This is a genomic window from Thiocystis violacea, from assembly GCF_016583565.1.
In the GTDB taxonomy this organism is placed as follows: domain Bacteria; phylum Pseudomonadota; class Gammaproteobacteria; order Chromatiales; family Chromatiaceae; genus Thiorhodococcus; species Thiorhodococcus violaceus_A.
In genome coordinates, this window is record NZ_NRRF01000003.1 from 1 (window position 1) to 57,671 (window position 57,671).

Below are 57,671 nucleotides of genomic sequence, written 5' to 3' on the forward strand. Positions count from 1 at the left end.
TTCAGGGTCCAACGGGTGTGCGACATGTGTTGTGCAGCGAGCGCTCAATCGAGGAGCCGGATGCGGTAGTCCCGCACGTCCGGATCTGTGGGAGCCGCGGGTGCGTAAGCACCCGCGGCCACCCGGTACCGGTAGGGTGGACGAGCGAGAGCGAAGTCCACCGAATCCCGCGCCGTTGTTGGTGGACTGCGCTGCGCTTGTCCACCCTACCGAAGACGACGGGTCCGAAGGATGATCGACCCACCCGTTCTAAAGGGGATTAAGACCTACTCTGAGTCTCGTTTGTCGCGCATGCTGAAGGTTCGAGTCCTGGGTAGCGGGCACTTAAAACCACGAAATGCTGCTGTCGCTGCTGCTGTCGCGCGCGGGGGGGCGAATGCCCGCCAAACCCGAATTTGCAGCGGATTTCGACCGTCGAGCCAGGCCTCGGCGGCAAGGGGCGGCGCCGCGTCAGAGATCGAGCCTGATCCACACCGGGCAATGGTCCGAGGGCTTCTCCATGCCGCGGATCGCGTAGTCGATGCCGGCGTCGAGCAGGCGCTCGCGCAGGGGCGCCGAGATGAGCAGGTGGTCGATGCGCAGGCCGTGCTTCGGCTCGCGCTCGAAGCCCCGCGAGCGGTAGTCGAACCAGCTGAATCGGTCGTCGGCCTCGGGGTGGAGCGCGCGATAGGCATCGCTCAGCCCCCAGTCCGTGACGGCCTTGAGCCACTCGCGCTCCTCCGGCAGGAAGCTGCACTTGCCGGTCCGCAGCCAGCGCTTGGCGTTGTCGGCGCCGATGCCGATGTCGAGGTCCATGGGCGCCACGTTCATGTCGCCCATGACCACGAGGTTCTGGTCCGGCGCAAAGGCCTCGCGCAGATAGGCCAGCAGGTTCGCGTAGAACTGGCGCTTGTTGGGGAACTTGACCGGATGATCCCGGCTCTCGCCCTGGGGGAAGTAGCCATTGATGACCACGACCTCTTCGCCCCCCGGCAGGGCGTAGCGACCCGTGATGGCGCGGCGCTGGGCATCCGCCTCGTCTCCGGGAAAGCCCTTGAAAACCGAGAGCGGCTCGAGCTTGCTGAGAAGGGCGACGCCGTAGTGACCCTTCTGGCCGTGGATGTGCGTGGCGTAGCCAAGGCCGCGCGCCCAGTCGAGCGGGAATTGCTCGTCCGCCACCTTGCACTCCTGCAGGCCGACGATGTCCGGATCGTGCATGGCTTTCAATGCCTCGATCTGGTGCGGCCTGGCACGTATGCCATTGATGTTGAAGGACGCGATCTTGAGCACGGCGGGGTATCTCCAATAGGTCGAGGTCTGCCGGAAGGCTAGCATGACGCCACGAGCCATCCAAATCAGCCGACGCCGACGCCGACGCCGACGCCGCGCGAGGACGCGCAGCCGCATGTCCCTGCGCGGACCCGCTATGTTCTTCTTCCTTAGAACTCACTAATATATCCGCCCCTACTGCATGCTGCCGGCGCGCTCTATCCGCCGCCGGCCACCTCAGGCCGGACCCCGCCCGGATCGACGTCCCCAGCGCCTGAATCCCGCAGCCCGTCATGACGACTCGACCAGGACTTCATCGCCCCATGAAGACGCTTCGCTCCAATCATTTCGCCTGGATGGTTCCCTTCATGCTCTGGCTCCCGCAGGTCAGACGCGACGACCTCAGGGCCGATCTCATCGCGGCGCTGACCGGGGCCATCGTGGTGCTGCCGCAAGGCGTCGCCTTTGCCACCATTGCCGGCATGCCGCCGGAATACGGGCTCTACGCCGGCATGGTGCCGGCGATCATCGCCGCGCTCTTCGGCTCGTCGAGACACCTGGTCTCCGGCCCGACCACCGCGGCTTCCGTCGTGCTCTTCTCGGCGCTCTCCATCATGGCGGTGCCGGGCACGCCGGACTATGTCACCCTGGCGTTGACGCTCACCTTCATGGTGGGCGTGCTGGAATTGACGCTCGGCTTCGCGCGCATGGGTGCGCTGGTGAACTTCATCTCGCACTCGGTCGTCGTCGGCTTCACGGCGGGCGCGGCCGTGCTGATCGCGGCGAAGCAGATCAAGTACTTCTTCGGTGTCGAGATGGATAGCGGCGGCCATCTCCATGACATCCTCTTCAATTTCGGACAGCACCTCGTGGAGATCAATCCGATCGCGACCCTGGTCGCGGCGGTCACGCTCGCGCTCGGCATCGCCTGCAAACGTTGGCTGCCGAAGGTGCCCTACATGATCGTCGCCATGCTCGGCGGGAGCCTGCTGGCCGTCGTCCTCGACCTCCTGCTCGGTGCCGAGGTGACGGGTATCGCCACCGTTGGCGCGCTCCCCGCGACGCTGCCGCCACTCTCGGCCCCCGTGCTGACGCTGGACAACATCCGTCAACTCGCGCCCTCCGCCCTGGCGGTCACGCTCTTCGCGCTGACGGAGGCCGTGTCCATCGGCCGCGCGCTCGGCGCCCGCGGCGGCTACCGGATCGACGGCAACCAGGAGTTCATCGGCCAGGGGCTGTCCAACATCGCGGGCTCCTTCTTCTCCGGCTATGTCGCGACCGGCTCCTTCAACCGCAGCGGCGTCAACTACGAGGCCGGCGCGCGCACGCCGCTGGCCTCGATCTTCGCCGCCGTCATGCTGATGGCGATCGTGCTCTTGGTTGCGCCCTACGCGAGCTATCTGCCCAAGGCGGCCATGGCGGGCGTGCTCTTCCTGGTCGCCTGGGGGCTGATCGACTTCAAGGAGATCAGCCATATCCTGCATTCATCCAAGCGCGAGACCTCGATCCTCGCCGTCACCTTCTTCTCGGCCATCTTCCTGGAGCTCGAGTTCGCCATCTTCGCCGGCGTGCTGCTGTCCCTGGTGCTCTATCTGGAGCGCACCTCCAAGCCTAAGATCGTCACCATGGCCCCGGACTCCCGGTCGCCGAACCAGGCCTTCTCCAGTGATCCGGATGTGCCACAGTGTCCGCAGCTGCGTTTCCTGCGCATCGACGGCTCCCTTTTCTTCGGCTCCGCGGCGCATGTGGAGCAGTTCTTCGATCGTCTGCGCGCCGAGCATCCCCAGCAGAAGCACCTGGCGCTCATCGCCAATGGCATCAATTTCGTCGACCTGCAGGGCGGACAGACGCTGACGCGCGAGATGCTGAGGCGACGCGCCGACGGCGGAGGCATGTACCTGATCAACGTCAAGCAGGGCCTCTGGGATGCGCTGGAGCGCTGCGGCTGTCTCGACGACACCGGCGTGCGTAACGTCTTTCAAGCCAAGACGGCGGCTGTGCGCGGCATCTACCAGAAGCTGGACAAGTCGGTCTGCGCGACCTGCGACAAGCGGATCTTCCGCGAATGCCGGAGCTGAGGCGTGAAGGCCATGATTCTCGCCGCGGGCCGCGGCAACCGCATGCGGCCGCTGACGGACCACACGCCCAAACCCCTGCTGCAGGCCGGCGGCAAGCCCTTGATCGGCTACCATATCGAGCGACTGGCGGCGGCGGGCATCCGCGACCTGGTGATCAATCACGCCCATCTCGGCGCCCAGATCGAGCAGGCGCTGGGTGACGGGGCGGCGCTCGGGGTGCGGATTCGCTATTCGCCCGAGGCCGAGGCGCTTGAAACCGGCGGCGGCATCTTCAACGCCCTGCCGCTGCTCGGGCAGGCGCCGTTTCTGGTGGTCAACGGCGACGTCTGGACCGATATCGACCCGGCCAGCCTGCGGCTGAGCGCCGGCGATCTCGCCCACCTGGTCCTGGTCGACAACCCAGAGCACAACCCCTCCGGGGACTTCGCCTTGCGTGGCGATCGCGTCCACCCGGACGGTGAACCCCGCCTCACCTTCAGCGGTATCGGGCTCTACCACCCAGGGCTCTTCGACGGCTGCCGGCCCGGCGCTTTTCCACTGGCCCCGCTGCTGCGCAACGCCATGCGCGAGGGCAAGGTCGGAGGTCAACATCATCGCGGACAGTGGCTGGACATCGGCACGCCGCAGCGGCTGGCCGAGCTGGATCGCATGCTCACGCAGGCGTAGCGGGGCCTCAGCCCGCGCGATGCGGGCGTCCCGCCGCCAAGCAGCAAGCCGCCTCAGGCTCCAAACAACCAAAAACCCACGCCATCCAGCCCCGGCGCCCTCATAATCTGGCCACGCCAACCACCGCTGGGGAACGTGCATGGGCCAGGATATCGCCGCATCGCATTTCACCGAACGGGACTTCAGTCGCTTCTCGACACGCCTGCGCGAGGAGACCCGACTGCTTGAGGCCTGGTTGTCAGAGGGATTGTTCGACACGGGCGAGCCCACCGCCGGCTTCGAGCTGGAGGCGTGGCTGGTCGCGCCGGACGCGACGCCGGCCCCCAAGGTCGAGGATCTGCTGGCCCGGCTGGATGACCCGCTGATCGTTCCCGAGCTCGCCACCTTCAATGTCGAATTCAACGGCACGCCGAGGCCGCTGAAGGGCGCGGTCTTCTCCAAGCTGGCGCAAGAGCTTGAGGCGACACTGGCTCACGCCAACGCGGCGGCGGCCGGGCTCGGCAGCCGCCTGGCCATGATCGGGATCCTGCCCACGGTGCGCCCCGAGCACCTGACCCTCGAATTCATGACGCCGCGCGAGCGCTACCGCGCCTTGAACGAGCAGGTCTTCGCCCTGAGGCACGAGCGCCCGCTGACGCTGCTGATCGAAGGGCGCGACCGCCTGGAGCTGACCTGGCACGACGTCATGCTCGAGGCGGGCGCCACCTCCTTCCAGATCCACCTCAAGGTCGGCCCCGCCGAGGCCGCGCGCGTCTACAACGCCGCCAAGATCGTCAGCGGTCCCATGGTCGCCATCAGCGCCAACTCGCCCTACCTCTTCGGCCGCGATCTCTGGGACGAAACGCGCATCCCGCTGTTCGAGCAGGCCGTCTCCGTCGGCGGCGCCGTGCTGCAGGAACGGGTCAACTTCGGATTTCGCTACGCCCAACGCTCGATCCTGGAGACCTTTCAGTCCAACCTCGACCGCTACCCGGTGCTGCTCCCGCACCTCATGGACGATCCCCCGGAGCAACTCCCGCACTTGCGGCTGCACAATGGCACCATCTGGCGCTGGAACCGCCCGCTGATCGGCTTCGAGCCGGACGGACGCCCGCACCTGCGCATCGAGCACCGCGTCGTCCCCGCCGGCCCCTCGGTGCCCGACGCCATCGCCAACGCCGCCTTCTACTTCGGCATGATGCGCAATCTTGCCCGCGCCGAGACACCACCCGAGACCCAACTGATGTTTCTGCATGCGCAGAAGGGCTTCTACACCTGCGCGCGCGACGGTCTGGACGCCGAGATCCCCTGGCTGGACGGCAGGATCCTGCCGGTTGCCCGCGTCCTCGCGGAGGATTTGCTGCCGCGCGCCCGCCAGGGTCTGCTGGACCTCGGCGTCGATCCGGCCGAGGTCGAGCACTGGCTCGGCATCATCGCCGCCCGCCTGAGCAGCAAGCGCACGGGAGCGCGCTGGCAGCGCGCCTGGGTGGCGCGGCACGGGCCGGACATGGCGGGACTGACCGGGGCCTATCTCGCGCATCAAGCCAGCGGGCAGCCCGTGCACGCGTGGACACTCACGGAGTGATGCGAGGGGCCTTTGGACGAACTCCGACCTGGGTCTGGTCGGCCCAGTCGCCCACCCCGTCGCTACCCAGTGAAACCGACCTGCGCCTCATCCTTCCGCGACCCGCCCAGCTGCGTATCGGTCTGGGCGACTGGCGCCAGACTCGGGATCTTGAGACCCGCGACCTCGGTCCCGGTTTTCAGGGCGCTCGCCTCGGCGCGGCCGGACTTGCCGGACAGTGTGCGCTGACGCTCACTTGGCGCTGGTGCGAGGATGGACAATGGCTCGGCAAGGATTACCGCGTGCGAATCGGCTGAGCGATCGCCGTCCGACCATCGCCAACTCTGCCGCCGCGACGCCGTCGGGCACAGACGCCCCATGAAACCTCAATCCAAGAGGACCGCCCTTCTCTCATGAACATCGTCAAAGACTGGTTCCAGCGCTTCATCTCCGACCCGCAACTGGTCGCCCTCGCGCTGATTCTGCTGAGCGTCATCGCCATCCTGGCGACCTTCGGGCAGATGCTCGCACCCGTGCTGGCCAGCATCGTCATCGCCTACCTGCTGGAGGGATTGGTCGAGCGCGTCGAGCGGCGTGGCCTACCCCGACGGGGGAGCGTCGTGGTGATCTACGTGCTTTTCGTCCTCTTCCTCGCCGTCCTGCTGCTCGGGGTCCTGCCGCTGGTCTCGGTCGAGATCGCCCAGTTGGCGAAGCAGTTGCCGAACATGCTGACGCAGGGCATGCAGTCGCTCATGGCCCTGCCCCACCGCTACCCTGGCCTGGTCACCACCGAGGGGCTCGATTCCATGACCGACTCCATGCGCTCCGGCGCCATGTCATCGGCGCAGCACCTGCTCTCCTGGTCGCTGACGGGCGTGGTCGACCTCATCACCCTCCTGGTCTATCTGGTCCTCATGCCGATGCTGGTGTTCTTCTTTCTGAAGGACAAGGAACTCATCCTGAATTGGTTTCGCCGGCGCTTCCCGTCCAAGCATCGCGGCTTCGTCGGCGCGATCTGGATCGACGTAGACCGGCAGATCTCGAACTATGTGCGCGGCAAGGCTTGGGAGGTTCTGATCGCCTGGGTCGCGAACTTTGCGGTCTTTGCGGTCTTCGGGCTCAAATACGCCATGCTGCTGTCCCTGCTGGTCGGGCTGTCGGTCATCATCCCCTACGTCGGCGCCGCGGTCGTGACCGTGCCGGTGATGCTGGTCGCCGCCTTCCAATGGGGCTGGTCCGCCCAGCTCGGCTGGCTGGCGGCCGTCTATTTTCTCCTGCACGCCCTGGACGGCAATGTACTGGTCCCGCTGCTCTACTCGGAGGTGGTCGACCTGCATCCAGTCGCCATCATCGTCGCCATCCTCATCTTCGGCGGGATCTGGGGCTTCTGGGGGGTCTTCTTCGCGATCCCGCTCGCGACGCTGGTCGAGGCCATCCTCAACGCCTGGCCGAACGCCACGGAGGAAGACACCCCGACGTCGATCGCGTGACGGCGGGTTTGGGTCTGTCGCGCTGGGAAGCCGAATCGGACGGATTCGGCTCTGGCTGGCGATTCGGGACGCAGGAGCCGACTCAGAGCCCTTTGCATCCGCCGGCACTGCGCCCGCGGTTCCCCTGCGGGCCGGACCTGGGATCCTGGTCCGGCAGAATCCGGACCGCCTATTTCAGCGGCCTCCGAGCGGACTCCTCCATGAATCCACCGACCGCGGGATTCACTCGGCGCGGAGAATCACCGCAATGCTCCCTGCTCGAACACCAGTGGGAAAGTCCTTGGTCGATCTGCGCCAGCCTGATTGTCATCAACCAGCATGACGGCGATGATCGACGCACCGCGCGGCGAGCGAGGTGCGCGAGATGCTGAGCCGTCTTGCCAGCGTGCCCTTCTCCGCCCTCCTGATCACGGGCGAAACCGGCACCGGCAAGGGGCTCGCCGCGCGCATCCTGCACAACAGCGGCCCGCGCGCCTCGGGTCCACTGATCGAGGTCAACTGCGCCGCGCTGCCGCGCGAGCTGATGGAGGCCGAGCTCTTCGGTCACGAGGCGGGCGCCTTCAGCGGCGCCAAGGCGCGCTGACCTCTATCACCGCCTCGCGATGTTTCGCCTGGAGCTGCCGCCGCTGCGCCGACGCAAGGAGGATCTGGAGGAACTGCTGCCGGTGCTCATCCACGAATTCAATCTGCGCTCCGGCCACCGGGTGGAGACCATCCCGCCGTCCGTCTGGAGCCGGCTCGGCGCCTACGACTGGCCGGGCAACGTGCGCGAGCTGCGCAATCTGGTGGAGCGCTGCGTGCTGCTGGCGGACGGCCCGGTCTTTCCCGAACGCTGGCTGAATCTGGGCGAGGCGGCCGCGCCGCCCGGCACGGACCCACCGGGCGCCGTGGCTGATGGCGAGCGGATCTGTCTGCCGCTGGACGGCAGCTTGAGTCTGGAAGCCATGGAGCGCCATGTTCTCGCCGCCTTCCTGAAGCGGAACGCCGACAACGTCTGTCTGACCGCCCGGGTCTTGAGCACCACGCGCGAGAAACTGCGCTATCGGGTGCGGAAGTACGGCCTCAAGACGAGCGATTGAGCGCAGGAGGACGCAGCGAGCCAGAAGCGCCGACGGCGCGAAGCGAATCCTGTGCCGCAAGCTCCGCGGTGATCCACTGGGTGTGCCCCTGGGAGACGCTGACTCAATGCCCTCCTGGCAGTCAATTAGCTCGGGAGTCGAAAACGCGAACCAGATTTGCGATCCGCGTACCGGCGAGCGGACAATGACGCCGGCTTCTGCATCGGCTTCTCCACCCGAACGAGTCGACACCATGCGCTTTCCCTACGGTCTCGCCAACTTCCAGGCCGTCGTCGAGGAAGACTATCTCTACATCGACCGCACCGATCGCATCGGTACCATCGAGGAGGCCGGCAAGCAGCTCCTGCTGCTGCGCCCGCGCCGCTTCGGCAAGTCGCTGTGGCTGTCCACGCTGGAGAACTACTACGACCTGGCCAAGGCCGAGCACTTCGCGCCCTTGTTCGGGCACCTGAAGATCGGTCAGGCGCCCACCGCGCGGCGCAACAGCTACTTCATCATGAAATGGAACTTCTCGCTGGTGGATCCCATGGGCGATGCCGAGGCTATCCGCGCGGCGCTGCATCGGCATATCAATGTCGAGATCCAGGCCGCCGTCGACAAATACCGGGATCGAATTCCAGGGGATGTCGAGGTGCAGGCAGACGCCATCGCCTCCCTCGGGTCGCTGTTGGCCGCCATCTCCCGCACCCCCCACCGGCTCTACCTGCTGATCGACGAATACGACAACTTCGCCAACGAGGTGCTGGTCAGCCATCAGAAGGGCGAAGGTCGCTATCGGGAGCTGATCGGTGGCGAAGGGGCCATCAAGACCCTGTTCAAGGCCGTCAAGGACGCCGCCGAGGGACGCGGCCTGGATCGGGTGTTCATCACCGGGGTCTCGCCGGTGGTGCTGGCGGACATCACCAGCGGCTACAACGTGGTCAAGGACATCTCCAGGGAGCCCGAGTACGCCGATCTGTGCGGTTTTCACGAGGCGGAGATCCGCGCCGTGCTCGACCAGGTCATTGTCGATTGTGATCTCCCCCCCGAGCGGGCCGGCGAGGCCCTCGATCTGATGCGCACCTTCTACAACGGCTACAACTTCTCGCTGGAACCCGAGGGTGGACAGATCTACAACCCGACCCTGGCCCTCTATTTCTTCGAGCACCTGAGCAAGCAATGCCGCTACCCCGAGGAGATGCTCGACAACAACCTGGCCATGGACCGCAACCGCATCGAATACATCGCCCGTCTGCCCCACGGCGAGGCACTGGTCAGCGCCGCGCTCGATACCGCCCATCCGCTCAGCGTCGATCGTCTGGAGCAGCGCTTCGGCGTGGAGCGCATGCTCCATGCCCCCCAGACCCACGGCTTCCTCGCCTCACTGCTCTACTTCTTCGGCGTGCTCACCTACAGCGGTCGCGACCCACTGGGCAATCTACAGCTGCGCATTCCGAACCTGGTGGTGCGCAAGCTCTACGTCGAGCGCATCCAGGAGGCGCTGCTGCCGGGCTACGATCTGGACCGGGAACGGCGCGCCGTCAGCGAGCGCTTCTACGCGGCGGGCGATCTCGAGCCACTGTGCGACTTCATCGAGCAGCGCTATCTGCCGGTGTTCGACAACCGGGACCTGCGCTGGTCCAACGAGCTGGTGGTCAAGACCGCCTTCCTGATCACGCTGTTCAACGACATCGCCTACATCATGGATTCGGAGACCGCGATCGCGCGCGGCTATTGCGACCTGTCGCTGATCGTGCGCCCGGACCGGCGTCAGTACGCCCTGCTCGACCATGTGGTCGAATTCAAGCACCTGAAGCTCGGCGACCTGCCGGGCCTCGACAGCGAGGCCCTGGCCACCATGCCGCGGGAGGAGCTGCGGCAAAGACCCGAGGTGGCGACCCTGTTGGCCGAGGCGGAAACCCAGCTCGCCGGCTATCGCAAGACCCTGGAAGGGATCTACGGCGACAGGCTCAAGCTACGCACCCATGCCCTGGTCTGCATCGGGCTGGTGCGGTTCCTGTGGTGAGCGCGGCGGGAAGACGCTCTGATCCGAATGGCACGGAAACGCGGCACAAGCCGCGTGCGGCGAGGACGCGGCGTCCCCGCCTAACCCTCGCGATCCAGCCAGAGGGTCAGATCGGCGCACTCGCGAAAATCTTGCGATGCTTGCGCCAATGCGGTCAGCACATCGCGATGCAGCTGGCGCACCCGCTGCCGATTCGCCTCGGATAGCGCGGCGAGCGAACGATCGACCAATCGCAGGACAAACGCGACTCGCCCTCCTCGCGAACGGCCTCCAGACTGGCATAACCGCGACGTTGGAGCAGATTGCGCAGGGCCGTCTCATGGGCTGGCCTGGTCCTCAGGCCCGCACCACCCGAATCCGCCGACCCCGCGGGCTGGTTTCCTCGCGACTGGCCAGCCGCTCGCCAACCGGCGCCTGTCCCGCGCGCCGATCGAAGATCACCAGCCAGCCGCCATCCAGTCCGAGTCCGGCCAGATAGCCGTCCAACTGCGCCAGGCCCTCGGTCAGCGGATCGGGGGCACCGTCGCGCCAAACCTTGAGCTCGATGCCGAGCGTCACCGCCCGATAGCGCAGACAGAGATCCATGCGGCCGCGTCCGATGGCGTATTCGCACTCCAGCGTCCCCTCGCCATTGACCACCCGTTGCAGAAAGGCCATCAGCACCAGATGCGGGGCGATCTCGTGATAGGGGGCGCTGCCCAGCAGGGGCTCGCCGTGCTGACGCCAGAAGGCGAGAAAGGCCGTCAGCAGGGCGTCCGCGTCCAGCTCGCCGGCGGGCGTGAGCCAGCTCGGCGCGATCTGGGGCAGGGAATCCTGCGGCCCGCTGGCCAGGGCGCGCGGCAACACCTCACGGTAGATAGGGTTGGCGATCACCAGCCCACCACTGCCGTCGCGGCGCAGCAGACCCAGGTCCACCAGATACTGCCGGTCATCCTCGGGCACCACACCTGGCAGGGTACCGGCCAACATCGGCTCGATCACGCGGCGCACCCGGGGCTCGCGCAATTTATCGGCCAACTGGTCGAGATGGGTGACCCGGCGCAGGATCAGGTTTTCCTTGGCCCGATCGATCAGGTCGGCCCCGATCGGGCGGGTGCGGTCGCGGCCCTCGGGCATCTCGAAACAGGTTTCATAGGCCAGGGCATTGACCAGCCACGGCTGGCCCAGAGTCAGATCCCACACGCTGGCGAGCGCCCCGGGGGTAAAGAGCTGTCCGGTTTCGGCGGTATGCTCGCCGAGCAGGGCCGTCACCTCGGTCGCGCTGAAATCGCCGAGACGCAGCGATTTCGCCTTGATGTTGAAGGCGCTGCCGCCGGTGATGACGGCGGCCTCGGCGCTGGCATGGATGCGATAGTCGCGCAGATCGCGCACCCCGCACAGGACCAGGGTCTGGGGGAAATGCCGCGGGCGCTGGGGATAGCCCGCCCGCAGCTGACGCAGCAGCGAGATCAGGGTATCGCCGATGAGGGCGTCGACCTCGTCGAGCAGCAACACCGCGGGGCGCGGGTCGGACGCGGCCCAGAATTCCAGCAGGCGCATCAGGCGATCCCCGGCGGGCCAATCGGCCCCGCCGTTCCGATACCAATCGTCGAGCCGCCCGTCCTGGATATAGAGACGCGCCGAGCGACCGATGGCGCTGCAGATGGTGGCCATCCCCACCTCCACCTGCTCGCGCGCGCTCTGCGCACCTTCGATATTGACGTACAAGGCCCGATAACGGCCTTCCCGGTTCAAATGCGCCATCAACGCCAGCAGGCAGGTCGTCTTGCCGGTCTGGCGCGGGGCGTGGAGCAGGAAATATTTTTCCTGGTCGATGAGCGTCTGGACCTCGGCTAGATCCCAGCGCTGCAGGGGCGGCAGACAATAATGGTCCTCGGCCCGGACTGGCCCCTCGGTCGTGAAAAAGCGCATCTCGGCACCTCCGCGCAGGGTTGGACTGACGGCTCCGCCAAGGTAGCAGATCGGGCGCCTGTGAGCCTGGATCGCCGGTGCGCGCCGCCAGCGATCGGGACGGATGACGGCGATGTCATGCGCCGGCCAGTATCCGTTGAGACCGTTTGGCGAATACTCTTCTGATGTCAGGAGACCCGAACCATGAGGGCGCGAGAGCTGACACGCGCCCGCAACCCAAGTGGCGCCGACGACATGGTCGGCCCCCAATCCCAAGAGGAATCACCCATGACGACGATGGAGCAACTGGAGCTGGACGCGCATCGCAATCAGCTCATCTCGGACGTGAAGCACCTGGTGGAGAAGTACCGTTCGATCTTCGCCTGGGATGTGCCCGACATGGATCAGGATCGCTCGGACACCCTCATCCTGGCGGCCATCCGCGAGGCCCTTGACGGCGTCGAAACGGACTTGCGCGAGCGCGCGCACCCCGGACAGCGCGAGACAGAGTGAGCCGACGGACGACGTCGAATGAAGGCGCGCCTTCCGCCCATCAGGGAAGCCAGGAGATCGCAATCGGCGCCCGGCTGTAAGCGGCCGGGGCGCACACCTACCTCGACCCGAGCGCCCCAGTGGCGAGCGAGACACAGAGCGTCAGAGACACGTTCAGCGCGCCGTGCTGTGAATCGTCAATGATCTGATGCTGCTAGTGGCGGCGATCATCGGCGTGGCGCTCCGTCCTTGGGCCGGCCGCCGAGTCGGTGGGAGCGGCGCCCCGCCGCGACGGGGGCGGCCGGGGTCGTCGCGCCGGGGCGGCGCTCCCACGGACTGGGCCGCTGGTCGAGGCCAAGCGGCCGTCAAGGCGCATGGCACCGGCCTATTCCGGCTCCATGCGGATTGAAACACCCCACCGGAAGGTTTGAATGGACAGGCGCGATAACCGTGCAATGCAAGCGGATGCCCTGGTGGTCTGCGGCGCGACCGGCGATCTGGCGCACAAGATGATGTCAACCTGCTCTTCGACGGCGCTGCGCTGACCGCGATCGGCTGGATCTTGCGCAAGGCGTGACCGCACGGAATGCCCATGTTCGATGAGGGAGAGACATCCCTTGCGCCCCGGTTTTCGTGACATAGAACCGCGATGCGCCGCGAAACCGGAACGACATGGCCTCGCTCTCAGTTGCCTCGATTCGCCCTCCACGTCGGACGGGCTCCTCGACGCCATGTCTTGAGCGCTCGCCAGGGCGCAGGCTTGCTGCGATGTCCGTCGATCGATTGCATGTCCCTGTCGCGACGATTCGCCTTTCCCATTGGAACCCTTCTTCTTACGCGGTCTATCCTTCACTCAAGGGAATGCAAGCCCGCCCTGTGTTCTCCATGTGCCGACCGCGAATTGGCCCTGGAGCACCGGAGAGGCGGGCAAAACGCGGCCTTTACGCGAGACATGTGGATTCACCAATGACGAGGAGACCAATCAATGCGCCGAGCAGCCATCCCCGCCGCCATCATGGCCGCACTTCTGACCGCACCCGCGACCCTTGTCGCCCAAGCCGAGACCGAGTCTAGCCAGCCACCCAGCACGCCACCCCTGGCCCCTGGTCTCTCGCTCCCCTCCTTCGACTGGGCGCGCAAGCACGGCCACACCGATGTCGGCGGCGCGGAAGGCGCGGCTGTGACCGCGGTGAGTCAAGAGACCGCCATGGCCGAGACCCAGGCCGCCGCCATGGCGTCCGGCCAGGCGAGGTCCAACCAGTTCTGGTGGCCCGATCAGCTCAACCTCCAGCCGTTGCGCGACCACGACCCGGCGTCCAATCCGTACGGCGAGCACTTCGATTACGCCAAGGCATTCGCCAGCCTGGATCTCGAGGCCGTGAAGAAGGACCTCAAGGCGATGATGACCACCTCCCAGGATTGGTGGCCGGCCGACTTCGGCCACTACGGCCCCCTCTTCATCCGCATGGCCTGGCACAGTGCCGGCACCTACCGGGTGGCTGACGGGCGCGGCGGCGCCGGCGGCGGCCAGCAGCGTTTCGACCCGCTCAATAGCTGGCCCGACAACGTCAACCTCGACAAGGCGCGACGCCTGCTCTGGCCGATCAAGCAGAAGTACGGCCGGAGCATCTCCTGGGGCGACTTGATGGTCCTAGCCGGCACCGTCGCCATGGAGGACATGGGCTTCAAGACCTTTGGCTTCGCCGGCGGCCGCGCGGACGACTGGGAGCCGGAGATCGTCAATTGGGGCCCGGAAGCCGACATGTTGGGGCGTGCGCGCTACGACGAAAAAGGGCAGTTGGAGAACCCCCTCGCCGCCACGCAGATGGGTCTCATCTACGTGAATCCGGAAGGTCCTGGCGGCAACCCGGACCCGCTCGCGGCCGCCGAGCAGATCCGCGTGGCCTTCGGCCGCATGGCCATGGACGATGAAGAGACCGTTGCCCTGATCGCCGGTGGACACACCTTCGGCAAGACCCACGGCGCGGGCAAGCCGTCCGAGTGCGTGGCTGCGGAGCCGGCGGCGGCACCCATCGAGCAGCAGGGCTTCGGTTGGGCCAACAGGTGCGGTAAGGGCAATGCCGAGGACACCATCGGCAGCGGCCTGGAAGGTGCCTGGACCCAGGCGCCGACGCAGTTCACGATGCTCTACCTGACGAACCTCTTCAACTTCGACTGGGAGCAGACCCGCAGCCCCGCCGGTGCCATCCAGTGGACGCCCAAGGGCGGAGCGGGCGCCGACACGGTCCCGGACGCCCATGTGCAGGGCAAGCGACACGCCCCAATGATGTTCACGACGGACCTGGCGCTGAAGTTCGATCCGAGCTACCGCGAGATCTCCAAGCGCTTCCTGGAGAATCCCGAGGAGTTCGAGCTCGCCTTCGCCAAGGCCTGGTTCAAGCTGACGCACCGCGACATGGGACCGCGCGCACGCTACCTCGGCTCCGAAGTCCCCGATGAAATGCTGATCTGGCAGGACCCGATCCCGCAGGTCGACTACCAACTGGTCGACGCGACGGATATCGCTGGGCTCAAGCAGAAGATCCTCGACTCCGGCCTGTCGCCGGCTGAGCTGGTGCGGAACGCTTGGGCATCGGCCGCGACCTATCGCGACTCGGACATGCGCGGAGGTGCCAACGGCGCGCGCATTCGCCTGGCCCCCCAGAAGGATTGGCCGGTGAACGACCCGCCAGAACTCGCGCGGGTACTGCAGACACTGGAAGGCATTCAGAAGGACTTCAACGGCTCGGCGACCGGCGGCAAGCAGGTCTCCCTCGCCGACCTCATCGTCCTCGGCGGCGCGGTCGCCATCGAGCAGGCAGCGCAAGCCGGCGGCTACCAGGTGGAGGTGCCATTCAAGCCCGGTCGCGCGGATGCGACCCAGGAGCAGACCGACGTCGCATCCTTCGCCGTCCTCGAACCGACGGCGGATGGTTTTCGCAACTACTTCGAGAGCGGCAACCGCCAGTCGCCGGCTGAGATGCTGGTCGACCGCGCTGACCTGCTGGGACTGACGGTCCCCGAGATGACCGCGCTGGTCGGCGGCATGCGCGCCTTGGGTGCCAATGCCGGCGGTGCCACGCATGGCTTGCTCACGGACCGTCCCGGGACGCTGAGCAACGACTTCTTCGTCAATCTGCTCACCATGTCGACCCAGTGGTCGAAATCGGCGGACGCCGAGGGGATCTACGAGGGGCGCGACCGCGCCTCGGGTGAGCTGAAGTGGACGGCGACCCCGGTGGACCTAATCTTCGGATCGAACGCGGAGCTGCGTGCCGTCGCCGAGGCTTATGCGTCCGCGGATGGGGGCGACGCCTTCATCCGAGACTTCATCGCCGCATGGACCAAGGTAATGACAGCCGACCGCTTCGATCTGAAGCAAGGCTAGGAAGAAACGGCTCGGGTCGCGGCTGGCTTCAGCCCGGCTCGAGCACCCGGATCGAGACTTGGCCCGCGAGCCCCTGTCGCGTTGCCACGAAGGAATCGCGGCCAGTTCCTGCTCCTTTCCTCATTTCAACTTCCAACGCGCCCGACTCCCTTCGGCGCCGGGCCGGTCTTGGGATCTTCGCCCTCTTGCTCTGGCATCGCGACAGATGCAAGCCGAGAGCACGAAGATCAGCAATCAATACGCTCGGCCCCAGAGTCAAAGGCGAGTCCGCACAGGAAGGCGCCGCGCGCTCCGGGCGCGAGCGCCAACAGACCGACGCCGCCGAGTTCCTCTCCGCCTGCAGCCTCCTCCAGGTGAGCAGCGCCGGCACCCTGAGCAGCCTGACGCAGCGACAGAAGCAGCCAGAGCTCGGTAAGGGCAATGCACGACGCGCTGCAAGTCCGCAACAGGGCCGACACTTTCTGTGCAACACGATGGCGCGATCTGTAATCGAGCAACAGAACAAGGGTTCGAGACGGAGGGCCTCGACCGTTTGACCGCATAAACGACGAGAGCTGGAGATACGCGTGTCGCTCAGTCGAGCTCAACAGCCGATTTCGCGATTTGGGACATACGTCTGGTGGGCGTTTGGCGACGGTAGGGGTGCCATTCGATGCGAGGAAGACCAGCCTTGGGCATGCTCATCACGACATCGCAGCGCACTACTCAGCGCAACGCGCTGCCTGTCGAGACTGCTGGAGGACGTCGAGCGAGTGACCTGGGCGGTCACTCGATCAGAGTTGCGCAGCGACTGAAAACACTGTGCGAAAAGTGGTGGCTACGCCCTGACTCGAACAGGGGACCCTCGCATTATGAGTGCGATGCTCTAACCAACTGAGCTACGTAGCCAGAAAGATCGAGGATTTTAGCTTTCGAGCTAAAGATCGTCAATAGGCGCTAAACGTTGAAGCGGAAGTGGATGATGTCGCCGTCCTTGACGACGTATTCCTTGCCCTCGGATCTGAGCTTACCGGCCTCTTTCGCGCCTTGCTCGCCCTTGCAGGCAACGAAATCCTCGTAGCCGATGACCTCGGCCCTGATGAAGCCTCGTTCGAAATCCGTGTGGATGACGCTCGCGGCCTGGGGTGCCTTGACCCCGCCGGGAATCGTCCAGGCCCGCACTTCCTTCGGGCCTGCCGTGAAGTAGGTTTCCAGCCCGAGCAGACGATACCCCGCGCGCACGACGCGGTTCAGTCCCGGCTCTTCCAGCCCCAGGTCGAGCAGGAACTCGTTGCGCTCCTCATCGGCCAATTCCACGATCTCCGCCTCGATCGCCGCACAGACAGCGACCACGGCCGCCCCCTCCTCTTCCGCGAGGGCCGTGACACGCTCGAGGTACGGATTCTTGCTGAAGCCATCTTCCGCGACGTTGGCGATGTACATGGCCGGTTTCGCCGTGAGCAGGAAGAGATCGCGCAGTTCCATCAACGCATCCTCGCCGAGCCCCATGGCGCGCACGGGCTTGCCAGTATCCAGATGCTCTTGAACGCGCTCGAGGAGGTTCTTGCGCGCCAGAACCTGCTTATCGCCGGTCTTCACCATGCGCTGCACGCGGTCGAGCGCCTTGGTTACCGACTCCAGGTCGGCCAGGGCCAGCTCGGTATTGATGACCTCGATATCGCCCAAGGGATCGATCTTGCCGGCGACATGAATCACGTCGTCATCTTCGAAACACCGCACCACATGGGCAATGGCATCGGTCTCGCGGATGTTCGCCAAGAACTTGTTTCCCAAGCCCTCGCCCTTGGAGGCTCCGGCCACCAGCCCGGCGATGTCGACGAACTGCATGGACGTCGGCAGAACCTTCTGCGGCTTGGCGATAGCGGCAATGACGTCCAGGCGCGGGTCAGGCAGCGGAACCACCCCGACGTTGGGATCGATGGTGCAGAAGGGGTAATTCTCTGCCGAGATGGCCGCCTTGGTGAGGGCATTGAAGAGTGTCGACTTGCCAACGTTTGGCAGGCCGACGATACCGCATTTGAATCCCATGGGGTTGTTCCGCTCGAAAAATCCTAGGATTCTACAGGACGCTTGCCCGGAGATGCCATGCCGACGAAGCGCCGAGGAGCTGAGTCAAATCGACAACTCAGCCCTTCCAAGCGCAGGTGATGCGCGCAGGGTCAGTGCCGGTCCGTCGTATCCCGGTTGTAGCGGTCGTCGAAGCGGACGATGTCGTCTTCACCCAAGTAGCTTCCCGACTGGACCTCGATGAGCTCAAGCGGAATGCTGCCGGGGTTCTCCAACCGATGCGTCGCACCCACGGGGATGTAGGTCGACTGGTTTTCGGTGAGGAGAAAGGCCTGATCCTCGCAGGTCACCCGGGCGGTGCCCGAGACGACGACCCAATGCTCGGCGCGGTGATGATGCATCTGCGAGGAGAGCGATTCACCAGGCTGCACGACGAGCCGCTTGACCTGGTAGCGAGAACCCGCGCCGATCGCCTCGTAGGAGCCCCAAGGGCGATGAACGCGCTGATGATGCAGGTACTCGTTCCGCTGCTCGCTTTGCAGGAACTGGGTGACTGCCTTGACGTCCTGCGCGCTCTCCTTGCTCGCGACCAGCACGGCATCCGGCGTCTCGACGACGATGAGATTGCTCACACCGATCGCGGCCACCATGCGATGCTGAGCGACCACCAGATTGTCGGTCGCATTATGCACGAAGGCATCGCCGTCCAGCACGTTGCCTGTGGCGTCGCGCTCACGCACCTCCCAGAGCGCCGACCAGGCGCCGACATCGGACCAGCCAACGTCGAGCGGAACCACCACGGCCGCCGGCAGATCCTCCGCCCGGTCCTGACTGGCAGACGAGAGCCGCTCCATCACGGCATAGTCGATCGAATCGCTCGGACAGGCGGAGAAGAGCTCGGCATCGAGGCGCATGAAATCCCCGTCGAGCGTGGCGCTCGCGAAGGCGGCGGCCACGGCGCGCGCGATGTCGGGACGGAAGCGCTCGATGAGCGCGAGCCAACAGGACGCCTTGAGCACGAAGATACCGCTGTTCCAGAGATACTCGCCGCTCGCCAGATAGGCTTGAGCGGTCTCGGCGTCCGGCTTCTCGACGAACTCCGCCAGCCCGTAGGCGGAGCCTGTCAGCTCGTCCATCGGATAGGGCGCGCCCTGGCGGATGTAGCCATAGCCGGTTTCCGGCTTGCTCGGCACGATGCCGAAGGTCACGACGGCGCCTTCTTGCGCGATCATGTAGGCGTCGGCGACGGCTGAGCGAAACGCCGGCTCATCGCGGATGGTGTGATCCGCCGGCATCACGAGCAGCACGGCGTCCTCATCGGATTGCGTGGCCGCCAGCGCCGCAAGGCTCAGTGCGGGGGCGGTGTTGCGGCCCTTTGGCTCGAGCAGGATGCGCGCAGGTCGACGCTCGATCAGGCGGAACTGCTCGGCAACCAGAAACCGATGGGCATCGTTACAGACCACCAGCGGGTCGAGCTGCCCGATGGCCTGACGCGGATGTTCCTCCGACAAGCCGTCGATGCGCCGAACGGTCTCCTGGAGCATGGTGTGCTCGCTCGTCAGCGGGAGAAACTGCTTAGGGTAGGCTTGGCGAGACAGCGGCCAGAGCCGCGTTCCAGAACCACCGGATAGAATGACAGGTTGCAATGACATCGCAGATTCCCGATCCCAAAGTGAGCGTGCGAAGCGCCGAATTAGACCAACCCATCAGACCAGGGTCAAATCCCGCAAAGAGCCAGCCGTGAACACCGACCTCAGACACCTATCGACACTCCTGCGCGAAACGGCGGCGGCCGAGATCATGCCGCGCTGGCAAGAGACGCGCGCCACCCGCAAGGCCGATGGCAGCCTGGTCACGGAAACGGACCTCGCCACTCAGCGGCGGATCGCCGCCGCGCTGGCGCGCGACTTCCCCGGCATTCCCGTGCTGGGCGAGGAAATGAGCAAGGAGGAGCAGGCGGACATCCTCCGCGCCTCCGAGCGCGCCATCTGGGCGCTCGACCCCGTGGACGGAACCAGCAATTACGCCGGCGGCTTCCCCTTTTTCGCCATCTCCCTGGCCTTGATCGAGGGTGGCGAGCCGGTGCTTGGCCTGGTGCTGGACCCGGTGCGGGACGAATGCTTCGTCGCCGCCAGAGGCCAAGGCGCCTTCCTCGACGAGGTCGCGATTCGCCCCAGCGCCGACGCCGAGCGACTCGCGGATTGCCTCGCCATGATCGACTTGAAGCGCCTCCCGCCAAGCGCGCTGCCGGCGCTTTTCCGGGGCGGCGGCTTCGGCTCCCAGCGCAACCTCGGAGCCGTCGCCTTGGACTGGTGTTGGATCGCGTCCGGGCGCTTCCAGCTCTATCTTCACGGCAGTCAAAAGCTCTGGGACTACGCCGCCGGACGCTTGATCGCAACGGAGGCCGGCGTCGCCTCCAGACTCCTGGGGCCTGGCGGCGTTGAGGTCGCGGCCGCGTTGAGTCTGGAGCCTCGGCTCGCCATCGCGGCGGCGCACCAGGGACTCCTGGACGCTTGGATTGACTTCGTGGGGCTGCCATATACCACTGAGGGGCAAGGCGAGCCATCCAGCCCGTCGTCACAGCCCTGTCAGCCAACCACCTGACAGGAGCCCCAGCAGGCTCGTAGGAACGGGGTACTGCGCCAACGCTTACGGGCGATGGCGGACGTGCCGCGCGGACCCAACGACCGACATACCCCAACAGCCATCCTGAGGAGCAGTCGAATGAGCGATGACCAGGCCGGTCTCGACATGGATTTAGCCAGCGGCATCGCCGCGTTTGAGTCCAAACAGTTCTCGCGCGCCACCGGGCTGCTGTCGCCGCTCGCCGAGCGAGGCGACGTCGAGGCACAGTACCGCATGGCCATCATGGCCCAGAACGGCCTCGGCATGCTGCCGAACCCGCTCCTGGCCTACACCTATATGAAGAATGCGGCAGAGGCCGGCCTCGGCCTGGCGCAGCATGGACTGGCATTCATGTACATGGAGGGCGAGTGCATCGACAAGAACCCGCAGAAGGCCATCGCATGGTTCAAGAAGGCTGCGGAGCAAGGCCTGGTGGGTTCGCTCACGACCCTGGCGATGATGTACGAGGAGGGTCATGGTGTCGAAAAGGACCCGGACGAGGCTCGCCGACTCTATCGGCTCGCCGGCTTCGACGAGCGCTGACGCAAGGCGCACGGAAGCGGCACGGGCAGACAATCGTAAGCGGGAAAAAGATCTACTACCCACCAGGGTACTGACTTGGATATACTGCACGGCCACGCTGCCGGGGTGGCGAAATTGGTAGACGCATCAGACTCAAAATCTGACGGGGGCAACCCCGTGCCGGTTCGAGTCCGGCCCTCGGTACCATCGTTAGAACAAGGGGTTAGGCTAAAAGCCTAGCCCCTTTTTCTTTCCCGCGATGCTCTGTGGCTCACTTCCCCGCAAGACCGACGCCAAGCAGTGGGCGCAGCAGAACGAGGCCCATACAGTGTTGAGTGGTGAATCTGTTTCGCAAAACGCGGATGTTAAGGCGATTTCCGGAAATGATCTTACCCACATAGATCCGGATCGGTAGGATGGGCAACGTCCGCGCTCCGAACTCGAGCCCTGCCTCGACGCCAGACGGACGTGCCCATCTTGCAAGACGCCGAGCTGGGATGATGGGCACGCCCCGCGAGCCTCGGCACTCCGAAAGAAGCGCATCGCCAGGGCTTTGCCCATCCTACGGGATTACTACGGGATCGGAGCTGCAGGTCTGTTGTTTCCCGGAAATCGCCTAAGCATCCGGCCCGTTCTCAAGAATCCCCAGCACGCTGGATCAAAATGTCATGAACCGCTGCCGCCTCGAACGCCACATCCCAACACCAGCGACCAAAACCGCCCTTGGCATTGACAGTGCGCACCCAGGCATCCAGCGCCGCCCGCTTTGCCCTGTTCTGTTCGCTGTCCCGACCTTTGATCTCCAGCACCAAAATCATGCCGTTGCGTAAGCGAATCAGATAATCGGGCACGAAGCGGCGGCGGCTGCCATTCCAGAGATAGAACACCTGGAACCCGAGATGATCGTTCTTGGCATAGGCACTGACCGACTCGCTCGTTTCCAAAACGTTGGCCGTATAGTGCTCCCAGGTACTATCGGAAATCGCGTGGCTGATCTGCGATTTGGTGGTCGGTGTCACGGGTTTGGTGGTGTACCAGGTCCGCATCTCGCGGGTCGACCCGATCGGCGACTCTTCATCAAACACCGGCTCCAGTCGTTCCGCGTTCTGCTCGTTCACATACCGCAGCAAATGCTGGACGATCACATCAATGTTCAAGGCGAACAGGATCCGCCTGCGCAGCGGCTCTTGATGGAACAGCGAGGGAATCTCCAACCGGTCAGATTCGAAGAACTGCTCGACCAGTCGAATCAATTGCAACGTCAGATAGTCCCTGGTTCCGTGAAACGATCTCGCCATCTCAGCGAACGCCTTGCGCGCCGCCAGAAAGGTCAGTCGCTGTAATCGGAACCCCTCGGGCAATTTTTCCAGATCGATGACATGGACCTTGCTCATGTCCGTGGCACCGCCAACAGCAGGCGCAATGTCGGCGCTGATAATCGTCTCGGCGGGATTCAGCACCAGTGGCTCGACCGCCGCCCAGTCGATGACCAGCTCCGGCTTGACGACCGTATCCACCCGCAACAGGTTGGGCCAGCGGATCTCCAAGTCGTTGCGCTCCGGCAAGGACTCGATTTGCGTGCTGCTCTTCGGTGGCGGCGGTGGCTTCCCGCCTTCCCCGACATCCTGAAAAATCGAGAGCGGCACACCGAAGACGTTGACATACTCCGGCTGGAACAGCCGGCGGGTCACGCCATCCTCGCCCTCGATGTCTTCCATGTCGTAGGCGACGCGCCGCAATCCGCGCCCGATGACCTGCTCGCACAGCAATTGGCTGGTAAAGGCGCGCAATCCCATAATGTGGGTGACATTCTTGGCGTCCCAGCCCTCCGACAGCATGGCCACAGAAATGACCTTCTGAAGATCCTGACCCGCACCCCCGCGCTTGCCCACGGTGTCGACGATCTCGCGCAACAGATCTTCCTTTTTCAGCGTCCGCATGCGCTCCTTGCGCGTCTCGGGAATGGCTGCGGCATTAACGATACTGTTCAGGGTCGCCTCATAATCCTTGTCCGCGACTGCGTTCTCGCCGATCTCGGCCTTCTCCATCACCCTGGAGTCCACCCGAAGCAGGCGATTGGGGTCGTGCATTTCTGGCCAATGGGCATCGCCCTGGCGGAAATACTGTTCGATCCGCGCGGCGGTCTCGGTGCGATTGCAGACCGTCAGCATGACAGGCGGGGAGATATGCCCCGCGTCAAGCCAGTCCTGGCGCGCCTCTCGCCAGTCGGCCCCCAGCAGGGTATAGGCATCCTGCACCAACTTGGGCAGTGCCTCGTGCGGCTCCGCCTTGCGATTGAAGTCCTCCGCAACCGACGGGTCGCGGTAAATGTGATAGAGCTTGGAGCGATAGGTCTTGGCGTCGGGCAGGGCATCGTCGCGAATCACCACGCGCGGTGTCTTCACCAAACCCGCCTCGATGGCGTCGTTGAGCCCGAAATCGGAGACGATCCAGCCGAACAGCCCGGCCTCGGTGCTCGCCTTTCCGGTGGGGGCAAAGGGAGTGGCCGAGAGATCGAAACAGCGCAGGATGCGGCGAGTCTTGTGGATGCGGTCCAACCCTTCGATCCAGCGGGTCGCCTCATCCAGGTCGATCCCTTGCTCCGCCGCCTGCTTCTTGCTGATCTTCGCCTCGGCGGGCACCCGATAGGCATGGTGCGCCTCATCGTTGATGATCAGCAGATCCTTGTCGCTCGCCAGCTTCCCCAGCACGCGGCGGGTGAATGCCTCGTCACTCTCCTGGCCCTTCTTCACCACAGAGCGTTGCGCCCCCTTGAGCGGCATCAGGGTATGCCAGTTTTCGACCAGGATCGTCGCCTGGTTGAGTCGCTGGCGCAGCGCCTCCGAGGGGCAGATCCGGAAGGCGTCGTAATCGTTGTCCGGCTCGCCTGGATACAAGACCCGCAGCCGGTTCTTGACCGTCAAGCCCGGCGCGACCAGGAAGATGGAGCGCGCGAAGTCCTTGTTGCGTTTGGGATAGGTCAGCGCATTGAGCACCTGCCAGGCGATGATCATGGCCATGACAGTGGTCTTGCCGGAACCCGTGGCCATCTTGCAGCACAGCCGCTGCCAGGGTCCGCCATCGCCAGGGATGTAGATGCCCTGCCGATAGGACGCTGTGGCCTCGATCAGCCAGATCAGGGTCTCGATCGCCTCCAACTGGCAGTAGTAGAAAGGATGGTCGCGGGCTGAAGGGTCGTGCCAATGCTCCAGCAAGCGGCGGGTGACGCTGGTCACTCCCGGATAACCGTCGCTCCGCCAGGTATCCACCCGATTGCGGATGGTGTTGACCAGATCCAGCCGCTCGACGCGGCGGGTGTTATTGCGCACGTCGTAGAGTTCATAGCCCGCCGAGCGGCGCTCTGGGATGAGCTTCAGCGTCCGGTCGGCGGACTGCTCCCAATGCCGGGTCGGCGGGTCGAAAGGGGAGTTGATGATGAGCGATTTGGGGTTGGTCATTTGAATGGATTCACCACCCTCAAACGATGGTCAATCACTTGGCTATGCTGCAAATCTTCCGAATTGGTGTCGACGAACTCAGCGCTCATTCGCCCCCTCCCGCTGAAATTTAAAACTCTTCGGGATCCGCGGATAATGTGAAAAGAAGTCTTCCAGTTCAGCGAGCTTCGCCGCCTGATCGACTGGTTCGGGTGGGGTTGGATGGCGAGTTCGGAGATACCCGATGAAGTCGAGGACTTCAGCGCCAAGGTGCTCGGGCAATGTTTTCGCTTCCTGATAAATCAGGTCCGCCGTGTTCATCATCGGTTCCTCTGCTGATGGGGGAGTGCTCATCGTCCCAAGGGGGCTTGCGGAGCCTCAGTCGTGCAGGTCATCCATATCGCAGTCGAGCGCCCGCGCCAGTCGTGCCAGCAGATCGGAGGAAGGATTGGCGTTGCCGTCTTCCATCATGGACAACATCTGCTCAGTGACGCCGCACGCTTTAGCCAAGGCTTGCAAGGACAAGCCGCGATAGTCCCGCCAAACCTTGAGCGGCACCTCGCCGGCAAGCAGTTGATCGACAAACTCCGCCGGGAAGGTTTCCTCGGTCATTGCCGCCTTGGCGTCGGCGATATCCTGAAGCTCCTCCAGTTGTTCCAGCAGGGCATTCCATTCGGCAATCGGCAGCACGGCCAGGGCCGGCGCGCCATCGAGTTCGATGATTTGCACGTTCATTGATACACGTCCCCTCTCGGGCCAATTTTGACGACCAGTAAGACCAGTTCGCCGCTGCTCAGGTCGCAAATGGCCCGCCAGTCGCCCACCCTCAGACGCCACAGGCCCGAACCTTTGAGCGGCTTCCAGTCGCCACGATAGGCGCTCGGATCAACGGCGATGGTTCCTAACTCCGCACGCATCCGGGTGGCAATCCCCGACGGCATCTTGCGCAGGGTTTTCTGAGCTTGTTTGGTAAAGCGTAACGCCAACATAGCTCAATCCAAGGGGACAACCTTCAGGGACTCGATCCCGCGGGCTGAAGGGTCGTGCCAATGCTCCAGCAGGCGACGGGTGACACTGGTCACTCCTGGATAACCGTCGGTTCGCCAGGTGTCCACCCGGTTGCGGATGGTGTTGACCAGATCCAGCCGCTCGACGCGGCGGGTGTTATTGCGCACGTCATAGAGTTCATAGCCCGCCGAGCGGCGCTCTGGGATGAGCTTCAGCGTCCGGTCAGCGGACTGTTCCCAATGCCGGGTCGGCGGGTCGAAGGGGGAATTGAGGATGAGCGATTTGGGGCTACTCACTGCCCGTTTCCGGAGAACAGGGGAATCTGAAGCGGTGTGAGACGGGCTTGCCCGATGAGATCGAAGACATGCTGGCGCCAGAATGGCCAGACATTATGCACCGCGTTGAAATCCGCAAATGCCTTGAGCGCCTCTTCCGACACCTCTCGAAGCATGTCATAAACGACCAGATAGTCCGCCTCGACCCCGAAATAAATTTGCGGATCATCCTCCGGGGCGTTATCGACCACACGCTCACCGAGAGAAATTAGGACATGAAGCTCATGGGTCAGGGTCTGGCCATTTTCGCGCTCGCCGATTGAAAACCTGACCCCTCGCTTGTGCTGCTGTAGGGCGTCAAAAGCTTCTACGTCTGGTAGAACGCATTCGCGGAACAAACGGGACTCGTAAAGGATGACATCCCGTAGTCGCAAGCCGTCGGCTGCTTCGCGAATGAGGTTTTCAGTTTCAGGCTTCACGCGGCGCGCTTCCATTGCCACGATTCGTTCTCAACGACAGTCGCATCTTCTCGGCAAACGGCCGCTTGGTGCGCGGTACCACGCAACCGGACAGGATCGCCGTTGCTATATCCGCTCCGATCATTCACCGCTGCTAATTCAGTCGTGCTTTCGCCAGGCTTTAATTCAGCGAGCAATGAAGGATAACGGCCCACAAGACGCAGTAGCCGATCCATGGCGACACTCTGCGCTACGTCGCCGCGTTCATATTTCGAGAAGGCATTGGCGCCGCCACCGAAGAACTCGGCGGCGTCCTTTTGAGTTAACTTGAGCCGCTCACGCAGCGCCCGGATCTCATCGCTCGTCAGCAACCCATCGGCGCGACGCTTGGCATCCATGATCCGGCGATGATTGCGCCGGATCTGATCCTCAAAAATTGGATCAGCGCCACATAGAGGGCATTCATAGCCCTCCAGCTCGCTGACGACCAGATCGGCGCCATGATGCTGAAAGGTATCCTCATAGGTGATTGGGGAAAGCTCACCCGTCTCACACAAAGGGCAAATCGGTTGCTTGTCGTTCATTGGTAGCGCTCTCGGTGGAACGACGCCAGGACCACGAGGATGCAGTCTCGGTCGAGTTTCAGCTTGACATAAAGCTCATCGACGACACCCATTGGGCCAGGATAAGCAACGTGATACACGTCAAGCCATGGCCCGCCCGGTGCGTAGCGTTCGGCATGGTGAAAGTGGCAATCCGTGAGAAGCTGGAGACACTTTTGCACGTCTTCCGGGGCATAGGACAAGTTCTCAATGTCCCGCTGCACGTTCCTGCCGCCGTAACGGACGTAACCCTGTTTCGCCAGTTCGCAAACGCGGGACAGTGAATATTCTGCCTCGCTTCGTCGTTCTGTGGTGGGATCCTGGTCGCTCTTCGTAACCATTATGGTTATCCCGCTTGCTGAAATCAATCCAAGGGGGCAACCTTCAGGGACTCGATCCCGCGATCATCCACGATCTTGACCGCGATCTTGCGGTTTTCGCCCGCCGGAAACGGCAGCGAGACGGTGCCGTGATACTGATCCAGCAGTGACTCGTTCAGCTCCGCGCGGATGTTTTTCTTGAGCTTGTGCCAGCCATCCTTTGCCCCCGCCATGGGGAAGAAGACCTGACGCGGATAGAGCGAGCGCTCGTCATAGTCGGTATCCAGCAGCCACAGGGCAATCTTGGACGTGCCACCCGACACCAGCTCGCCCTTCTTGGTATCGAAATAGTCGAACCCGCGCACCTCGACCTCGAATTGGCCGTCCTGGCGTTGGCGGACCTCGACATCGGGCTGACCCATGAGCCAGAAGCTCTGGTTGCTGGCGCGCCCTTTCTTCAGATCCTCCGTCAGCAGATCGGCGTTCATCTTCGCCTTGAGTGCCGTGATGCCCGAGATGGCGTCGATATCCTTGGCGGCTTCCGGATCGAACTCGAAGGCACAGAAGACGATCATGGTCGGCAGCGGAAACAGCGACCCGGCCTCGCGCAGCGCCAGCTCCACCTGACGCTGCTCCAGCGCGGCATGCGCGGGTCCGAAGCTCACGACGGCGCGCTCGCCGGTCTCGGCCAGGGTGCCGCTGACGTGCAGATGCCGGGTGCCCGGCAGGGTCTCCAGCTCGGCGAAGGCCAACACCTGACCGCCCTTGCCGCGTACCCCGGTCTTGAGCAGTTCATCGCGCCACTCATGCTGCCGTGCCGACTCGCCGGAGCGGGCCACGGCGGCGTCTGCCTCCTCGGGTGGTCGCGCCTCGTCGAGCGAAAGCACCGTGGGAAAGGGCACGGCCTCCACCGAGAAGGGGCCGGTGATCCGCAATTTGCCCTTGTCCGGCGCGGGCTGATCGTAGAGCGTTTCCTGATCGGCATGGGCGGCGATGGACGCATCCATCCGACGCTGCATGGCCTGCCGCGCGGCATGGAAGGCATCGAAAGGGACTCGGACCGACTCGGGCCAGTCCGGCGGAAAATCGAAGGGTACCTCCCACTCCTTCATCTCATCCGGGACAAGATTCAGGGTTCGCAGCGATGCGTTCAGCGCCGCCAGTGCCGCATCGATCGACGGGTGCATGGCCTCGTGGATCTCGTCGATCTCGGGATTGTTCGCGATCGACTTCAGGGTGACATGCGGGACGGTCTTGTAGATGAAGCCGGCCTTCAGTCCCTCGTGCGGATAGCGCAGGGCGTAATAGTCGAAGCTCGCGGTCAGCAGGCGCTGCTTGGCCAGGGTCAGCGCCACGCGGGAGGTGTCGCAGGTGATCCAGCGCCGGCCCCATTTCTCTGCGACAAAGGCGGAAGTTCCGGAGCCGCAGGTGGGATCCAGGATCAGGTCGCCGGGGTCGGTGGCCATCAAGAGGCAGCGTTCAATGACCTTCGGCGACGTTTGGACGGCATATACTTTTTGTTCACCAAAGCCGCTTTGTCTCGTATCGTCCCAGATGTCAATGATTGGCTTGCAGGGAAAGTCGTCGGAGAATCTTATAAAGCGTAGCGTCGCGCCAATTCCGACGAGGCGGTTTGCCAAACCCAAGCGAGTTAGGCCGGTTTCATTTGTTTTCCAGCCGCCCTTTCCGGGCTGAAATTCGGCACCGCAATAAGGGAATGTGAACTGCGTCGTCGCTCCTCCCGACTGAGATGTCATTGGATTTGGTGCGAACAGCCGTGCTCCCGTTGAACTGTCGGGAGAGAAATCTTCAGCTCTCACGGCGCGCCTTCGGCCGTCTGCCAACTGCACAGCGGCGTAGTTGTTATCTTCCTCAAAACTCTTGGGAAGAAATAGACGGTTAAGTTTGGCGTTGCTGCGACTCTTTGCATACCACACAAGGAAATCGCAAGTTTGGGGAACCGATTCGACGTAACCACTCGGGCTGCCAGCGCCGGTTGTCTTTCGAAAAGTGATCGTCGGCATTGCGTTGGCGGAGCCAAACACCTCATCCATCAACTCCCGCACATGATGCAGATTCTCATCCGAAATCTGCACGAACACGCTCCCCGAGTCCGCCAGCAGATCCCGCGCCAGCAGCAGGCGATCGCGCAGATAGGTCAGGTAGGAATGGATCCCCAGCTCCCAGGTATCCCGGAACGCCTTGATCATCTCGGGTTCCTGGGTCAGATCCTGGTCCTGCCTGTCTTTCACGTCGCGGCGATTGGTGAAGGGCTGGAAGTTGGAGCCGTACTTGATGCCATAGGGCGGGTCGATGTAGATCATCTGGACCTGCCCGGCCATGCCCTCTTTCTGGAGCAGTGAGTTCATGACCAGCAACGAATCGCCGGCGATGAACCGGTTCGACCAGCCTTTTTCGTGGCGGTAGAAGTCGATGGCATCGCGCAGCGGCAAGTTCTCGAAGGGGGCGGCGAACAGGTCCGACTGAAACGGGCGGGCATCCTTGGCGTCCTTCATCCGCTTGCGCACGGCGGACAGGATGCTCATGGGGTCGATGCGCTCATGCACATGCAGCGAGACGGTCTCCACATCGAAGCTGGTCCGCTCGGCCTTGCCTGTCCAGTTCAGATAGGGGGCGGAGAGGCGGCGCAATTCCTCCAGCGCCGCGCGCATGCTGTCCTGGTCGTCGCTCGCCAGGGCCGCGTCGATCAGGGTCTCGATCCGCGCGCGCCCAACGTCGAATTGCAGCACCGGATCGAGGTGCGGGTCATAGCGCCAGCGCGTCGGCCCCGTATCCGGGTCGTTGGCCGAACTGACAACCCCGACCTCGGGGTTGTTCTTGCGCGTATCCGTATGGCGGTAACTGATGACCTCGGGTGCAACGACTCCGGTCGGTGACTGACGCGGCGATGCTTTCCTGGTGCTTTTCGGTGGTTTGCCTGGCCTCGCCGCCGTTGGTGGTGGTGATTGCGTTGGACTGAGATCGAAATCCTGATCCTGGAGCGGCGCCGCCCTCCGCAGTGTCCCGCCACGTCCGCGCCCTTTGACCAACAGCCCACGGTCAATCAACGTCTGCCTGGCTTGCTCGAAGGTGGTCGCATCGATGGGGATGTTCAGCGTCGCAGCCGTTCGTTCGAAGGTTTTCTTGAGCGCCTGATTTCCGATGGCGGTGCCGTCATCCGGGACGAGTTCCAACAGTCGATCGGCGATATCGACATTCGCGCCTTCTGGTTCATGCTCTTGCGCCATCTCGCTCCTGCTCCCTTCCCGCGTTCACGTTGCAGATCGGCTGCTCTCCGCCGATCAATCGAGTCCAATCCATACCATCAGATTGCAGCAACCCCGTGCCGGTTCGAGTCCGGCCCTCGGTACCATCGTTAGAACAAGGGGTTAGGCCAAAAGCCTAGCCCCTTTTTCTTGGCGCCATCAATGAGCATGAGGCACCTGGGCACAACACGCCATTAAGAACCGGTCCAAACGATGCCCTCGCCGGGCCGCGCGCCTCGGCGCACAACCCGCCAGAGCAGGACGGCGGCGAGCGCCAGGCAGCCGCTACCGAGTGCCGTGAGCGACTGCTCGAGCCAATGCAGCGACAGGGTCTTCTCGGCAACCATGGCGATGGGCGGGAGCGCGAAGACCATGACGAGGTTGAGCGCGAAGAGCGCCGCGACGGTCCGCCGCCGCAGATAGAGCGAGGCGGCGATCAGCTGGATGCTTGTCACCAGATTCCCGAGGCTCACACTCACCAACAGCGGCAGGAACCAGCCGCGCGGGATGTCCAGCACCCATTCCCGCACGGCGACGGCCGCCAGCACTACGCTCAATAGACCAAGCGCCAACCGCCAAGCACTAAGGGGCTCGCGTCCGCGCAACTGGCGCGCGGCGCCCCACACCGCAATCGCCAGCAAGAGGAATCCCGGCGCCATCAGCGGGAAAAGGGCAACGGCGAGCAGTTGAATGTCCTGACCAGTTGCGGCGGCGATCAGCTTCCAGCTCGCTTTGCACAAGCCGCCGGCCAGCACGAGCCCGCCGCCGAGCAGGACCATCGGGTATGCGGGGGCATTGGTTCGACCGACGAAAGCGGCGATGAACCACATGGCCACCCCGGTCAGCAGGACGGGCAGGACGTTGAAGAGCGCGAGCGAAAGCGGGAAATCGAGCATGGCCGCGCCCGATCGGCTCAGAGCTCGATCAGGTCCGCGATGGATTTGTAGAAGAATTCCAGCCAGGCCTCGGCGTTCGGAAAATCCATGGCCAGGGGCCGCTGGCCGTGGGTATCTCTGACGCAGGTGAAGACAGGCGGGGAGCCGGGTCTGAGGGAGACCTCGAACTGCACGAAACCATGGGGCACGGCGAGCTTCAGCCCGATCGGCGCCTCGCTGGGGCCGACCAGGTTGACCAGCAGACCGGAGACCCGGTCATCGCGCCGGTCGTAGTCATAGGGCCAGATCTGGCGCATGACGGAGATACGGACGAATTCCTTCTCGACATCGTTGAAGGCGTGAATCAACGGCGCCGCAAGCTCGGCGCAGGACGCAAAGACCTCCTGCTTCCTGACCAGCGAATCCTCGGCGGAGAGGACGCTCTCCTGAGCGAGCTCCCGCAATTTCTGCAGCGTCTGATTCATACTCGTTGGTTACCGTAGCCGGTCATCTCGCACCCACCCCGAGGCAGCTGGCCGTGGGGGCCTCCGCGGCCTTACATCAACGCCCCAAGGGCCACCCGGTTACTATAGCGCTTTTGCCGACTTTGCCACTGGCAGACTCTCGCGACCATGATAGACGTCACAGCTGTCAACGTAAGGCGCTGGAATCCAGCTCGAACATTGGCTTGCTCTCCGGCCCGACCTCGTGCAGCGACGGATTCAGGAAATGCACGTCGAGCGTTGGCTTGACCTTTAGTGACAAGAGCGAAGGATCCAGGTATTTCTTCATGAGCCGGCGCGCTTGCCCAGTGTTGCGAACGCCCCTGAGGGCGTAGACCTGGCTCAGAGCGGCTTGCGTCGGGGCCTTGCCGCCATGGCGGCGGTAGTTCTTGATGACCGCCTCGGTGTAGTTGAGCGTCTCCAGATAGGTGACGCGACTGTTGGTTCGGTCCACGACGCCCTCTCCGGCGTTGTAGGCCATGATGACGCGACCATAGTCGTTGCCGTACTTCTTGAGGAGACGCTTCAGGTGCCGCGTCCCCGCCCTGAGGTTGGTTTCGGCATCGAACAAGGCATCGACCGAGTACACGCCGTAGTCGGCCGCCGTTGGCGGCATCAGCTGCATCAGCCCGACCGCGCCCGCGCCGGAGACCGCGTGGGCATTGTAATTCGACTCGGCCGCGACGACGGCGCGCACCAGTGACGCCTCGACACCGTATTGGCGCGCCACGCGATCGATCATGGCGGCGACCTCCGCGCGGCTCGGGCGCGCCCGGGTTGGCGGTTTGGGTCGCGCGGGGCGCGCCGCGGGCTTCTCGACCCGGTCCCCGCCAGCCGCCTCGGCCGTAGCCGCAGGCTTGGTCTCGGTTGGCTCGGCTCCGCCCCAGGCCAGCAGCGGCAGGAGAGTCAGCAGCAAAAAGGTTCTTCGCATTGCTATCGCTGTCGTTCGTTTGAAGATCCCGAGGTCGCCTCGTGTCCACCGCCATGTGCCGCCAGGCGCCACGCAGCATGGTCGCGACGCGCGCCGCGCAAGCATTGAATCAGCCAATCCCCATCAAACGATAGTCTCAAATACAATGCAATAGATGAACGCTGAAAAACGCCACCTGATCTTCTCGCGGCTGCGCGACGCCAATCCCACGCCCACGACCGAGCTGGTCTACGACTCGGCGTTCGAGCTTCTGATCGCGGTCATCCTCTCCGCGCAAGCCACCGACAAGAGCGTCAACAAGGCCACGGCGGGGCTCTTCGCGCGCGCCAACACGCCGGCGATGATCCTGGCGCTCGGCGAGGACGGCCTCAAGACGCACATCCGCACCATCGGCCTGTTCAACACCAAGGCGAAGAACATCATCAAGACCTGCGCCGCCCTCGTCGAGGAGCACCACGGCGAGGTTCCGCGCGAGCGCGCGGCGCTTGAGGCGTTGCCCGGGGTCGGGCGCAAGACGGCCAACGTGGTCCTGAATACCGCGTTCGGAGAGCCGACGATCGCCGTCGACACCCATATCTTCCGCGTCTGCAATCGCACGCGGCTCGCGCGCGGCCACACCCCGCTCGCCGTCGAGCAACGACTCGAGCGCCAGGTTCCCAAGGCGTTCCGGAAAGACGCCCACCACTGGCTCATCCTGCACGGACGCTACACCTGTACAGCCCGCAATCCACGCTGCGGCGGCTGCATCATTGCCGATCTCTGCGAAGCCCCTGACAGGGGCGTCCTGACGACCCAGTGACAGCCGGCGTGCATCGCCATGCCGCGCAGCGCGGCAGGATCGACGAACCACACCGGCCAACGCATCCATCGCCGTGACCACTGGCACGCAACCTCAACCAAGCCCAGCGCGAGAGAGACCGCCCCTACCATGTTTTCCGGAAATCGACAGAGCCATCGCCGCGTCTTCATCGAGGCATGGCGCAAAGCATCCAACGGCGAGCCACTCGAGCCACTCGAGCACCAGATCGCCGAACTCGTGAGACGACACCCCGAGTATCAGCGCGTGCTGGAGGCCGGTGACGCCGGCCTGGACCAGGACTTCAGCGTGGACCTCGGGCAGCCCAACCCCTTTTTCCACCTAGGGCTGCACCTGGCCGTCATCGAGCAGCTGAGCATCGACCAGCCGCGCGGCATTCGCGCGCTCTACCAGAGCCTGCTGCGCGAGGTCGGCGACCAACACAGCCTGGATCACCGCATCATGGAGTGTCTGACGCAGATGCTTTGGATGACCCAGCAGGGCTCGGGCGCTTTCGACGAGCAGGCCTACCTGGACTGCATCAAAGGCGCCGGGCGCGCCTGACGCCCGCTGCGAGGGCGGCGCTCCATGCTCAGTGCCGAGAGCGCACTCCCGCGAGCGCCTCACCCGGCGGTCACGGCAGATGCGTGAAGTGCCTGTTACACTCGTTCCGAGGCGTTCGCGGCAAGCGACGGCCGCCGGCCGTGCGCGGCAGCGCGAACCCGGGATCGAGCGTCCTTGCCCAGCGCGATCAGGCTGGGCGCAAACCACGAGGAAGGTAAGCCTATGCCAACTTGGATCTTGGTTGCAGACAATAGCCGCGCCCGCATCTTCAGCGCCGAAAAGGCGACGGGCCCAATCACTGAAATCAGCTCCATGACCTTCCCGGAAGGCCGGCTTCACGAGGGAGACCTCATCACAGACAAAGGCGGTCGAAGTCAGACCCCAGGCGCCGGGGTCCACGGCGTCAACGGAGAGGATGCGCACAAGCAAGAGAACGCGGATCGCTTCGCCAGCCTCCTCTGCGAGGACTTGGAGGCGGCGCGTAACCAAGGCCGTTTCAGGAAGCTCTACATCATGGCGGCGCCCGCCTTGCTCGGCCTCTTGCGCAAGCACCAATCATCGTCGTTGCGACAGATGGTCGCCGGCGAGCTGGACAAGAATCTGACGACCCAGCCTCCTGAGGCGATCCGCAAGCACCTCCCCGACTTTCTCTGACCTCCCGACGCACCCTGCCCACACGCTGGCGGCCCGACGCCGCCAGCTCGCTTGCGTGAAACCGAATACCCGAATCCCGCGTGCCCGCGACACCGCTCTGCGGTGTCACGGATGCAGCGGCGCTCTGCGCCACGGAGCGGTGCTACGAGAACCATCGGGTTGATGAAATCCGCCCGCCTGAAAGGCGGTGGGTTTGAACCTTGGGTATCGAAATCACTCGGGGACCCAGCACGTTGGCCCAAGAGTCTCGAAATATTCATGCTAGTCTTGCGAATCATTGAGCCTGGAGGGTGACGAGCCACGCGCGCCAAGGGCCAGCTCGTGCCAGCATCCAATCGGGCGCAGTCAGCTGAGCGCTGACGACACCGCCGGGTTAATTTCTGAGGAGATGGGAGACTCATGGCCGCACGCGCATTCGACAGCATCGTGATCGGGACTGGACCAGGCGGCGAAGGGGCCGCCATGAAGCTCGCCAAGGCCGGCCAGCGGATCGCCATCGTCGAGGCACACGACGCCGTTGGCGGCGGCTGTACCCATTGGGGCACCATCCCCAGCAAGGCCTTGCGCCATTCGATCCAGCTGCTGGCGGACTATCGCCGCAACCCGCTGTTTCAGCATACGCAACAGCAAGTCGAGGTCGAGCTCCCGGACTTGCTCCGCGCGGCAGACGGCGTGATCAACGAGCAGGTGCGGACGCGCTATCGCCACTACAGGCGCAACCGGGTGGAGGTCATCTTCGGCCGCGCCCATTTCCTCGAACCGAACCTGCTGGAGATCCGGCGTCCCGGCGGCCTATCCGAGGAGGTGCGCGCCAAGCACATTGTCATCGCGACCGGCTCGCGGCCCTATCACCCGCCAGACCTGGACTTCACTCACCCGCGCATCCGCGACAGCGACTCCGTGCTGGCCCTCGAGCACACGCCACGCTCCCTGACGATCTATGGCGCCGGCGTCATCGGCTGCGAGTATGCCTCTATCCTTGGATCACTCGACGTCAAGGTGAATCTGGTCAATACCCGCGACCGCCTGCTGTCCTTCCTGGACGACGAGATCACGGACGCCTTGAGCTACCATCTGCGCCAGCAGGGGGTCGTCATCCGTCACAACGAGACCTACGACAGGGTCGAGGCCGATGAAAAGGGTGTCGTCCTGCACTGCAAATCGGGCAAGAAATTCAAGACCGACATCCTGCTCTGGGCCAATGGCCGCACCGGAAACACGCACGACATGGGCCTGGAGGCCATTGGCCTGGCGCCGAATTCGCGCGGACAGCTCGATGTCAACCCGAGCTACCAGACCGCCCTGCCCCACATCTACGCCGTCGGCGATGTCGCCGGGCCGCCGGCGCTTGCCAGCGCAAGCTACGATCAAGGCCGGTTTGTGGGCGCCCACATCGCCGAAGGGGCCTGCGACTGGTCGCTCATCGAGGAATTCCCCACCGGCATCTACACGGTTCCGGAGATCAGCTCCATCGGGCGCACAGAGCGCGAGCTCACGGCCAACCACATCCCCTACGAAGTCGCTCAGGCAGACTTCAAGAGCATCGCGCGGGCCCAGATCACCGGCCATACGGTCGGCATGCTGAAGCTGCTGTTCCATCGCGAGACACTGGAGATCCTGGGGATTCACTGCTTTGGCGAGCAGGCTGCCGAGATCGTCCATATCGGTCAAGCCATCATGTCTCAGCAGGGCGAGGCCAACAACCTGCGCTACTTCACCGAGACCACCTTCAATTATCCGACGATGGCCGAGGCCTATCGGGTGGCGGCGCTGAACGGTCTGAACCGCTTGTTCTGAGCATCGACCGCACACCCAGGCGCAAGCCGCAACGCAAGTCACCCGACGCTCGGGGCGCCGATCGTGATCGCATCGACAAGCCCATTGCTATTTTATCATTTTCTTATATACTCATTCGCCAATTGGCTAGCCCGCCTCAGCGCTGGCGCGAACGCATCCCTGCACCCAAGCCAATCGGCCGATTCATGGCCGTCAGATCGCAGGGAACAGGAAAAACAAGAAGGGACAGGGAGCGTCGCACGGCTTTATTGCTCGGTCTCAATCGATCTTTCCCTTTCAGCCTTTAGGTGTGTCACATGTCGAAAACGATCAAAGCAGTTTCAGCTGTCGCCCTGGCAGCCGCAACGACCACAGCCTTTGCCTGGTACGCAGCACCCTGCCAGCAGCCTGTCCTGACCCAGGAGCAGCAGCAGGCCATGGTCGAGCAGCAGCAGGCTTTCATGGAGCAGCAGAACAAGGCCATGCAAGCGGCGTTCGCCGCTCAGCAGAAGTTTGCGGAGGAGCAGATGACCGCCCTTCAGCAGGCCCAGCCGGCGTATCCAGGCATGCCCGCATTCGCTGACCAGGCGTTCCCCGCGGCACCCGAGTTCCCGGCGATGCCACCCATGCCTGCGCTTGGCGAGTATCCCAGCGTCCCCGAGATGCCCGCATTCCCGGAATTCGGTCAGTACCCCGCAATGCCTGAGATGCCTGCGACGGCCTTCCCGAGCAGCCCGAACTCCATGCAGGATCGCATCAAGGAGATGGACGCCTACCGCGCCGACGCCAAGAAGCGGATGGACGAGCGCCGCGAGGCCATGAAGAGCATGAACGAGCAGCGCCGCGCCATGCGTTCTGGCTACCATCACCCCTTCGGCAGCCCGACCTATGGCATGGGTCCTCGCACCGATTGCGGCATGGCAGCTCCGGCCCCCGAACAGCAGGCTGCAGCCCCAGCCGAGCAGACGACCGCCACGCAGTAAGAAGGAGCGCGAGCGCGCAGGCGACTGCGCACTCGCCTCATGCGTGACCGGCGATGGCCCCGTCTCTTGACGCGGGCCATCCTTGTTTTACGCCGACGAAAACCCCGCCCCGCGCAGACTCACCCAGGCGTACGCGCCCCGGACTGAGCGAAGTAGCGTTCCAGGAAGTCATCGAAGCTCAGATCATCGGCGTCTTCGATCTCGCGCTGCTTGACGATGGATTCCGCGGCCCAACGGCCGAAGTCGTCCGAACGCTCTGCCGCGAGCGCCTGAGCCTGAAAGTGACGGCGATGCTCACAGGAGAGCCGTTGCGCAAAATCGAAGAAGCTCTCGCCGCGCGCGCGCATCTCCGCCAACATCCGCGCCGAGGGTGTCGCATCCGGATGCAGGATCTTCTCCCGCTGGCGCCTCAGGCTATCGACGTGAGGACCCTCCGAGCCGCCGTCCAGCAACTCCGCCACGGGAACCATCTCCGTCAGGACTTCAGAGGCCCATTGACGCAGGGTGACCCGCTCACGCTCGCGCGACAGTTCAAGACCCGGCTCGCGGCCACGATGGGCGGTCAGGACGAGGTTTTCGTCGATGCCTCGGCGCTCGCGACTGCCAATGCCCGGACTCTCCTGGAGAAAACAGTAGAGCATCAGGCTCTCCAGGACATGCATCTGCTCCAGCCCCAGACCGAGCGGCTCGAAGAGATTCACATCGAGCGAGCGCAGCTCGACATAGCGGATTCCACGTCGACGCAAGGCGAGCGTGGGCTTCTCCAGCCACTCGGTGATCTGCTTCGGCCTGACCGTGCTGTAATACTCGTTCTCGATCTGCAGCACGTTGGCATTGAGCTGCTCGTAGCGATCGCCGACCTTGATGCCGATGGCCTCGTACTGCGGGCAAGGGGTCTCGATCGCCCACGTCAGGCTGCGGACATAGGCATCCAGGCTGTCGTAGCAGGCCTTCATCCCCGTCCCTTCTTCCTGCTTGTTCTGGTAGCCGATATCGCCCATGCGCAGGGAGGTCGCGTAGGGATAGTGCAGGGTCTGGGCGTCGAATGGCACCAGATCCGTGTCCTGCCTACGCACGAAGCTCGCACACACGGCCGGGGACGCCCCGAAGAGATAGGGCACCAGCCATCCAAGGCGCTGCAGATTGCGGATCATGCCCATCTGGGCCTCGGACCTGAAGCCCAGCGGATCCTCAGTGGCTGGGCGCTGGTCCTGATAGAGGGTCCAAAACGCCTCTGAAAAGGAGAAGTTGAAGTGGATGCCGGCAATGACCTGCATGGTCCGGCCGTAGCGGTTGCCCAGGCCACGCCGATAGACCGTCTTCATCGTCGCCGCATTGGAACTGCCATAGCGGGCGAGCGGGATGCCGGCGCCTCCCTTGAGCACGCAGGGCATACTCGTCGCCCAGAGCAGCTCATCGTCAAGGTGGCGATAGAGGTAGAGGTGGATGTCGCGCAGGAAGTCCAGGACCGCCCGGGCATCGGTGAGGGCGGGCGTGACGAGCTCGATCAGCGCCTCGGAGAAGTCCGTGGTGATGTAGGGATGGGTCAGCGCCGAGCCGAATGCCGCCGGATGCGGCGTATCCGACAGCTGGCCAGCGCAGGAGACCCTCAACCCCTCCTTTTCGAGCCCGACCCGGCTGCCTGTGAGCGCTTCAGAGGCACCCGCCTCCCCAAGCAGCAAGACCCGCTGCTCAAGGGTCGCATGGGAAAACGTCAAGCTCAGTTCCTCATGACCGCGCGGGGATCACGGCCGCGCTGCATCGAGATGCCGTCGACCATGATCCGAGCGGCCTCCTCGACTTCGATCCGCGCGATCGCCTCACGCTGCGCATCCAGCGCATCCTCATCGACCTGGTCGGCATCCTCGTCGACCGGGGTGATGCCCTTGGAGCGCAGGAAGCGGTCTTGCTCGTCCTTGAAGCGGCGTTCGCGCTGATCCTCCTGCGCGCGCCGGTCGCGCTCGCGCAGCGAGATCTCCTTCTGCTCCTCGGCATCGCGCATCAGCTTGCTGCGCTCCGTGAGCATCTGAAAACCGAGATCCCTGGAGACACGCTCGTTCGACTTGAGCGTCAGCATATCGAAGGTCATGGCGCTGGCCTTCTTGAAATTGGCGGGGTCGATCCGCGTCCAGGGCAAGGCATTGTCGAGCGAGCGCTCGCCGTGCTCGGTCATGTACTCGGCGGTCGGAAAGCGAATGTCCGGCTCGACGCCGCGCAGCTGCGTGCTACCGCCGCTGATGCGGAAGAACTCGGCCATGGTCAGCCTGAGACGACCGAGATCGTCGTGATCTCCGGGGACATAGCGATTGAGGTCGATCAGCGTCTGCACCGTGCCCTTGCCGAAGGTGGGCTCACCGATGATGAGGCCGCGTCCGTAGTCCTGAATGGCGGCGGCGAAGATCTCGGAGGCGGAGGCGCTCTCGCGATCCACCAGGACGGCAAGCGGCCCCGTGTAGGCGACCCCCGCGTCGGTATCGGCCTCGACCTCGACCTTGCCAAAGGCGTCCTTCACCTGGACGACTGGACCTGTGTCGATGAAGAGGCCGGTGAGCGAGGTCGCCTCGGCCAGGGAGCCGCCACCATTGCCGCGCAGGTCGATGAGGACGCCATCGACGCCGCGCATGACCAGGTCGTTGATGAGCTTGCGGACGTCGCGCGTCGTGCTGCGGAAGTTGGCGTCACCCGCGCCTTCCGCCTCGAAGTCGCGGTAGAAGGCGGGGATCTCGATCACGCCGACCTTCATCCCCGGACCGTTGGGGAGATCATCGACCAGGTAGCTCTTGGCCGCCTGGTCCTCCAGCTTGATCTCGTTGCGGACCAGGGAGATCTCGCGCGAGTGTCCCGTCGAGCCGCTGCTCTTGGGCAGGATCTGCAGCCGCACGACCGATCCCTTGGGACCGCGAATCTTCTCGACCACGTCCTCCAGGCGCCAGCCGACCACGTCCTCCATGGCGCCATCCAGGCCTTGCGCGACACCCACGATCTGGTCTCCCGCATGGATCTGACCGGATTCCCGCGCCGGGCCGCCAGGGACCGTGCTCTGGACGACGGTGTATTCATTGTCGCCGCGCAGCACGGCGCCGATGCCTTCCAGGGAGAGCTTCATGCTGATATCGAAGTTCTCCGAGGTGCTGGGCGACATATAGCTGGTGTGGGGCTCGATCGACTCCGTGTAGGCGTTTATGAAGGTCTGGAAGACGTCGTCGCCATTGAACTGATGGATGCGTCGCGCAAGCCCTTCGTAGCGTTTGCGCAGCCGATCGCGCACCTCGTCATCGGACTTGTCGGCAAGCCGCAGCGTCAGGAAGTCGTTCTTCACGCGCCTGCGCCAGCGGTCGTCGAGCTCCGCACTATCCTGCGCCCACTGGGCCTCGGAGGAATCGAAGGCGAAGGTCTCGGCAACGTCGAAGCTCAGCTTCTGGTCGAGCAGCTTGAGCGCATAGGCGACCCGCTCGTCCACGCGCATCCGGTAGACACGGAAGACGTCGAAGGCCACGTCCAGCTCACCGCGCCGCATGCTCTCGTCGAGATTGCGGGCGCCGGTCTCGAAACGCTCCACATCGCGCGCGATGAAAAAGGATTTGTTGGGATCGAGCTGCTTGAGATACTTGGCCAGCACGGTCTTCGCGAAGGTCTGGTTGAGCACCACCTTGCGGTAGTGGTAGCGCTCCAGCACCTTGTTGATCACGATCGCCGCCTTCGTCTGGCCGGGGCTCGGGAAGAGCTCGGACAAGGAGGTGGATTGCGGTTTCGCGATGGCCGCAACCATCGTCACCAGCGTAAGGAAGACGACGAGCTGGAGCTGGTAGAGGCGCTGTCTCATGGCATTACCCTAGATGGTTGGGTGCGCATCCGCGGAGAGGGGAGATCGGCCGGCAGTGGCCCGCGCACCCGTCGCACGCCGGGCATTGCGCGTGCCGACCCGGCGGGGCACCAGATCCGAGTCTGTCCCAAGATCGGTCGCCGGGAAGACTGACCGAGATTGTTGCAAATAACGCGAAGATTTTCAGGACTGATAGACCTTGCGACGGTAGAGGTCGGTGCGTCGGCTAACGACACGATCCACGAAGAGCAGACCATCCAGATGGTCGATTTCGTGTTGGACAGCGCGCGCCTCGAATCCTTCCATCTCGTATTCATGCACCTGCCCGTCCGGATCTTGGGCCTTGAGCCGTATCTGAGTGGCGCGGATGACATTGCCGGTATAGTCGGGAACGGAGAGGCAACCCTCGCGCCCCATCGCATAGCCTTCCCAATGGACGATCTCCGGGTTCACCAGGACGAGATGCCCATGACTGGAGGTCTTGGGCCGACCCGACACGTCCAGGATGACGATCCGCTGAAAGCGGCCGACTTGAGGCGCGGCAATACCCACGGCGGCCGGACCCGCCAGACGCGTCTCTTCCAGATCGGCGACGAAGTCCCGCAGGGACTGGTCGAACGCCTCGACCGTCTCGGACGCCTGCTTCAGCCTGGCGTCGGGGAGCTTGAGGATCTCGAGAATCGCCATCGGTCAGCCGATCAACACATCGACGGGAGAGACATCCACGGAGACACCGCGCTTGCTGAGGGCCGAGAAGCTATCCCTCAGCGCCTCGAGCGTAACCCCAGAGTAGCCCTGGATGTTCATGATGTAGAGCGGGTGCTCGCGATCGCCCGCCACATCCGACTCCAGCTCCAGGATATTGAAGCCTTGCTCGGCGAGAATCTCCGTGACGTCCGCCACGATGCCGGCACGGTCCGCACCCATGACGCGCACCTGATAATTGGGCATCAGGTGGTGATGCAGGCCGCCGTGCGAGGGGTCCAGATGGATGCGCAGATCCATCTCCTCGGCGACCGGCGCCAGCGCGGCCAGCAGCTCAGCCTCGGAGCGGGCGCCGCTCACCATCAACATGATGGTGAAGTTGCCGCCGAGCCTGATCATGGACGCCTCGCCCAGATGACAGCCCAGCGCGAAGAGGACGCGCGTCACTCGCGCGACGATTCCCGGGCGATCGGCGCCCACGAGGGTGAGGAGGTTCCAGTCGGACATAGATGTCGTCTCGATTCCTTCGGTCTAGAGAGACTCCGAGCCTGATTGGCTCGAAAGCACGGAATCTTATCAAATGGTTGAGGTTGAAAGCGCCCCCGCGCCGCTGAAAGCAATCACCCAGGCTCGCTCTCATCGCTCGGCCCCGGCCTCAGGTCCGCGGCTCGAGCCAGATCAGGCTAGCCATGCGCCCAGTCACGCCATCGCGCCGATAGGAGAAAAAGCGCTCGGGCTGAGCATAGGTGCAGTCTTCCCCCCCGTAGACGCGGCTGACGCCGAGCCGCGACAGCCTCTGCCGTGCGAGCCCGAAAAGATCCGCCAACCAGCGATCGCCGCTCGGGCGGAAGGACTGGGCCGCCGCCGGATCTCTCGCCACGAACTGCGCGCGTACCTCAGCGCCGACCTCGAAGGCGTCTGGACCAATCGCGGGGCCGAGCCAGACGAGCAAGCGCGCTGGATCCGACGCCATCGCCGCCACCGCGGCATCGATCACACCCGCTGCCAACCCCCGCCAACCGGCATGCACCGCCGCCACCCGCATCCCGAGGTCGTCACACATCAGCAGCGGCAGGCAATCGGCCGTCATCACCGCGCAGACAGTACCCGGCGCACGGGCCAGCGCGGCATCTGCCTCGCAGGGCGCAGGGGCGTCACCCAAGACCGCCACGTCGCAGCCATGGACCTGCCGCAGCCAGACCGGCATCGCCGGCAGCCCCAGGGAGGCACGCAGGCGCTCGCGGTTGGCAGCCACGGCGCCGGGGTCATCGCCGACATGGTCACCCAGGTTCATGCTGGCGAAAGGCCCAGTGCTCAGGCCGCCGGAGCGCGTCGTGCAACAGGCCTTGACGGACGTCGGCGCAGGCCAGTCAGGCCGAATCAGCTCCACCAGCGACCTCCTGACGGAATAATTTCAGCAGCCCCTCCAAGTCCTCGGCCATGGGCACCTCCCAGTGCATCTGCGCACCCGTCTCCGGGTGGACCAGACCGAGCCGGATGGCATGGAGCGCCTGGCGCGGAAATCCTTGCAAGGCCGCCGTGAGGTCTGGATGACAGGCAGCGGGCGGCCTGGGTCGAGCACCGTAGGCGCGATCACCAACGAGGGGGTGGCGGATATGGGCCATGTGCACACGGATCTGATGCGTACGACCGGTCTCCAGTTCCACCGCCAGGAGCGCGTGACCCGGAAAAGCCGCCAAGACCCTGAAATGCGTCACCGCCTCGCGCCCGCTCGGCACCACCGCCATCTTGGTGCGCTGCGTCGGGTGACGGCCAATTGGCGCCTCGACGCGGCCGCCCGCCACCAGGTTTCCGACGACCAGGGCACGATACTCCCGATGCACCTGACGCGCCTGAAGCTGCTCGACCAGCGACTTGTGGGCCTGCAGGGTCTTGGCAACCACGAGCAGACCGCTGGTGTCCTTGTCGAGGCGATGCACGATGCCCGCCCGCGGCAGCGTTGCCAGGCTGGGCGCGTGGTGGAGCAAGGCGTTCTGCAAGGTGCCATCGCGATTTCCCGCCGCAGGATGGACGACCAAGCCCGCCGGCTTGTTGATCACCAGCAGCTGCGCATCCTCATAGACCAGATCCAGGGCAATGGCCTGAGCCTGACAGTCCTCGCTCGCCGCAAGCTCGGCCTGGACGCGAACGGACTCGCCACCCCACACCTTGTCGCGACAGCGCCGCGGGGTCTCGTCCACCAGAACCTGACCGGCTTCGATCCACTGCTGCAGCCGGCTGCGCGAGAATTCCGGCAGCAGCGTGGCCAGTGCCTGATCGAGACGACTCCCCGCCAGGGACGCATCGACCGTGACGACACGTCGCAGCGTTTCGGTCGGCGACCCGCTCATCCTGGCGCCACCCGCCCGTGACGCTGGGGGACGCGCATGCCGCGACGGAAGGACTGACCGCCCGCCCAGAGGCACGGAGAACGGCAGGTCGAAGGGTGGGAAACGCGTCGGAGAGAGACGAACCTCGGCAGCGGGACAACGTCGAGCGAACGCCAGCGGCGAGCGCACACGTCCAATCCATGGCTTGCCAACAGCGCGATCATCTGATTGAAGATTGGTCGACCTTTAGGCCCGAGCAACCGCCTTCGGGTATACTGCTTGTCATTCGATACAGGTATTCATTCGACATGCCACGAACGTTAACACGATTGCCCGTGCTCTTGCTCGTCGTCACGCTCGCCGGATGCGGCCTCTTCGGCAAAGAGATCGACCCGACGGAGGGCTGGAGCGCGTCGAAGCTCTATTCGGAGGCGGCCTCGGAGCTCGATTCCAGCAACTACAAACGCGCCGTCGAACTCTACGAAAAGCTTGAGGCTCGCTACCCCTTCGGGCGTTACGCCATGCAGGCCCAGCTCGACGTCGCCTATGCGCACTACAAGGCGGACGAGCCCGAAGACGCCATCGCCGCCGCGGACAGGTTCATCAAGCTCTACCCCCAGAATCCCTTCGTCGACTACGCCTACTACCTCAAGGGCATCGTCAACTACAATCGCAGCGTCGGCTTCCTCGACCGCTTCATCCCGACCGACGCCTCGCAGCGCGACCCCGGCTCGGCGCTCGATGCCTTCACGGATTTCTCGGCCCTCGTCGAGCGTTTTCCCGACAGCAAGTACGCCGAGGACGCACGCCAGCGCATGGTCTATCTGCGCAGCAACCTCGCCCAGAACGAGGTCAATGTCGCCCGCTACTACATGAAGCGCGGGGCCTACGTGGCGGCAGCGAACCGCGCCAACTACGTCATAGAGCACTACCAACGCACCAGCGCCGTGGATGAAGCGCTGGAGGTGCTGATCGACGCCTATCGCGCCCTCGGCAAGGATGATCTCGCGGCGGATGCGAAGCGGGTACTGGACGTCAACCGTCAGGCGGGCCGCTTCGTAGAAGAGCCTCCAGAGCCCGAGAAGGTCGATGTCGCTCGCAAGCTCTGGGGCTATCTGAAGCTCGACGAGAACTGAGATCCCGACGCGCAGACGGCGTCACCGCCGTCGCGCGCACGGCATGAGGCCGACGCGCAAGGCGCCGGCCTAGGCAGGGTCTGCGCGCGAGGCGCTCAGATCGCCGACTCGTTCTCCTCACCCGTGCGGATTCGCACCACACGGGTCACGTCGGAGACGAAAATCTTACCGTCGCCAATTTTGCCCGTCCGCGCCGCCGCGGTGATGGCGCTGATACAGCCCTCGACCTGGTCGTCGGCCAGCACCAGCTCGATTTTCACCTTCGGCAGGAAGTCCACGACGTACTCGGCGCCGCGATAGAGCTCGGTATGGCCCTTTTGACGGCCGAAGCCCTTGACCTCGATGGCGGTCATTCCCGTAATGCCGGCCGCCGACAACGCCTCACGGACGTCGTCCAGCTTGAAGGGCTTGATGATCGCTTCGACCTTTTTCATGAATCTCTCCGTACTGGGTCACGGCTTATCTCAACGTTCGCCTTATATCAACGTTCGAGTATAAGAGCGCGACTAGGTGATGAACAGCGCCCGCGCAGCGCCACTTAGAAGCCGCTGGTGAGTGGATAACGTCGGTCGCGCCCGAACGCACGTTTTGAGATGCGAACGCCGGGCGGAGCCTGGCGGCGCTTGTATTCGTTGCGATCGACCAGACGCGCCACGCGACGCACCACATCGACCGGATAGCCCTTGGCGACGATGGCCTCGACGCCCTCATCGTCCTCGATATAGAGGCGCAGGATAGCGTCTAACACCTCGTAGGGTGGAAGGCTATCCTGATCGGTTTGGTCGGGACGCAGCTCAGCCGAGGGGGCGCGTGTCAGCACGCGCGACGGGATCACTGCCGAGCGTGCGTTGCGATAGGCGGCGAGCCGATAGATTAGGGTCTTGGGCACATCCTTGATGGGGGCGAAGCCGCCGGCCATGTCGCCGTAGAGGGTCGCATAGCCGACGGCCATCTCGCTCTTGTTGCCCGTCGTCAACAAGATCCGACCGCTCTTGTTGCTGATCGCCATGAGGATGATCCCGCGGCAGCGCGCCTGGATGTTTTCCTCGGTCACATCCACCGCCCGCCCCGCAAAGGCGGGCTCGAGCATGTCGAGAAAGGTGCGAAAGGCGGGTTCGATCGAGATCACCTGAGCCTTGACGCCGAGTAGACGGGCCTCCTCGAGCGCATCCTCGTTGCTCATGTCGGCCGTGTAGCGCGAGGGCATGAGGACAGCCTCGACGGCGTCCGCCCCCAGGGCATCGGCCGCGATCGCCAACGTCAGTGCCGAATCGACACCGCCGGACAGGCCGAGCACCGCCCCACTGAAGCCATTCTTGTGGACATAGTCGCGCACGCCGAGCACCAGCGCCTCGTAAATGGCCTGCTCCTCGCTGCTCGCCGGCAAGGCAACAGCCGCGGCTGGCTCGGCGGCATCGTCGAAGGACTGCGTCAAGCTCGCCTCGACGAAGCCAGGCGCGCGCTGGACGACCTTGCCGCGGCCATCGACGACGAACGACCCGCCATCGAAGAGCAATTCGTCCTGCCCGCCGACCAGATTGGCGTAGACGATCGACAGCCGATGATCGCGGGCCAGCCGCGAGACCAGCGCCTCTCGCTCGGCGACCTTGCCCGCATGGAAGGGTGAGGCATTGATGTTCACGAGTATCTGCGCCCCGGCCGCGGCGGCCTGCTGCGTCGGCCCCTCTTGCCAGATGTCTTCGCAGACGCTCAGCCCGATCTTCAGGCCGCGGTGCTCGAAGACCGTCGCCGTCGCACCGGGCTGAAAGTAACGCTTCTCGTCGAAGACGCTGTAGTTCGGGAGATGCTGCTTGGCGTACTCCGCCACGACCTCGCCGTCGCGGATGACGCCGGCCACGTTGAAGAGCCCTCCGACCGAGCGCCTGGGATAGCCGAGCACCAGCGTGATGCCAGGCACCTCGGCCTGGATGCGCGCCAACGCCGTCTCCACGCGCGCCAGAAGCTCCGGTCGCAGGAGAAGATCCTCGGGCGGATAACCGGTCAGCACGAGCTCGGGGTAGACCGCCATGTCGGCGCCCGCCTCGCGCGCGCGCGCGGCCTCGGCGATCACGCGCTCGGCGTTGCCGGCGACATCCCCGACCAGGGGATTCATCTGAACGATTTGGATGCGACAAGCCAAGTCAACTCACTCCCGCGAGAACCATGGAGCGCGGCCCCTGAGGCTCGCGCGGCGAAGCCCTGGGTCTGCCGCGCTCGAGACGCATGCTACACGCCTGACTGAAAATGGACAGGACTGACGGGATGAAGGATTGGCACACGGCGGAATCGGCGAACCGCTGCCCACCAACCTCCGTCCATCCGACACCCGCCTGTGAATCCCGTCTGAATCACGAGCCGGCAGCCCCGGTCGGTCCGACCCTGAACTGGGGTCGGTCTCAACGACCAAGCAGCTCGCCCACCCGAACGCCCATCTCGGCGGGAGAGCGCACGGTCGTGACACCAGCCTGCTCCAGGGCGGCGAACTTACTCTCGGCCGTTCCCTTGCCGCCCGTGACGATGGCGCCCGCGTGCCCCATCCGCTTGCCCGCGGGCGCCGTCACGCCGGCGATGTAGGCGACAACCGGCTTCGTCATCCGTGCCTGGATGAAATCCGCCGCAGCCTCTTCGGCACTGCCGCCGATCTCGCCCACCATGATGACCGCATCCGTCTCCGGATCCGCCTCGAAGAGCGCCAGACAGTCGACGAAGTCCAGACCCTGGATGGGGTCGCCGCCGATCCCGATGCAGGTGCTCTGACCCAGGCCCGCCCGGGTCGTCTGAAAGACCGCCTCGTAGGTAAGGGTGCCTGAGCGCGACACGATGCCGACACGGCCCGGGCGGTGGATACTGCCGGGCATGATACCGATTTTGCAGGCGCCTGGCGTGATCACGCCCGGACAATTGGGACCGATCAACACGGCCTCCACGCCTGCGAGCGCCGACTTGACCTTCAGCATATCCAACACCGGGATGCCCTCGGTGATGCAGACGATGACCCGGATCCCGGCGTCCGCCGCCTCGAGGATGGCATCCGCCGCATAGGCTGCCGGCACATAGATCATGGTGGCATCGGCCCCGGTCGCCTCCACGGCCTGGTGGACGGTGTCGAAAACCGGCCGGTCGAGGTGACGTTGGCCACCCTTGCCCGGCGTGACCCCGCCGACCAGGTTGGTGCCGTAGGCGATGGCCTGCTCGCTGTGGAAGGTCCCCTGCTTGCCGGTGAACCCCTGACAGATGAGGCGGGTATTGGAATCGACCAGAATGCTCATTGATGGCCCCCGATGGATTGATCGCCCCCGATGGATGCGTCACGGGCGGCTGACGCGGCCACCACCTTGTCCGCCGCCTCCGTGAGACTCGCGGCCGTCTCCACGGCGAGATCGCTCGCGGCGAGCATCGCCAGACCCTGCTCGGCATTGGTGCCCTCCAGGCGCACGACGATGGGGACGCCCACCCGGACCTCGCGGACCGCCTGCACGATGCCTTCCGCGATCAGATCGCAACGCACGATGCCACCGAAGATGTTCACCAGCACCGCGCGCACCTTGGGGTCGGACAGGATCAGCTTGAAGGCCTCCGCAACCCGAGCCGCGGTGGCGCCGCCGCCGACGTCCAGGAAGTTGGCCGGCGCACCGCCGTGCAGCTTGACCAGGTCCATGGTCGCCATCGCCAAGCCAGCCCCGTTGACCAGACAGCCGATGTTGCCGTCGAGACTGATGTAGTTCAGCTCGTGTGCCTTGGCCTTGGCCTCCCTGGCGTCCTCCTGAGCGGGATCCCGCAGGGACTCCAAGGCCGCATGCCGATAGAGCGCGTTGTCGTCCAGATTCACCTTGGCATCGAGCGCCAGCAGTTCGCCCGACGCCGTCACGACCAGGGGGTTGACCTCCACCAGGCTGGCATCGCACGCGCTGAACAACCGGTAGAGGCCGTCCATCATCCGCCCCAGCGAGGCGATCTGCGCGCCCTCCAAGCCCAACCCAAAGGCTACGCGACGCACCTGGTAGGGCTGCAGCCCGGCGGCTGGATGTACCCTGACCTGGATGATGCGCTCCGGCGTCTGCGCCGCCACGGCCTCGATATCCATGCCGCCCGAGGCGGAGGCCATGAAGAGGATCCGCTCGGCCGCCCGGTCCACGAGCAGGCTGAGATAGAGTTCGCGGGCAATGGCGGTTGGCTGCTCGATCAGGACCTGGGTCACCGGGAGCCCCTCGGGCCCGCTCTGATGCGTGACAAGCCGCGCGCCGAGCAGACGCCTGGCCTCCTCGACCACGTGCGCGACATCCTCGGCCAGCACCACCCCACCGGCCTTGCCGCGCCCACCAGCGTGCACCTGGGCCTTGACGACCCAGCGCGAGCCACCAAGCTCCGCACAGACCGCCGCGGCGGCATCCGCCGTGGTCACGACGCGACCATCGGGGACGGGAATTCCATAGTCCCGGAACAGTTGCTTGGATTGAAATTCATGTAGATTCATGCGCGTCCCCGAGATCAAGCTGATCGACCAGCACGGCGTCCGTGGCACCCGCCGAGCGGCGAGGCGAGGGGCGGTAGAGCCGCCCCGACCAGCGGCGGATCCGACCGCGTGGTCTGGCCCCGCCAATTCTGGTCTAATTCGGCCGGGTATGCCAAAGGCTAATGATCGCGGGGCGTTCGCGTGAGGACGGACATCGATAGGCTGACCACCAACCAGAAGCCGATTCGCGTCGTCCCGGACGCCGAGTCGCCCGCGTGCGCATCTCCAGCGCCCACCCCTCGCCAGCAGAGTGACGGCACGCGGTACCCGACCCGCGGTGCCCTGCGCTGGCTCTTCCTCTTCCGCCTGCTCATGGTGGTGGGTCTGGTTCTGGCCTTCTCGCCAACAGTGCTGGACCCATCGGTCGAGCGCGCCGAGACCGAGTTGGCCTGGAACATCCTGGTCGCCTACGCCCTGCTGGTTCTCTTGAGCGGGCTTGCGCTCCCTCTGAACCGACCCCGCCGAGCGACCCAGGTTCAGCTCGCGATCTTCATCGACATCATCACCTTCACTGCACTCATGCACGCCGCCGGTGGCATCGCGAGCGGCATCGGCATCCTCTTGGCCGTGGCCGTCGCGGCCGGCGCGCTCATGATGGAGGGGCGCCTCTCGCTCTTCTTCGCGGCCGTCGCCTCCATCGCCGTCATGAGCCAGCAGATCTACACCAACCTCTCGGGCGGCGACATCCACACCTCCTTCACCCAGGCCGGCTTCCTGGGCCTGCTCTACTTCGCCGTCGCCCTGCTCTCCCACGTGCTCTACCGCCGCATCCGCTCCGCCGAGGCCCTGGCGGCCAGACGCAAGGTCGACATCGACGACCTCTCCAAGCTCAACGACTTCGTCATCCGCAGCATCGGTACCGGCATTCTGGTCGCGGATGGCGACCGGCGACTGCGCCTGGTCAACGAGGCGGCCCTTGCGCTGATGTCGGCGAATCGGGTCAAACCCGGCACCTCGCTCAGCGAACTCTCTCCCGAGCTGTGCGACTGGCTCGCCTCGGAGGCCCAGTCCCCGCACCCCAGGGATGCGCTGCTGCAGATCTGCGGACGCGAGATCTGGGCCTCCATCAGGCTGCTCGGGGACTACCGCGCCAGCGGTGTCGTCATCTACCTGCGCGATAACCAGGAGGCCATCCAGGAGGCCCAGCAGATCAAGCTCGCCTCGCTCGGCACCCTGACCGCCAGCATCGCCCACAACATCCGCAATCCACTGAGCAGCGTCAGCCACGCCGCCCAGCTGCTCTCGGAGGGCAGCCACCTCGACGACGACGACCGCCACCTGCTGGACATCATCCGGCGCAACAGCGCGCGGATCGAGGAGACCGTGGAGAGCGTGCTCCAGCTCTCGCGCCGCAACCAGATCCAACCGAGCCAGATCGACCTGGCGAGCTGGGTCGAGGCATTCGCGCAGGAGCTGCGCGAAGCGCATGCATTGCCGGAGACGGCCATCCTCTGCGACCTCGACATCGGCCCGACCCAGGTCGAAGTCGACCCCAGACACCTGCACCAGATCCTCGCCAACCTCTGCGAGAACGCACTGCTCCATGGCGGCACGGAGGGCCGGGATGCCTGCGTCCGGATCGGGATCGCAGGCGTCGGCGAGCGCCGCGAGCTGGCACTCGAAGTCCGTGACGACGGCCCAGGGATCGACGCGAAAACCGCAAGGGAGATCTTCAACCCCTTCTTCACCACCCGGAGCCAGGGGACCGGGCTGGGGCTCTACATCGCCCGTGAGCTGGCCGAGTCTAATGGTCTGAGGCTCGTCTACGAGCGACTCCAGCCGCGGGGCAGCTGTTTCAGGCTGTTGTTTCCGCTCGACTGAACCCCACTTCTAGCCGGCTACGGCCCGGCGGTCGCGCTGAATGAGCGCACACGAGCACAACACCCGCGAAGCGTGAAGAGCGTCACTTTCGGCCTGGAGTGTACGCGCGTTATGCTTGCAGGCGATCCGCAGCCGAACGGACAGGGCGAGGCGCCTCCTCGGAGCATGAATCCCAAGCCATCCGAAGGCTTAGCCCCCAGTCGCGACGACGGGGAGAGGCGGGTTCAGCGCGCCTCGGGCGCAGGATTCAAGGTCAACAGACTGAGGCTGAACGGATGCCCATGCACAAGGCTCAAGCACTCGTCGTCGATGACGAAGCGGACATCCTGGATCTGATCAAGATCACCTTGGGGCGAATGGACATCCAGGCGTCGACGGCGCTGACAGTGGCAGAGGCCAAGCGCCATCTCGAGCGCAACCGCTTCGATCTCTGTCTGACGGACATGAATCTGCCGGATGGTACGGGTTTCGACCTGCTGCACCACCTCAGCGACCGCTACCCCGGCATCCCGGTCGCCATGATCACGGCCCACGGAAACATGGAATCCGCCGTCGCAGCCATGAAGGCCGGCGCCTTCGATTTCGTCTCCAAGCCCGTGGATCTCCAGCTGCTGCGCAGCCTGGTCGGCTCCGCGCTCAAGCTGCGCGGGCGCGCCGCGGCGGAGGACTCCGCCGATCAGCCGGGCACTCGCCTGCTGGGCGATTCCGCCGTCATGGACGAGATCCGCCACCTCATCGTCAAGCTCGCCCGCAACCAGGCGCCCGTCTTCGTCACCGGCGAGAGCGGCACCGGCAAGGAGCTGGCCGCGCGGCTCATCCACGCACAAGGCCCGCGCAGCGAGGGCGCCTTCATTCCCGTCAACTGCGGCGCGATCCCGCAGGATCTGGTGGAGAGCGAGCTCTTCGGTCACAAGAAGGGCAGCTTCACCGGCGCGGTCAGCGACAAGGAAGGACTCTTCCAGGCCGCCGAAGGCGGCACGCTCTTTCTCGACGAGGTCGCCGACCTCCCGCTCCAGGCCCAGGTCAAGCTCCTGCGCGCCATCCAGGAGAAGTGCGTGCGCCCGGTCGGCGCCCAACAAGAGATCCCGGTCAATGTCCGCATCATCAGCGCCAGCCATCGCGATCTGAATGCCGAGGTGGAGAAGGGGCACTTTCGCCAGGATCTCTTCTATCGCATCAATGTCATCGAGCTGCGCATGCCCGCGCTGCGCGAGCGGCCACAGGATATCCCCCTGCTGGCCAACCAGATGCTCAAACGCCTCGCCCAGGATGAGACCCATGGCGGGCGCGCGCGGCGGATGCAGCTGACCCCGTCAGCACTCGATGCCCTCAAGCGCCACCCCTTCCCGGGCAACGTCCGCGAACTGGAGAACGTCCTGGAGCGTGCCACGGCGCTCGCCGAGGGCGACCTTATCGATGTCGAGGATCTCTACCTCACCAAGTCCGACACCCCAGCGCCGCCCCAAGCCGAGGAGCCGCTGGACGACAGCGTCCCGCTCGAAGACTATCTGAGCGATATCGAGAAACGGGCCATCCTGAGCACGCTGGAAGAGACGCATTGGAACCGCACCGCGGCGGCCAGGAAGCTGGGCATGACGCTGCGCTCCCTGCGCTATCGCCTGGCCAAGCTCGGCATCGAGTGAGGCCAGAGACAACCAGGGCGGCACTCGTCGAGAGAGGCTGGCGCGAGGGGTTGCGCCTGCCACGCCCGGCGCGGACATCCACTCGGTCGGGCGCGCCGCCGCGCTAGCCGTTCCCCCGGCGATCCTGCAGAATCCCGGATCTTTGCACACCTGAACGCGCGGCCCCTGCGATGATCCCGCCCTCCCCGTCGGGCGATCCACGGCGCCGCCGCACAGATTCAGCCAACGAGGTCGCTAGAGAGTGTCCGATACGCGCATGGCCCCGGACTCCGCAGGTCAGGGCTGGGATCCCTTCGTCGACTGGGTGCGTCAGGCGACGCCCTATATCCACGCCCACCGCGGCCGGACCTTCGTCGTCGCCTTCGGGGGCGAGGCCGTCGCGGATGCGCGCTTCCCCGATCTGGTCCATGACATCGCCCTGCTCCACGGACTCGGCATCCGTCTGGTGCTGGTGCACGGGGCACGGCCGCAGATCGAGGCGCGCCTGGAGGGCCAGGGCGCCGAGCTGCGCTACGTCAATGGGCTGCGCGTCACCGACGACAAGGCGCTCGCCTGCGTCAAGGAGGCCGCCGGCGTGGTCCGCGTCGAGATCGAGGCGCTGCTCTCGCTCGGGCTGGCCAACTCGCCCATGGCCGGCGTGCGCATCCCCGTCGTCTCCGGCAACTTCGTCACGGCACGGCCGCTCGGCGTGATCGAGGGCGTCGACTATCGCCACACCGGCGCCGTCCGTCGGGTCGAGCACCGGACCTTACGCACGCTGCTCGACCAGGGCGCGGTCGCCCTGATGCCGCCGCTCGGCTACTCCCCCACCGGCGAGGTCTTCAACCTGAGCGCCGCGGACGTCGCCCGCAGCGCAGCGGTCGCGCTCGGTGCCGACAAGCTCATCTTCCTGATCGAAGACCCGCGATTGGCCGAGTCGGGTTTCATCGCCCCCAACCTACTGGCGCGCGAGGTCGACGACCTGCTCGCGACACGGCCCGAGATCCCGGACGAACTCGCCAGCTCCTTGCGCGCGGGCGCCTCGGCCTGCCGCAACGGCATCCGGCGCGTCCACCTGGTCGGGCGCGGACGCGACGGCGCCCTGCTGCGCGAGCTCTTCACCCGCGACGGCAGCGGCACCCTGATCTCCGCCGAGCCCTACGAAAACCTGCGTCCGGCAAAGATCGACGACGTCACCGGCATCCTGGAGCTCCTGCGGCCCCTGGAGGAGGGCGGCGTCCTGGTGCGCCGCTCGCGCGAGCGGCTGGAGACCGAGATCGACCGCTTTTTCATCACCGAGCGCGACGGCATGGTCACGGCCTGCGCGGCGCTCTACGCCTATGCCGACGAGGGCATGGCCGAGCTGGCCTGTCTGGCCGTGCATCCCCACTACCGCGGCGATCGCCGCGGCGACCGCCTGCTCGAGCATATCGAGGGACTCGCACGCCGCCAGCACATCCAGCGCCTCTTCGTCCTCACCACCCAGACCGCGCATTGGTTCCAGGAGCGCGGCTTCCAGCCGGCACGGCTCGAGGTCCTGCCCATGGAGAAGCAGGTCCTCTACAACTTCCAGCGCAGCTCCAAGGTCTTCATCAAACCGCTTTGAACAGCCTCAACACCTTCACGAAGTCAGACATGCAACACGACATGACGCAGCTGCGAGCACTCGATTCGGCCGGGATTGGCCGGCGATCTCCACTGAACCCAAGATCCGGCGCCGGCGATGCCGCGCCCACCGCATCCGCGCGCGGCTGGCTCGGCGTCGGGCTCAGGCTGTTCACGGCGGGCGCCCTCGCCCTCCTGCCGCTGTGCGCGCCAGTCGCCGCCGAGACGACCCCATCCGACTCCGGGCCAAGCCCAGGCGCGAGCGCCGCCGCTGCGCTCCCCCTGCCGACGACCGCACAGCTGGAAGACAAGCTCAAGGCGCTGGCATCCGCGCAGGCCATGGACGAGGCGCTCAAGCTGTCACTGAGCGAGCTCTACCGACGTACCCAGTCCAGCCTTGAGGAGGCCGCCGGCTTCCGGGCCAAGAAAGAGGAGGTCGCCGCCTTCATCCTGAGCGCGCCGAAGGAGACGGAATCCATCCAGCGCGAGTTGGAGCGACGCCAATCGGACACCACGGGCCAGGTCTCACCGCCGCTGCCGGCGGAACTCTCGGCGGAGGACGCCGCACAACGCATCAGCCAGGTGATGGCTGACGTCGCGGCGCAAGAGAACCGCGTCAACGAGTTCGAAAAGCTGCTCGACGAGAGTCTCGACCGACCGGCGAACAGCAGGTCACGCCTCATCGCGGTCAAACAGGCCCTGGACGAGATCGACGAGAACCTCAAGAAGTCAGCGCCGCCCGGCGAACCCCCAGAACTCACCGAGGCCAAACGCTGGGCGCTGGAGGCCCAGCGTCAGGCGCGCTGGGCCGAGTCGGGGATGCTCGAACAGGATCTGCTCGCGCAGAGCGTGCGTGAGGACTACTACAAGGCCAAGCGTGACGAGGCCGCGCTTCAGGTGCGCACGCTCAAGGCCCGGCAGCAGGCCTTGGACGAACGCCTGAGCGGCCTGCGCGAGCAGCAGGTCGTGGCCGCCCAGGAGGCGTCGGACCAAGCCAGGCGAGATGCCGCGGACAAACCGACCCTGGTGCGCAAGCTCATCCTTGAGAACGCGGATTTGACGGAGTCGCTCGCGGGCATCGCCAAGCAGCTGCAGGGCTCCAGTGAAGAGCTCGCCGAGATCGACGCCGAGCGCAAGCGCATCGAGGACGACTTCCGCGGCGCCAAGCAACGGCTCGAGGCCGTGGGACTCAGCAAGGCACTGGGCCAGGTCCTGCTCGATCGGCGCAACCAGCTCCCGGACCTGGCGCGCTACCGCAGCAAGATCAGCAGCCGCGAGGACGCCAGCGCCGAAGCGACCCTGCGCCAGATCCGCGACCGCGAGGAGGAGTTCAAACTACGCGACATCAAGCGTTACGCCGACGAGCTGATCGCCGGCGAACAGAATGGAGCGGGCACGGACACACCGGCGGACCCCGAGATGCGCGGCGCGCTGATCGATGTGCTCAAGCAGCGCAAGGACCTGCTGGCACAGGCGCTCGACATCGAGGATGACTACATCCGCCAGCTCGGCGAGCTGAACTACGCGGCCGAGCGCGTCATCCAGGTCGCGCAGAGCTACGACGACTTCCTCGCCGAGCGCCTGCTGTGGGTGCGCAGCGCGCCCCTGGTCGGACTGCAGACCCTCACCGCCCTGCCTGGGGCCATCGGCTGGATGCTCTCGATCGACAGCTGGATGAACGTCGGCAAGACACTCGCGGAGCGCGCCCAAACATCCGTCACCTTCTGGCTCGGGCTCCTGGCGGCCAGCCTCCTCTTCTGGAAGCTCTCGGCCTTGCGGCGCGCCATCCGCGCCAATGCCGAGCCCCTGCGTCGGGTGCGCTCCGACCGCATTCGCTTCACCCTGCAGGCGATCGGCCTGACGTTGCTGGCGGCCCTCCCCCTCCCCCTGCTGTTCTGGATGCTCGGACATGAGCTCCAGACCTCGCCCGTCGCGGGCGCCTTCAGCCAGGCGCTGGGGACCGCCTTCTCCAAGGTCGCCTTCGGTCTCTACTACCTGCTCTCCTTCCGGATGCTCTGTCTCACCAGCGGGGTCGCGGACCGGCACTTCCGTTGGAGCACAGAGACACTCAAGCGGATCCGCAAGGACTTCGACTGGTTCACGCTCTATGTGATCCCCGTCTCCATCCTTACCATCGCCCTCTATCAGAGCGACGATCCCGCCTACATCGCCAGCCTGGCCCGGTTGATGCTGATCGCCAACATGCTGGGCTTCACGGTCTTCTTCTACCTGCTGCTGCAGCCCAGGACGGGCGTGCTGCAGGAGTTCCTGCAGGATCACCAAGACGGCTGGCTCTATCGGCTGCGCCACATCTGGTTTCCCGTGATCGTGGGCGCCCCATTGGCCCTCGCCCTGCTTTCCGTCATCGGCTACGTCTACACGGCCGGGGTCCTCTTTCAGTCGCTCGTCTACCAGATGTGGCTCGCCCTGGGACTGGTCGTCCTGCATCAGACCATCGTCCGCTGGCTGATCGTCACCCGGCGCCGTCTGGCGCTGCAGGCCGCACTCGAGCGGCAGGCGGCGCGGCGCGCCCAGAGCGAGACCGAGAAGAAGGAGTCCGGCACGACCTCCGAGGTCTTGGCGGTGGAGGAGCCCGAGCCCGATCTCGCGACCCTGGACGAGCAGACGCGACGTC

The 57,671-nt window shown here is 64.8% G+C and carries 48 protein-coding genes, 2 tRNA genes and 1 pseudogene (1 of these 51 running past the window's edge); 22 read left to right on the forward strand and 29 right to left on the reverse strand.

All coding sequences use genetic code 11. The features are described from left to right. Positions 1 to 450: 450 nt before the first annotated feature. Positions 451 to 1,269 carry an exodeoxyribonuclease III gene (xthA, locus tag CKO23_RS01640; RefSeq protein ID WP_200328146.1) on the reverse strand — a complete coding sequence of 273 codons (819 nt, stop codon included), beginning with the start codon at positions 1,267 to 1,269 and terminating at the stop codon, positions 451 to 453. Between the two features lie 302 nt (positions 1,270 to 1,571). On the opposite strand from xthA, the gene CKO23_RS01645 reads away from it, so the two are divergent. From CKO23_RS01645 to CKO23_RS01655, 3 genes are all read left to right on the forward strand, one after another. Further along, positions 1,572 to 3,326, forward strand: coding sequence for a SulP family inorganic anion transporter (locus CKO23_RS01645; RefSeq protein WP_200328008.1), 1,755 nt, complete (start codon positions 1,572 to 1,574; stop codon positions 3,324 to 3,326). Between the two features lie 3 nt (positions 3,327 to 3,329). After that, entirely contained in the window at positions 3,330 to 3,992 is a 663-nt protein-coding gene (murU, locus tag CKO23_RS01650) for an N-acetylmuramate alpha-1-phosphate uridylyltransferase MurU (protein WP_200328009.1), read from the forward strand. Between the two features lie 139 nt (positions 3,993 to 4,131). Further along, on the forward strand, positions 4,132 to 5,556 hold the full coding sequence (locus tag CKO23_RS01655) for a glutamate--cysteine ligase (protein ID WP_200328010.1): 1,425 nt from the start codon (positions 4,132 to 4,134) through the stop codon (positions 5,554 to 5,556). A 62-nt stretch (positions 5,557 to 5,618) separates the two neighbouring features. Here the strand turns inward: CKO23_RS01655 and CKO23_RS25270 are convergent, their stop codons facing one another. Next, positions 5,619 to 5,816, reverse strand: coding sequence for a hypothetical protein (locus CKO23_RS25270; protein WP_207168392.1), 198 nt, complete (start codon positions 5,814 to 5,816; stop codon positions 5,619 to 5,621). Between the two features lie 132 nt (positions 5,817 to 5,948). On the opposite strand from CKO23_RS25270, the gene CKO23_RS01665 reads away from it, so the two are divergent. The 4 genes from CKO23_RS01665 (at position 5,949) to CKO23_RS01675 (ending at position 10,109) form a co-directional block, all read left to right on the forward strand. Further along, positions 5,949 to 7,025, forward strand: coding sequence for an AI-2E family transporter (locus CKO23_RS01665; RefSeq protein WP_200328012.1), 1,077 nt, complete (start codon positions 5,949 to 5,951; stop codon positions 7,023 to 7,025). Positions 7,026 to 7,389: 364 nt separating this feature from the next. Then, positions 7,390 to 7,608 (forward strand): sigma 54-interacting transcriptional regulator, encoded by a 219-nt coding sequence (locus CKO23_RS26510; RefSeq protein ID WP_346014542.1) that lies wholly within the window; start codon positions 7,390 to 7,392, stop codon positions 7,606 to 7,608. A gap of 19 nt (positions 7,609 to 7,627) precedes the next feature. After that, positions 7,628 to 8,104, forward strand: coding sequence for a hypothetical protein (locus tag CKO23_RS26515; protein ID WP_346014543.1), 477 nt, complete (start codon positions 7,628 to 7,630; stop codon positions 8,102 to 8,104). Positions 8,105 to 8,336: 232 nt separating this feature from the next. Then, on the forward strand, positions 8,337 to 10,109 hold the full coding sequence (locus CKO23_RS01675) for an AAA family ATPase (protein WP_200328013.1): 1,773 nt from the start codon (positions 8,337 to 8,339) through the stop codon (positions 10,107 to 10,109). An 80-nt stretch (positions 10,110 to 10,189) separates the two neighbouring features. On the opposite strand, the pseudogene CKO23_RS26675 reads toward CKO23_RS01675, so the two are convergent. Further along, positions 10,190 to 10,351 (reverse strand): annotated as a pseudogene (locus CKO23_RS26675) (DUF4351 domain-containing protein); the annotation flags it as partial. Between the two features lie 94 nt (positions 10,352 to 10,445). Then, complete coding sequence (locus CKO23_RS01685; RefSeq protein ID WP_200328015.1) at positions 10,446 to 12,020, reverse strand: ATP-binding protein; 1,575 nt, start codon at positions 12,018 to 12,020, stop codon at positions 10,446 to 10,448. A gap of 183 nt (positions 12,021 to 12,203) precedes the next feature. On the opposite strand from CKO23_RS01685, the gene CKO23_RS01690 reads away from it, so the two are divergent. Then, positions 12,204 to 12,512 carry a hypothetical protein gene (locus CKO23_RS01690; RefSeq protein ID WP_242482151.1) on the forward strand — a complete coding sequence of 103 codons (309 nt, stop codon included), beginning with the start codon at positions 12,204 to 12,206 and terminating at the stop codon, positions 12,510 to 12,512. A 964-nt stretch (positions 12,513 to 13,476) separates the two neighbouring features. Then, entirely contained in the window at positions 13,477 to 15,879 is a 2,403-nt protein-coding gene (gene katG / locus CKO23_RS01695) for a catalase/peroxidase HPI (protein ID WP_440870553.1), read from the forward strand. Between the two features lie 811 nt (positions 15,880 to 16,690). On the opposite strand, the gene CKO23_RS01700 is transcribed toward katG, so the two are convergent. From CKO23_RS01700 to CKO23_RS01710, 3 genes are all read right to left on the reverse strand, one after another. Continuing rightward, a tRNA-Met gene (locus CKO23_RS01700) sits at positions 16,691 to 16,767 on the reverse strand. A 48-nt stretch (positions 16,768 to 16,815) separates the two neighbouring features. Then, positions 16,816 to 17,907 (reverse strand): redox-regulated ATPase YchF, encoded by a 1,092-nt coding sequence (ychF, locus tag CKO23_RS01705; protein ID WP_200328016.1) that lies wholly within the window; start codon positions 17,905 to 17,907, stop codon positions 16,816 to 16,818. Between the two features lie 131 nt (positions 17,908 to 18,038). Continuing rightward, on the reverse strand, positions 18,039 to 19,538 hold the full coding sequence (locus CKO23_RS01710) for a mannose-1-phosphate guanylyltransferase/mannose-6-phosphate isomerase (protein WP_200328017.1): 1,500 nt from the start codon (positions 19,536 to 19,538) through the stop codon (positions 18,039 to 18,041). An 88-nt stretch (positions 19,539 to 19,626) separates the two neighbouring features. Between CKO23_RS01710 and CKO23_RS01715 the strand changes: the two genes are divergently transcribed. From CKO23_RS01715 to CKO23_RS01725, 3 genes are all read left to right on the forward strand, one after another. Continuing rightward, positions 19,627 to 20,490 carry an inositol monophosphatase family protein gene (locus tag CKO23_RS01715; RefSeq protein ID WP_200328018.1) on the forward strand — a complete coding sequence of 288 codons (864 nt, stop codon included), beginning with the start codon at positions 19,627 to 19,629 and terminating at the stop codon, positions 20,488 to 20,490. 120 nt (positions 20,491 to 20,610) lie between these two features. Next, a complete protein-coding gene (locus CKO23_RS01720; RefSeq protein ID WP_200328019.1) occupies positions 20,611 to 21,054 on the forward strand; it encodes a tetratricopeptide repeat protein in 444 nt (147 codons plus the stop codon). A 99-nt stretch (positions 21,055 to 21,153) separates the two neighbouring features. After that, positions 21,154 to 21,240, forward strand: a tRNA-Leu gene (locus CKO23_RS01725). A gap of 428 nt (positions 21,241 to 21,668) precedes the next feature. On the opposite strand, the gene CKO23_RS01730 is transcribed toward CKO23_RS01725, so the two are convergent. The 12 genes from CKO23_RS01730 to CKO23_RS01785 form a co-directional block, all read right to left on the reverse strand. Further along, entirely contained in the window at positions 21,669 to 24,491 is a 2,823-nt protein-coding gene (locus tag CKO23_RS01730) for a BPTD_3080 family restriction endonuclease (RefSeq protein ID WP_200328020.1), read from the reverse strand. A 78-nt stretch (positions 24,492 to 24,569) separates the two neighbouring features. Then, complete coding sequence (locus tag CKO23_RS01735; protein ID WP_200328021.1) at positions 24,570 to 24,791, reverse strand: DUF2281 domain-containing protein; 222 nt, start codon at positions 24,789 to 24,791, stop codon at positions 24,570 to 24,572. A gap of 57 nt (positions 24,792 to 24,848) precedes the next feature. Then, positions 24,849 to 25,205 (reverse strand): helix-turn-helix domain-containing protein, encoded by a 357-nt coding sequence (locus CKO23_RS01740; protein ID WP_200328022.1) that lies wholly within the window; start codon positions 25,203 to 25,205, stop codon positions 24,849 to 24,851. Beyond that, positions 25,202 to 25,459 (reverse strand): type II toxin-antitoxin system RelE family toxin, encoded by a 258-nt coding sequence (locus CKO23_RS01745; RefSeq protein WP_200328023.1) that lies wholly within the window; start codon positions 25,457 to 25,459, stop codon positions 25,202 to 25,204. The genes CKO23_RS01740 and CKO23_RS01745 overlap by 4 nt, the downstream gene beginning before the upstream one ends. Before the next feature lie 3 nt (positions 25,460 to 25,462). Beyond that, on the reverse strand, positions 25,463 to 25,774 hold the full coding sequence (locus CKO23_RS01750; RefSeq protein ID WP_200328024.1) for a hypothetical protein: 312 nt from the start codon (positions 25,772 to 25,774) through the stop codon (positions 25,463 to 25,465). After that, positions 25,771 to 26,247 carry a hypothetical protein gene (locus tag CKO23_RS25415; RefSeq protein WP_242482152.1) on the reverse strand — a complete coding sequence of 159 codons (477 nt, stop codon included), beginning with the start codon at positions 26,245 to 26,247 and terminating at the stop codon, positions 25,771 to 25,773. Before CKO23_RS25415 ends, CKO23_RS01750 begins: the two co-directional genes overlap by 4 nt. Continuing rightward, positions 26,229 to 26,795, reverse strand: a complete 567-nt coding sequence (locus CKO23_RS01760) for a type II toxin-antitoxin system MqsA family antitoxin (protein WP_200328025.1) — start codon at positions 26,793 to 26,795, stop codon at positions 26,229 to 26,231. Before CKO23_RS01760 ends, CKO23_RS25415 begins: the two co-directional genes overlap by 19 nt. Continuing rightward, the gene (locus CKO23_RS01765) at positions 26,792 to 27,154 is read right to left on the reverse strand and encodes a type II toxin-antitoxin system MqsR family toxin (protein WP_200328026.1); all 363 of its coding nucleotides are present in this window, start codon (positions 27,152 to 27,154) and stop codon (positions 26,792 to 26,794) included. Before CKO23_RS01765 ends, CKO23_RS01760 begins: the two co-directional genes overlap by 4 nt. A 23-nt stretch (positions 27,155 to 27,177) precedes the next feature. Next, positions 27,178 to 30,381 carry a site-specific DNA-methyltransferase gene (locus CKO23_RS01770; RefSeq protein WP_200328027.1) on the reverse strand — a complete coding sequence of 1,068 codons (3,204 nt, stop codon included), beginning with the start codon at positions 30,379 to 30,381 and terminating at the stop codon, positions 27,178 to 27,180. 212 nt (positions 30,382 to 30,593) lie between these two features. Further along, positions 30,594 to 31,295 carry a hypothetical protein gene (locus CKO23_RS01775; protein WP_200328028.1) on the reverse strand — a complete coding sequence of 234 codons (702 nt, stop codon included), beginning with the start codon at positions 31,293 to 31,295 and terminating at the stop codon, positions 30,594 to 30,596. Between the two features lie 17 nt (positions 31,296 to 31,312). Then, complete coding sequence (locus CKO23_RS01780) at positions 31,313 to 31,759, reverse strand: hypothetical protein (RefSeq protein WP_200328029.1); 447 nt, start codon at positions 31,757 to 31,759, stop codon at positions 31,313 to 31,315. A gap of 166 nt (positions 31,760 to 31,925) precedes the next feature. Further along, the gene (locus CKO23_RS01785; RefSeq protein ID WP_200328030.1) at positions 31,926 to 32,708 is read right to left on the reverse strand and encodes a lytic transglycosylase domain-containing protein; all 783 of its coding nucleotides are present in this window, start codon (positions 32,706 to 32,708) and stop codon (positions 31,926 to 31,928) included. 154 nt (positions 32,709 to 32,862) lie between these two features. Here CKO23_RS01785 and nth point away from each other — a divergent pair, with 154 nt between their 5' ends. From nth to CKO23_RS01810, 5 genes are all read left to right on the forward strand, one after another. Then, positions 32,863 to 33,507, forward strand: a complete 645-nt coding sequence (gene nth, locus CKO23_RS01790; RefSeq protein ID WP_200328031.1) for an endonuclease III — start codon at positions 32,863 to 32,865, stop codon at positions 33,505 to 33,507. A 129-nt stretch (positions 33,508 to 33,636) separates the two neighbouring features. Further along, positions 33,637 to 34,068 (forward strand): DUF1841 family protein, encoded by a 432-nt coding sequence (locus tag CKO23_RS01795; protein ID WP_200328032.1) that lies wholly within the window; start codon positions 33,637 to 33,639, stop codon positions 34,066 to 34,068. 222 nt (positions 34,069 to 34,290) lie between these two features. After that, positions 34,291 to 34,722 (forward strand): host attachment protein, encoded by a 432-nt coding sequence (locus CKO23_RS01800; RefSeq protein ID WP_200328033.1) that lies wholly within the window; start codon positions 34,291 to 34,293, stop codon positions 34,720 to 34,722. Positions 34,723 to 35,121: 399 nt separating this feature from the next. Next, positions 35,122 to 36,519, forward strand: coding sequence for a Si-specific NAD(P)(+) transhydrogenase (gene sthA / locus CKO23_RS01805; protein ID WP_200328034.1), 1,398 nt, complete (start codon positions 35,122 to 35,124; stop codon positions 36,517 to 36,519). Between the two features lie 296 nt (positions 36,520 to 36,815). Further along, positions 36,816 to 37,481: a hypothetical protein gene (locus CKO23_RS01810; protein WP_200328035.1), complete on the forward strand. Its 666-nt coding sequence runs from the start codon at positions 36,816 to 36,818 to the stop codon at positions 37,479 to 37,481. A 119-nt stretch (positions 37,482 to 37,600) separates the two neighbouring features. Here CKO23_RS01810 and gshA read toward each other — a convergent pair whose 3' ends face one another. From gshA to rluD, 6 genes are all read right to left on the reverse strand, one after another. Then, positions 37,601 to 39,199, reverse strand: a complete 1,599-nt coding sequence (gene gshA / locus CKO23_RS01815) for a glutamate--cysteine ligase (RefSeq protein ID WP_200328036.1) — start codon at positions 39,197 to 39,199, stop codon at positions 37,601 to 37,603. Between the two features lie 2 nt (positions 39,200 to 39,201). Next, positions 39,202 to 41,304: a carboxy terminal-processing peptidase gene (locus tag CKO23_RS01820; RefSeq protein WP_200328037.1), complete on the reverse strand. Its 2,103-nt coding sequence runs from the start codon at positions 41,302 to 41,304 to the stop codon at positions 39,202 to 39,204. A 183-nt stretch (positions 41,305 to 41,487) separates the two neighbouring features. After that, positions 41,488 to 41,991, reverse strand: coding sequence for a peptide deformylase (gene def, locus CKO23_RS01825; protein WP_200328038.1), 504 nt, complete (start codon positions 41,989 to 41,991; stop codon positions 41,488 to 41,490). 3 nt (positions 41,992 to 41,994) lie between these two features. Beyond that, positions 41,995 to 42,516 carry a glycine cleavage system protein R gene (locus CKO23_RS01830; RefSeq protein WP_200328039.1) on the reverse strand — a complete coding sequence of 174 codons (522 nt, stop codon included), beginning with the start codon at positions 42,514 to 42,516 and terminating at the stop codon, positions 41,995 to 41,997. A gap of 148 nt (positions 42,517 to 42,664) precedes the next feature. After that, positions 42,665 to 43,399 carry a peptidoglycan editing factor PgeF gene (gene pgeF, locus CKO23_RS01835; protein ID WP_200328040.1) on the reverse strand — a complete coding sequence of 245 codons (735 nt, stop codon included), beginning with the start codon at positions 43,397 to 43,399 and terminating at the stop codon, positions 42,665 to 42,667. Then, the gene (rluD, locus tag CKO23_RS01840; protein WP_200328041.1) at positions 43,380 to 44,360 is read right to left on the reverse strand and encodes a 23S rRNA pseudouridine(1911/1915/1917) synthase RluD; all 981 of its coding nucleotides are present in this window, start codon (positions 44,358 to 44,360) and stop codon (positions 43,380 to 43,382) included. The genes pgeF and rluD overlap by 20 nt, the downstream gene beginning before the upstream one ends. A 287-nt stretch (positions 44,361 to 44,647) precedes the next feature. On the opposite strand from rluD, the gene CKO23_RS01845 reads away from it, so the two are divergent. Beyond that, positions 44,648 to 45,475 (forward strand): outer membrane protein assembly factor BamD, encoded by an 828-nt coding sequence (locus CKO23_RS01845; protein WP_200328042.1) that lies wholly within the window; start codon positions 44,648 to 44,650, stop codon positions 45,473 to 45,475. 95 nt (positions 45,476 to 45,570) lie between these two features. On the opposite strand, the gene CKO23_RS01850 is transcribed toward CKO23_RS01845, so the two are convergent. From CKO23_RS01850 to sucC, 4 genes are all read right to left on the reverse strand, one after another. Beyond that, entirely contained in the window at positions 45,571 to 45,909 is a 339-nt protein-coding gene (locus CKO23_RS01850) for a P-II family nitrogen regulator (protein ID WP_200328043.1), read from the reverse strand. Positions 45,910 to 46,013: 104 nt separating this feature from the next. Next, positions 46,014 to 47,615, reverse strand: coding sequence for an NAD+ synthase (locus CKO23_RS01855; RefSeq protein ID WP_200328044.1), 1,602 nt, complete (start codon positions 47,613 to 47,615; stop codon positions 46,014 to 46,016). A 256-nt stretch (positions 47,616 to 47,871) separates the two neighbouring features. Next, positions 47,872 to 48,744, reverse strand: a complete 873-nt coding sequence (gene sucD / locus CKO23_RS01860; RefSeq protein WP_200328045.1) for a succinate--CoA ligase subunit alpha — start codon at positions 48,742 to 48,744, stop codon at positions 47,872 to 47,874. Then, on the reverse strand, positions 48,741 to 49,949 hold the full coding sequence (sucC, locus tag CKO23_RS01865; protein WP_200328046.1) for an ADP-forming succinate--CoA ligase subunit beta: 1,209 nt from the start codon (positions 49,947 to 49,949) through the stop codon (positions 48,741 to 48,743). The genes sucD and sucC overlap by 4 nt, the downstream gene beginning before the upstream one ends. Positions 49,950 to 50,129: 180 nt before the next feature. Between sucC and CKO23_RS01870 the strand changes: the two genes are divergently transcribed. The 4 genes from CKO23_RS01870 to CKO23_RS01885 all read left to right on the forward strand — a co-directional run. Continuing rightward, positions 50,130 to 51,809: a two-component system sensor histidine kinase NtrB gene (locus tag CKO23_RS01870; protein ID WP_346014544.1), complete on the forward strand. Its 1,680-nt coding sequence runs from the start codon at positions 50,130 to 50,132 to the stop codon at positions 51,807 to 51,809. A 281-nt stretch (positions 51,810 to 52,090) separates the two neighbouring features. Further along, positions 52,091 to 53,452, forward strand: a complete 1,362-nt coding sequence (locus tag CKO23_RS01875) for a sigma-54-dependent transcriptional regulator (RefSeq protein WP_200328047.1) — start codon at positions 52,091 to 52,093, stop codon at positions 53,450 to 53,452. A 256-nt stretch (positions 53,453 to 53,708) separates the two neighbouring features. Further along, positions 53,709 to 55,037, forward strand: a complete 1,329-nt coding sequence (gene argA / locus CKO23_RS01880; protein ID WP_200328048.1) for an amino-acid N-acetyltransferase — start codon at positions 53,709 to 53,711, stop codon at positions 55,035 to 55,037. Positions 55,038 to 55,066: 29 nt separating this feature from the next. Next, positions 55,067 to 57,671 carry the 5' portion of a mechanosensitive ion channel domain-containing protein gene (locus CKO23_RS01885; RefSeq protein ID WP_242482153.1) on the forward strand. The gene runs 998 nt beyond the window's last position, so the window shows 2,605 of its 3,603 coding nt (coding positions 1-2,605); the start codon lies at positions 55,067 to 55,069; the stop codon falls past the right edge of the window.

Coding starts and splice junctions, on each gene's coding strand:
- katG (WP_440870553.1), top strand. CDS start 13,477: ATGCGCCGAGCAGCCATCCCCGCCGCCATCATGGCCGCACTTCTGACC.
- CKO23_RS01665 (WP_200328012.1), top strand. CDS start 5,949: ATGAACATCGTCAAAGACTGGTTCCAGCGCTTCATCTCCGACCCGCAA.
- CKO23_RS01655 (WP_200328010.1), top strand. CDS start 4,132: ATGGGCCAGGATATCGCCGCATCGCATTTCACCGAACGGGACTTCAGT.
- ychF (WP_200328016.1), bottom strand. CDS start 17,907: ATGGGATTCAAATGCGGTATCGTCGGCCTGCCAAACGTTGGCAAGTCG.
- CKO23_RS26510 (WP_346014542.1), top strand. CDS start 7,390: ATGCTGAGCCGTCTTGCCAGCGTGCCCTTCTCCGCCCTCCTGATCACG.
- CKO23_RS01850 (WP_200328043.1), bottom strand. CDS start 45,909: ATGAAAAAGGTCGAAGCGATCATCAAGCCCTTCAAGCTGGACGACGTC.
- CKO23_RS01775 (WP_200328028.1), bottom strand. CDS start 31,295: ATGCTCGATTTCCCGCTTTCGCTCGCGCTCTTCAACGTCCTGCCCGTC.
- sthA (WP_200328034.1), top strand. CDS start 35,122: ATGGCCGCACGCGCATTCGACAGCATCGTGATCGGGACTGGACCAGGC.
- CKO23_RS01800 (WP_200328033.1), top strand. CDS start 34,291: ATGCCAACTTGGATCTTGGTTGCAGACAATAGCCGCGCCCGCATCTTC.
- CKO23_RS26515 (WP_346014543.1), top strand. CDS start 7,628: ATGTTTCGCCTGGAGCTGCCGCCGCTGCGCCGACGCAAGGAGGATCTG.
- sucD (WP_200328045.1), bottom strand. CDS start 48,744: ATGAGCATTCTGGTCGATTCCAATACCCGCCTCATCTGTCAGGGGTTC.
- CKO23_RS01720 (WP_200328019.1), top strand. CDS start 20,611: ATGAGCGATGACCAGGCCGGTCTCGACATGGATTTAGCCAGCGGCATC.
- CKO23_RS01770 (WP_200328027.1), bottom strand. CDS start 30,381: ATGGCGCAAGAGCATGAACCAGAAGGCGCGAATGTCGATATCGCCGAT.
- CKO23_RS01710 (WP_200328017.1), bottom strand. CDS start 19,538: ATGTCATTGCAACCTGTCATTCTATCCGGTGGTTCTGGAACGCGGCTC.
- CKO23_RS01845 (WP_200328042.1), top strand. CDS start 44,648: ATGCCACGAACGTTAACACGATTGCCCGTGCTCTTGCTCGTCGTCACG.
- CKO23_RS01685 (WP_200328015.1), bottom strand. CDS start 12,020: ATGCGCTTTTTCACGACCGAGGGGCCAGTCCGGGCCGAGGACCATTAT.
- def (WP_200328038.1), bottom strand. CDS start 41,991: ATGGCGATTCTCGAGATCCTCAAGCTCCCCGACGCCAGGCTGAAGCAG.
- CKO23_RS01730 (WP_200328020.1), bottom strand. CDS start 24,491: ATGACCAACCCCAAATCGCTCATCATCAACTCCCCTTTCGACCCGCCG.
- nth (WP_200328031.1), top strand. CDS start 32,863: ATGAACGCTGAAAAACGCCACCTGATCTTCTCGCGGCTGCGCGACGCC.
- CKO23_RS01760 (WP_200328025.1), bottom strand. CDS start 26,795: ATGAACGACAAGCAACCGATTTGCCCTTTGTGTGAGACGGGTGAGCTT.
- CKO23_RS01795 (WP_200328032.1), top strand. CDS start 33,637: ATGTTTTCCGGAAATCGACAGAGCCATCGCCGCGTCTTCATCGAGGCA.
- CKO23_RS01645 (WP_200328008.1), top strand. CDS start 1,572: ATGAAGACGCTTCGCTCCAATCATTTCGCCTGGATGGTTCCCTTCATG.
- argA (WP_200328048.1), top strand. CDS start 53,709: ATGGCCCCGGACTCCGCAGGTCAGGGCTGGGATCCCTTCGTCGACTGG.
- CKO23_RS01765 (WP_200328026.1), bottom strand. CDS start 27,154: ATGGTTACGAAGAGCGACCAGGATCCCACCACAGAACGACGAAGCGAG.
- CKO23_RS01675 (WP_200328013.1), top strand. CDS start 8,337: ATGCGCTTTCCCTACGGTCTCGCCAACTTCCAGGCCGTCGTCGAGGAA.
- CKO23_RS01690 (WP_242482151.1), top strand. CDS start 12,204: ATGAGGGCGCGAGAGCTGACACGCGCCCGCAACCCAAGTGGCGCCGAC.
- CKO23_RS01740 (WP_200328022.1), bottom strand. CDS start 25,205: ATGAACGTGCAAATCATCGAACTCGATGGCGCGCCGGCCCTGGCCGTG.
- CKO23_RS01810 (WP_200328035.1), top strand. CDS start 36,816: ATGTCGAAAACGATCAAAGCAGTTTCAGCTGTCGCCCTGGCAGCCGCA.
- sucC (WP_200328046.1), bottom strand. CDS start 49,949: ATGAATCTACATGAATTTCAATCCAAGCAACTGTTCCGGGACTATGGA.
- CKO23_RS25415 (WP_242482152.1), bottom strand. CDS start 26,247: ATGGAAGCGCGCCGCGTGAAGCCTGAAACTGAAAACCTCATTCGCGAA.
- CKO23_RS01830 (WP_200328039.1), bottom strand. CDS start 42,516: ATGTCCGACTGGAACCTCCTCACCCTCGTGGGCGCCGATCGCCCGGGA.
- CKO23_RS01780 (WP_200328029.1), bottom strand. CDS start 31,759: ATGAATCAGACGCTGCAGAAATTGCGGGAGCTCGCTCAGGAGAGCGTC.
- CKO23_RS01735 (WP_200328021.1), bottom strand. CDS start 24,791: ATGAACACGGCGGACCTGATTTATCAGGAAGCGAAAACATTGCCCGAG.
- CKO23_RS01820 (WP_200328037.1), bottom strand. CDS start 41,304: ATGAGACAGCGCCTCTACCAGCTCCAGCTCGTCGTCTTCCTTACGCTG.
- CKO23_RS01875 (WP_200328047.1), top strand. CDS start 52,091: ATGCACAAGGCTCAAGCACTCGTCGTCGATGACGAAGCGGACATCCTG.
- rluD (WP_200328041.1), bottom strand. CDS start 44,360: ATGAGCGGGTCGCCGACCGAAACGCTGCGACGTGTCGTCACGGTCGAT.
- CKO23_RS01745 (WP_200328023.1), bottom strand. CDS start 25,459: ATGTTGGCGTTACGCTTTACCAAACAAGCTCAGAAAACCCTGCGCAAG.
- CKO23_RS01785 (WP_200328030.1), bottom strand. CDS start 32,708: ATGCGAAGAACCTTTTTGCTGCTGACTCTCCTGCCGCTGCTGGCCTGG.